At 48.5% G+C, this 52,319-nt stretch carries 46 protein-coding genes, 1 tRNA gene and 1 pseudogene; 22 read left to right on the top strand and 26 right to left on the bottom strand.

Annotated elements, in window-relative coordinates; translation table 11 throughout:
- Positions 1–3: 3 nt before the first annotated feature.
- The 7 genes and pseudogenes from AAKU64_RS15265 to AAKU64_RS15295 all read right to left on the bottom strand — a co-directional run bounded on the left by AAKU64_RS15265 (position 4) and on the right by AAKU64_RS15295 (position 3,287).
- Positions 4–918, bottom strand: coding sequence for a tyrosine-type recombinase/integrase (locus AAKU64_RS15265; protein ID WP_354362369.1), 915 nt, complete (start codon positions 916–918; stop codon positions 4–6).
- Between the two features lie 68 nt (positions 919–986).
- A tRNA-Arg gene (locus AAKU64_RS15270) sits at positions 987–1,061 on the bottom strand.
- A gap of 159 nt (positions 1,062–1,220) precedes the next feature.
- The gene (locus AAKU64_RS15275; protein ID WP_354362370.1) at positions 1,221–1,589 is read right to left on the bottom strand and encodes a helix-turn-helix transcriptional regulator; all 369 of its coding nucleotides are present in this window, start codon (positions 1,587–1,589) and stop codon (positions 1,221–1,223) included.
- 109 nt (positions 1,590–1,698) lie between these two features.
- The gene (locus AAKU64_RS15280; RefSeq protein WP_354332356.1) at positions 1,699–1,947 is read right to left on the bottom strand and encodes a hypothetical protein; all 249 of its coding nucleotides are present in this window, start codon (positions 1,945–1,947) and stop codon (positions 1,699–1,701) included.
- 102 nt (positions 1,948–2,049) lie between these two features.
- Positions 2,050–2,592 (bottom strand): annotated as a pseudogene (locus tag AAKU64_RS15285) (SDR family NAD(P)-dependent oxidoreductase); the annotation flags it as partial.
- Between the two features lie 162 nt (positions 2,593–2,754).
- A complete protein-coding gene (locus AAKU64_RS15290) occupies positions 2,755–2,880 on the bottom strand; it encodes an SDR family NAD(P)-dependent oxidoreductase (protein WP_354332354.1) in 126 nt (41 codons plus the stop codon).
- A 209-nt stretch (positions 2,881–3,089) separates the two neighbouring features.
- Entirely contained in the window at positions 3,090–3,287 is a 198-nt protein-coding gene (locus AAKU64_RS15295; RefSeq protein WP_354332352.1) for a YqaE/Pmp3 family membrane protein, read from the bottom strand.
- 661 nt (positions 3,288–3,948) lie between these two features.
- Between AAKU64_RS15295 and AAKU64_RS15300 the strand changes: the two genes are divergently transcribed.
- Both AAKU64_RS15300 and AAKU64_RS15305 read left to right on the top strand, forming a co-directional pair.
- Positions 3,949–4,509, top strand: a complete 561-nt coding sequence (locus AAKU64_RS15300) for a c-type cytochrome (protein ID WP_322120810.1) — start codon at positions 3,949–3,951, stop codon at positions 4,507–4,509.
- Positions 4,510–4,705: 196 nt separating this feature from the next.
- Positions 4,706–6,016: a DUF945 family protein gene (locus AAKU64_RS15305; RefSeq protein ID WP_354362371.1), complete on the top strand. Its 1,311-nt coding sequence runs from the start codon at positions 4,706–4,708 to the stop codon at positions 6,014–6,016.
- An 86-nt stretch (positions 6,017–6,102) separates the two neighbouring features.
- On the opposite strand, the gene AAKU64_RS15310 is transcribed toward AAKU64_RS15305, so the two are convergent.
- A complete protein-coding gene (locus AAKU64_RS15310; protein WP_354362372.1) occupies positions 6,103–7,377 on the bottom strand; it encodes a glycerate kinase type-2 family protein in 1,275 nt (424 codons plus the stop codon).
- A gap of 137 nt (positions 7,378–7,514) precedes the next feature.
- Here AAKU64_RS15310 and AAKU64_RS15315 point away from each other — a divergent pair, with 137 nt between their 5' ends.
- On the top strand, positions 7,515–8,705 hold the full coding sequence (locus tag AAKU64_RS15315) for a serine hydrolase domain-containing protein (protein ID WP_354362373.1): 1,191 nt from the start codon (positions 7,515–7,517) through the stop codon (positions 8,703–8,705).
- A gap of 199 nt (positions 8,706–8,904) precedes the next feature.
- Here AAKU64_RS15315 and AAKU64_RS15320 read toward each other — a convergent pair whose 3' ends face one another.
- From AAKU64_RS15320 to AAKU64_RS15330, 3 genes are all read right to left on the bottom strand, one after another.
- A complete protein-coding gene (locus tag AAKU64_RS15320; RefSeq protein WP_354362374.1) occupies positions 8,905–10,143 on the bottom strand; it encodes an acyltransferase family protein in 1,239 nt (412 codons plus the stop codon).
- Positions 10,144–10,232: 89 nt separating this feature from the next.
- Entirely contained in the window at positions 10,233–11,000 is a 768-nt protein-coding gene (locus AAKU64_RS15325; RefSeq protein WP_354332341.1) for a LytR/AlgR family response regulator transcription factor, read from the bottom strand.
- A complete protein-coding gene (locus tag AAKU64_RS15330) occupies positions 10,988–12,109 on the bottom strand; it encodes a sensor histidine kinase (RefSeq protein WP_354362375.1) in 1,122 nt (373 codons plus the stop codon). The genes AAKU64_RS15325 and AAKU64_RS15330 overlap by 13 nt, the downstream gene beginning before the upstream one ends.
- A 439-nt stretch (positions 12,110–12,548) precedes the next feature.
- On the opposite strand from AAKU64_RS15330, the gene AAKU64_RS15335 reads away from it, so the two are divergent.
- The 3 genes from AAKU64_RS15335 to AAKU64_RS15345 all read left to right on the top strand — a co-directional run bounded on the left by AAKU64_RS15335 (position 12,549) and on the right by AAKU64_RS15345 (position 15,327).
- Complete coding sequence (locus tag AAKU64_RS15335) at positions 12,549–13,109, top strand: phasin family protein (RefSeq protein ID WP_322120678.1); 561 nt, start codon at positions 12,549–12,551, stop codon at positions 13,107–13,109.
- Between the two features lie 267 nt (positions 13,110–13,376).
- The gene (locus tag AAKU64_RS15340) at positions 13,377–14,552 is read left to right on the top strand and encodes an acetyl-CoA C-acetyltransferase (protein ID WP_354332338.1); all 1,176 of its coding nucleotides are present in this window, start codon (positions 13,377–13,379) and stop codon (positions 14,550–14,552) included.
- 97 nt (positions 14,553–14,649) lie between these two features.
- Positions 14,650–15,327 (top strand): hypothetical protein, encoded by a 678-nt coding sequence (locus AAKU64_RS15345; RefSeq protein ID WP_354332336.1) that lies wholly within the window; start codon positions 14,650–14,652, stop codon positions 15,325–15,327.
- A gap of 81 nt (positions 15,328–15,408) precedes the next feature.
- Here AAKU64_RS15345 and AAKU64_RS15350 read toward each other — a convergent pair whose 3' ends face one another.
- Positions 15,409–16,935, bottom strand: coding sequence for a peptide MFS transporter (locus tag AAKU64_RS15350; RefSeq protein WP_323491917.1), 1,527 nt, complete (start codon positions 16,933–16,935; stop codon positions 15,409–15,411).
- 578 nt (positions 16,936–17,513) lie between these two features.
- On the opposite strand from AAKU64_RS15350, the gene AAKU64_RS15355 reads away from it, so the two are divergent.
- The 4 genes from AAKU64_RS15355 (at position 17,514) to AAKU64_RS15370 (ending at position 23,085) form a co-directional block, all read left to right on the top strand.
- A complete protein-coding gene (locus tag AAKU64_RS15355) occupies positions 17,514–20,006 on the top strand; it encodes an alpha/beta hydrolase family protein (RefSeq protein ID WP_354362376.1) in 2,493 nt (830 codons plus the stop codon).
- Positions 20,007–20,264: 258 nt separating this feature from the next.
- Entirely contained in the window at positions 20,265–20,774 is a 510-nt protein-coding gene (locus AAKU64_RS15360) for an ANTAR domain-containing response regulator (RefSeq protein WP_354362377.1), read from the top strand.
- A 118-nt stretch (positions 20,775–20,892) separates the two neighbouring features.
- On the top strand, positions 20,893–22,269 hold the full coding sequence (locus AAKU64_RS15365; RefSeq protein WP_354362378.1) for a sensor histidine kinase: 1,377 nt from the start codon (positions 20,893–20,895) through the stop codon (positions 22,267–22,269).
- Positions 22,270–22,326: 57 nt separating this feature from the next.
- On the top strand, positions 22,327–23,085 hold the full coding sequence (locus AAKU64_RS15370) for a LytR/AlgR family response regulator transcription factor (RefSeq protein ID WP_354362379.1): 759 nt from the start codon (positions 22,327–22,329) through the stop codon (positions 23,083–23,085).
- Between the two features lie 232 nt (positions 23,086–23,317).
- Here AAKU64_RS15370 and AAKU64_RS15375 read toward each other — a convergent pair whose 3' ends face one another.
- Positions 23,318–24,331, bottom strand: a complete 1,014-nt coding sequence (locus AAKU64_RS15375) for a transporter (RefSeq protein WP_354332326.1) — start codon at positions 24,329–24,331, stop codon at positions 23,318–23,320.
- A gap of 151 nt (positions 24,332–24,482) precedes the next feature.
- Between AAKU64_RS15375 and AAKU64_RS15380 the strand changes: the two genes are divergently transcribed.
- Genes AAKU64_RS15380 through AAKU64_RS15390 form a run of 3 tightly spaced genes read left to right on the top strand, consistent with a single transcriptional unit; the run spans position 24,483 to position 25,738 of the window.
- Positions 24,483–25,250 carry a substrate-binding periplasmic protein gene (locus tag AAKU64_RS15380; RefSeq protein WP_354362380.1) on the top strand — a complete coding sequence of 256 codons (768 nt, stop codon included), beginning with the start codon at positions 24,483–24,485 and terminating at the stop codon, positions 25,248–25,250.
- Positions 25,251–25,296: 46 nt separating this feature from the next.
- Entirely contained in the window at positions 25,297–25,557 is a 261-nt protein-coding gene (locus AAKU64_RS15385) for a hypothetical protein (protein ID WP_354332322.1), read from the top strand.
- A 16-nt stretch (positions 25,558–25,573) separates the two neighbouring features.
- The gene (locus tag AAKU64_RS15390) at positions 25,574–25,738 is read left to right on the top strand and encodes a LytTR family DNA-binding domain-containing protein (RefSeq protein WP_354332320.1); all 165 of its coding nucleotides are present in this window, start codon (positions 25,574–25,576) and stop codon (positions 25,736–25,738) included.
- Between the two features lie 25 nt (positions 25,739–25,763).
- Here AAKU64_RS15390 and AAKU64_RS15395 read toward each other — a convergent pair whose 3' ends face one another.
- A complete protein-coding gene (locus AAKU64_RS15395; RefSeq protein ID WP_354362381.1) occupies positions 25,764–26,870 on the bottom strand; it encodes a hypothetical protein in 1,107 nt (368 codons plus the stop codon).
- A gap of 276 nt (positions 26,871–27,146) precedes the next feature.
- Between AAKU64_RS15395 and AAKU64_RS15400 the strand changes: the two genes are divergently transcribed.
- A complete protein-coding gene (locus AAKU64_RS15400; protein WP_354332317.1) occupies positions 27,147–29,240 on the top strand; it encodes a TonB-dependent receptor in 2,094 nt (697 codons plus the stop codon).
- 82 nt (positions 29,241–29,322) lie between these two features.
- The gene (nikR, locus tag AAKU64_RS15405) at positions 29,323–29,745 is read left to right on the top strand and encodes a nickel-responsive transcriptional regulator NikR (protein ID WP_354362393.1); all 423 of its coding nucleotides are present in this window, start codon (positions 29,323–29,325) and stop codon (positions 29,743–29,745) included.
- A 40-nt stretch (positions 29,746–29,785) separates the two neighbouring features.
- Here nikR and AAKU64_RS15410 read toward each other — a convergent pair whose 3' ends face one another.
- Positions 29,786–30,718, bottom strand: a complete 933-nt coding sequence (locus AAKU64_RS15410) for an AraC family transcriptional regulator (RefSeq protein WP_354362382.1) — start codon at positions 30,716–30,718, stop codon at positions 29,786–29,788.
- A gap of 160 nt (positions 30,719–30,878) precedes the next feature.
- Between AAKU64_RS15410 and AAKU64_RS15415 the strand changes: the two genes are divergently transcribed.
- The 3 genes from AAKU64_RS15415 (at position 30,879) to AAKU64_RS15425 (ending at position 33,964) form a co-directional block, all read left to right on the top strand.
- Positions 30,879–31,997 carry a zinc-binding alcohol dehydrogenase family protein gene (locus AAKU64_RS15415; RefSeq protein ID WP_354362383.1) on the top strand — a complete coding sequence of 373 codons (1,119 nt, stop codon included), beginning with the start codon at positions 30,879–30,881 and terminating at the stop codon, positions 31,995–31,997.
- Positions 31,998–32,071: 74 nt separating this feature from the next.
- On the top strand, positions 32,072–32,821 hold the full coding sequence (locus tag AAKU64_RS15420) for a hypothetical protein (protein ID WP_354362384.1): 750 nt from the start codon (positions 32,072–32,074) through the stop codon (positions 32,819–32,821).
- Between the two features lie 90 nt (positions 32,822–32,911).
- Positions 32,912–33,964 (top strand): MBL fold metallo-hydrolase, encoded by a 1,053-nt coding sequence (locus AAKU64_RS15425; RefSeq protein WP_354362385.1) that lies wholly within the window; start codon positions 32,912–32,914, stop codon positions 33,962–33,964.
- Positions 33,965–34,100: 136 nt separating this feature from the next.
- Here the strand turns inward: AAKU64_RS15425 and AAKU64_RS15430 are convergent, their stop codons facing one another.
- Both AAKU64_RS15430 and AAKU64_RS15435 read right to left on the bottom strand, forming a co-directional pair.
- A complete protein-coding gene (locus AAKU64_RS15430; RefSeq protein ID WP_354362386.1) occupies positions 34,101–36,965 on the bottom strand; it encodes a M16 family metallopeptidase in 2,865 nt (954 codons plus the stop codon).
- Between the two features lie 268 nt (positions 36,966–37,233).
- Positions 37,234–38,085: a D-hexose-6-phosphate mutarotase gene (locus tag AAKU64_RS15435; protein WP_354362387.1), complete on the bottom strand. Its 852-nt coding sequence runs from the start codon at positions 38,083–38,085 to the stop codon at positions 37,234–37,236.
- 311 nt (positions 38,086–38,396) lie between these two features.
- On the opposite strand from AAKU64_RS15435, the gene AAKU64_RS15440 reads away from it, so the two are divergent.
- Together AAKU64_RS15440 and AAKU64_RS15445 are read left to right on the top strand one after the other, a co-directional pair.
- A complete protein-coding gene (locus AAKU64_RS15440; protein WP_354362388.1) occupies positions 38,397–41,372 on the top strand; it encodes a bifunctional diguanylate cyclase/phosphodiesterase in 2,976 nt (991 codons plus the stop codon).
- 117 nt (positions 41,373–41,489) lie between these two features.
- Positions 41,490–42,644, top strand: coding sequence for an HDOD domain-containing protein (locus tag AAKU64_RS15445; protein WP_354362389.1), 1,155 nt, complete (start codon positions 41,490–41,492; stop codon positions 42,642–42,644).
- Positions 42,645–42,661: 17 nt separating this feature from the next.
- Here AAKU64_RS15445 and AAKU64_RS15450 read toward each other — a convergent pair whose 3' ends face one another.
- The 4 genes from AAKU64_RS15450 to AAKU64_RS15465 form a co-directional block, all read right to left on the bottom strand.
- Complete coding sequence (locus AAKU64_RS15450; RefSeq protein ID WP_354332300.1) at positions 42,662–43,543, bottom strand: Dyp-type peroxidase; 882 nt, start codon at positions 43,541–43,543, stop codon at positions 42,662–42,664.
- A 101-nt stretch (positions 43,544–43,644) separates the two neighbouring features.
- On the bottom strand, positions 43,645–44,097 hold the full coding sequence (locus tag AAKU64_RS15455; RefSeq protein ID WP_354362390.1) for a GNAT family N-acetyltransferase: 453 nt from the start codon (positions 44,095–44,097) through the stop codon (positions 43,645–43,647).
- Positions 44,098–44,153: 56 nt separating this feature from the next.
- Positions 44,154–44,696, bottom strand: coding sequence for a hypothetical protein (locus AAKU64_RS15460; RefSeq protein ID WP_354332297.1), 543 nt, complete (start codon positions 44,694–44,696; stop codon positions 44,154–44,156).
- Positions 44,697–44,720: 24 nt separating this feature from the next.
- Positions 44,721–45,206 carry an asparaginase domain-containing protein gene (locus AAKU64_RS15465; RefSeq protein WP_354332295.1) on the bottom strand — a complete coding sequence of 162 codons (486 nt, stop codon included), beginning with the start codon at positions 45,204–45,206 and terminating at the stop codon, positions 44,721–44,723.
- 188 nt (positions 45,207–45,394) lie between these two features.
- Here AAKU64_RS15465 and AAKU64_RS15470 point away from each other — a divergent pair, with 188 nt between their 5' ends.
- Positions 45,395–46,171, top strand: a complete 777-nt coding sequence (locus tag AAKU64_RS15470; RefSeq protein ID WP_354362391.1) for an L-asparaginase — start codon at positions 45,395–45,397, stop codon at positions 46,169–46,171.
- 114 nt (positions 46,172–46,285) lie between these two features.
- Here the strand turns inward: AAKU64_RS15470 and AAKU64_RS15475 are convergent, their stop codons facing one another.
- The 3 genes from AAKU64_RS15475 to AAKU64_RS15485 all read right to left on the bottom strand — a co-directional run bounded on the left by AAKU64_RS15475 (position 46,286) and on the right by AAKU64_RS15485 (position 48,670).
- The gene (locus AAKU64_RS15475) at positions 46,286–46,714 is read right to left on the bottom strand and encodes a type II toxin-antitoxin system VapC family toxin (protein WP_354332291.1); all 429 of its coding nucleotides are present in this window, start codon (positions 46,712–46,714) and stop codon (positions 46,286–46,288) included.
- A complete protein-coding gene (locus AAKU64_RS15480) occupies positions 46,711–46,950 on the bottom strand; it encodes a FitA-like ribbon-helix-helix domain-containing protein (RefSeq protein ID WP_354332289.1) in 240 nt (79 codons plus the stop codon). The genes AAKU64_RS15475 and AAKU64_RS15480 overlap by 4 nt, the downstream gene beginning before the upstream one ends.
- A 274-nt stretch (positions 46,951–47,224) precedes the next feature.
- Positions 47,225–48,670 (bottom strand): CoA transferase, encoded by a 1,446-nt coding sequence (locus tag AAKU64_RS15485; RefSeq protein WP_354332287.1) that lies wholly within the window; start codon positions 48,668–48,670, stop codon positions 47,225–47,227.
- Between the two features lie 384 nt (positions 48,671–49,054).
- Here AAKU64_RS15485 and AAKU64_RS15490 point away from each other — a divergent pair, with 384 nt between their 5' ends.
- Entirely contained in the window at positions 49,055–50,455 is a 1,401-nt protein-coding gene (locus tag AAKU64_RS15490) for a M20/M25/M40 family metallo-hydrolase (protein WP_354332285.1), read from the top strand.
- Between the two features lie 301 nt (positions 50,456–50,756).
- On the opposite strand, the gene AAKU64_RS15495 is transcribed toward AAKU64_RS15490, so the two are convergent.
- Together AAKU64_RS15495 and AAKU64_RS15500 are read right to left on the bottom strand one after the other, a co-directional pair.
- On the bottom strand, positions 50,757–51,308 hold the full coding sequence (locus AAKU64_RS15495; RefSeq protein ID WP_354332284.1) for a hypothetical protein: 552 nt from the start codon (positions 51,306–51,308) through the stop codon (positions 50,757–50,759).
- A 193-nt stretch (positions 51,309–51,501) separates the two neighbouring features.
- Entirely contained in the window at positions 51,502–51,999 is a 498-nt protein-coding gene (locus AAKU64_RS15500; RefSeq protein WP_354362392.1) for a DUF3806 domain-containing protein, read from the bottom strand.
- Between the last annotated feature and the right edge of the window lie 320 nt (positions 52,000–52,319).

Raw genomic sequence — 52,319 nt, forward strand, 5'->3', positions numbered from 1 at the left:
ATGTCACATGTGCCGCTTCAAACAAGAAAACCAATCGCAACAGTGGCCACACCCATGCTCGACTTTACTGGTTTGGGTATTTTGCAAGAAGCTCAAGGGAGATAATTTTAATGCAGCTGTGGCGTAGGGGTGTCCGCTGTAGCCGTGAATTGATCGCATCAAGTCAGCTGCCTGCTTGGGTTCGGTAATGGCCGCATAGTTTGTTTTGGGAACAGAAGCCAAAGCGCCCTTTAAGTCCGAAGTTACATCGCGCTCTGCCGATCCAGTTGCAACGGCATATCTGAACACTTGACCACATATTTGTTTTATTCGATGCGCTGTCTCAATGGCACCTCGCGCCTCCATTTTTTGTACGGCTGCCAGTACATCACGCGGTCCAATCTCAATAATAGGTTTGCTGCCAATGTAAGGAAAAATATCTTTTTCCAACCAAGTGGTTAATTTTCCTTGAGTACTTTCGACGCGATTTGTTGCTGTTTTTTTAAGCCATGTCCGTGCGACAGCCTCAAAGGTATTTGCGGCTGAATCTGCACGCGCTTGTTTATCGTCCCGTTTGGCTTGTGCAGGATCAATGCCGTCAGCTATCAACTCCCTTGCAGCTTCACGTCGCTTTCTCGCTTTGGCAAGAGAAACCGCTGGATATACGCCTAACGCTAATGTTTTTTGCTTGTCGTTGAATCGGTAATTTAATCGCCAATATTTTCCCGAACTCTTAACCAGCAAAAAAAGTCCTTGCCCATCGGTGAATTTGTTGCCTGCAGGCTTACCGTCATGTTTTGCTTGCCGAATAAATGTGTCTGTTAATGCCATACCGCACCCCATTTGTTGGTACCTGAGTTTCTGCTTTTTATAAGTACCAACAGAAGTACCATGATTTTGTTGGTATCTGATAATACTGTAATGGATTGGGTTGGACAAGAATTAGTCTGAGCAGCTATAGAGCAGGCTGATTTTTGGACTTGATAACATTGGGTTAGACAGTGCAGTGGTGCGACCGACAGGAATCGAACCTGTATCGCCAGCTTCGGAGGCTAGCATCCTATCCGTTGGAAGACGGTCACGTGCACAAATATTTGCAGAGCGCTATTGTAGCCGTTAGGGTTTCAATATGTATAAAAGAAAGTGATTTAATTTAATCTGGAGAGAAATTAAATACTATTGATCCATGCAAACTCATTATCAATAAGATCAGCAGCTTCGCCTTAAACTTTGATCTTACGTCAGATATCACAAGGCAACGTTGGTGCCAAAGGGTCTAGGTTTCCCTGTAATTTTCGGTACGATCCAGAGGTCATTCCCGTCCAACACTTAAACGCACGGATGAATGAATTGCCGTCGTGGAATCCCAGTAGATAGACAATTTCGTTCGGCGAGATGGTTGAGCGGGCGAGGTAATGTTGCGCTAGTTCTTGGCGCGTTTCTGTCAGCACTTCCTGATAGCTCACCGACTCGTCGCTGAGATGTCTTTGTAACGTACGCTTGCTCATCGCCAGCCGGCTGGCGGTATCCTCAATTGCACTTAATCCGCTTGGCAGCATCTCCAGCAGAGCGCTTTTGACTCGCTGTCGCACACTGGATGACTTATCCAAATCAGAATGCCTGCGCCTCAAACCCGGCTCAAAAAATAACCACATGGCATCGTTCTCGGTCAAAAACGGACGGCTAGCATCCCGGGCAGAAAATACAATGTGGTTGACGTCAGCTTGTCGTATTGGCCGCCCGAAATATACTTCGTATGGGGCGCTGCGCTCGGGCAATTGCGTCAGCAGATTCCTCCAGCGCGCGCCACAAATTAAAATATTGGGCAAGCGTTACGCTAGCGTCCTTGCATGCAAACAAGTCGCCCGGCAATTCCGCACGCTTCAGAACTTCAACAGGATTGAGTCCCATATCGGCAATCAACAACCTCCACGTTGGCTGGACGATGAACTGAGTGGCGTATTTCATCTTGGTGTTCTAATTTGCTCGCAGAATGCCGCTGCTTGGGTGGCTTGATGAAGATTCATCAAGTTTAATAGAGGCTCCAAAAGAATCTTCATCCAAGCTATTTCAAAAACCCATCTGAGCCTTAAGCCCGCCGATAAAGGTATCGTCGTCCTGTGTCTTACGACCCGCGATCATTTGCCGTGCGTCTTCACCCGCAGTGTAGCGAAGCTGGCTGCTGCCATCGGTGACTGCGCTATAAATAACATCAGCGACGACCTCAGGTGCCGAGGCATGTTGGGCAGACGGAGCAAAAGAATCGAACAGGCGTTTTACGGTGGGTTGATATTCAGCTAAGGACTCGTCGTTGTGGAAATCAAATGAGCGGCCACCAAAGTCCGTTTTGATCACGCGGGGTTCAACGATCTTCATCTTGACGCCAAAACATTCCAACTCGTAATGCAAAGCTTCGGACAAACCCTCAACGGCGAATTTGGTGCCGTGGTAAAGGGTGCCCAGCGGAAATGTCATCTTACCGCCGATGGACGAGATATTGACAATGGTGCCAGATCGCCTGCTGCGCATGTGAGGCAGTATCGCGGTGGTCACTGCCAGCAGACCAATTACATTGGTGTCGAACTGGCGCCGAATACTATCCATATCAAACGCCTCAAGCGGTCCATAGGCTCCTTAGCCAGCATTACTCAGCAGAACATCAATCTGTCCGAAACCTTGAATCCCGCCTGAAACTGCTTGCTCTACCGACGCGCTGTCTAGCACGTCCAGTTGCGTGACCAGCACGTTCTCAAGGGCAGATAGCTCCTTCTCATGCTAGGGATGTCGCATGGTCGCGATGATATTCCAGCCTTTGGCCTGAAAGTGCTTCGCAGTTGCCTTACCAATCCCACTGCTCGCACCGGTAATTAAAATGGTCTTGTTTATGTCAATTTTCTCCAAAAAATTCCGTTCGGTTTCGTCTTGTTTCGTCCTGCTTCTTCCTGCTTAGCTCTGTGAACGGTGGAAAAAATTATTGCATGGCGATGCGGCTGGCACACTAGCTATTGACGCCAATGTACAAGCAGATCGTGCCAAAGTGTGCCATTTCGTGCCATTTATGCTTGGAATAGGGTTCGTATTCAGCTTCGTACCCAACTCTGCATTAAAACTTAATTACGTCTTTGTCCCAATGCTTTTTCAATTTTTTGATCGGTTTTGTATTGGCTCAGCGCATACACGGCCCAGATGGTTGCCGGAATCCAGCCAAGAATCGTGATTTGTAAAATCAAACAAATGATGCCCGCAACAGGACGACCAATCGTGAAGAAAGTTAACCAAGGAAATATCAAAGCAATGAGTAAGCGCATTCAGGTACCTTCAAATCAGTAGATTAATAAAACAGGCTGGGTAAATTTAGAACTCGTCTTCTCTGCGGCCATCCACATTGGCTATCAACAAGAGTTTCGACAAAGTTATTCAAACGCTACCATAGTTTAATTACAGGACTTACGCAAATTATCAGCAATCCATTATGGATGAATATAATATACTCCCACTATGTATATTTAATTGTCCAGGTAATTGCTGGTCTATGTAGCGATTTTTAGATAAAAGCAGGGGAGTATAGCTAAATAATTTTTACAAATATTAGAACTTACACAAAAATCTGCCCCCCCTCACTAAGGTGACACCGAGGCAGAGAGAGAAAACAAGAGAATAGCGAATCAACACTTTTCCCTGCCTTGATTGTTGCTTTGTTTCTCCGAACTTCTGTGTCATTGGGGTTTGAAGCTTTTTCATCCAGTTTCAATGACAATGGCAGCAAATTTATTGAGATTGGGTTTGCTGTCTCGTGATTTTTATGCGCCTATGAACGGGTTCTTGTGGGTTTCTGGTCATTAATGCGTGGGTTTTTCATTCCAAACCGCAAGCTTTCACCTATAATCACAGGTTTGATGAGCTTAGCAACACAATAAGCTCGTTTGCAGCGCCCAGATTCAACTATAAATAAATTGCCACGAGGACTCCATGAGCAACGCACACGACCCGCACGACGACCACGAATCAGCGATCAAGACTCCAAAACAACTGATAGTTGCGATTGCTGCCAGCTTTCTGGTACCCATCATCATCATCGTTCTGCTAGTCAAATTTGTGACCACCGATAGCAAAATCGGTGCAGGTTCTGATGCACAAACACCAGAAGCCATTGCCGCTCGTATCAGCCCAATCGCTGATGAAGGCTTCACATTCAAAGACGCTAACGCACCTAAAGTATTGCAATCCGGCGAGGTTGTCTATAAAGCAGTGTGCTCTGCCTGCCACGATACCGGTGCTGCGGGTTCACCAAAATTTGGCGACGCAGGTGCGTGGTCTGCACGTATTTCTCAAGGTTACGATACGTTGGTATCACACGCGATTGCAGGTATCCGCGGTATGCCAGCCAAAGGCGGCAATCCTGATCTGGACGATGTTGAAGTTGCCCGCGCTGTAGTTCACATGGCAAATGCCGGTGGTGCCAAGTTTAAGGAACCTGAAGTGAAAGTCGCTGCCGCTGCAGCAGCTTCTGCAGAGGCATCTGCTAAATAAACTGTAGTTGCACATCATCTAAAAGCCAGTCTCATGACTGGCTTTTTTCATACATCTTCACTAAGATTATTTGTTAATTTTACAATTAACATATTACAATTCTGATCTCACGCAAGAAGACGTTCTTGCATTTTTTTGATCCATCTTTTTGATCCGATCCGGACTTCCAGTGAAAAAAACTTTTGCCCTTGCCACTATGGCAGCCACTCTGCTGTGTGCATTTCCTATTCACGCAGATGAAAAACCAGCCACCGTCGCTCCTATAGCTGTAAAACCCCAAGCTGCGCCATCCAACCTGACAAAAAACCTTCCCGACTCTGCAATGTGGCAAGTGTTTGAGGCAGTTACCACTGAATTGCGCAGCCTGCGCCCGCAACATCTCCCTGCAAGCGCCTTGGTGAGTAAATACAATGCCTTCGATTTTTCGCCATCGACTAAACAAAAATTATTCAAAGTATTTGGTACAGAAAAACCGGTACATATAGATGCCAAGTTACGTGCAGACGGAAAAATTGATCTGTCCGTGCTGGTCGATGCCTTGAACTACGCTGATCCAGTAATGAACTCCACTTTTCAGTGGGCGCCGATTACAAGTAACAGTAGTTTCGATGATAGCTTTCGCCAAGTCGACATTACCGCAAATATGCCTTGGTTCAGCATCGCAGATAAAGGTGGTTTGACGGTCAGGGCTGACGACATCAGCTACCAGGGCGCGCAATCCGTCAGCACACATGGCGGCTGGCTGGGTAAGGCTAGCGTCAAAATCGCGACGATCGATGTTAGCGACGCAACTAACGCTGTACACGGCGCAGCAAAAGACTTTACTGCCACATTTGATATTCAACAGCGTGAGAAATTTGTTGATATCGACTATCAGCTGGCTCTGCAGTCAGTCAAATGGGATAAAGATGAAATTGGTCCTATCCGCTTTGGGATCAAGCTGAATAATCTGGACGAACTCACCATGTCTAACCTGAAAAAGGACATGGAAAAATTAGAAACACGTAAATTACCAGATGCTAAACGCAACGCTGAAGTCATGGCAGCGATGAAAAAAGCGGGTTCAAAAATCATCACTCCGCTGAGCTCTTTGGATATCCAGGAATTATCAGTGGTGTATCACGGCTTTAAAGCCTTAGTGACCGGAAAAGTCAGTTTGAATAATACGAAACAAGCTGATTTTTCCTCTTTCGAGAAGCTCAAAGATAAGCTGGTAGCGCACTTTGATATGGAAATGCCGATGGGACTGGCCGAAGAGATTTCTAAGCTCGTTGCCCGTAGGTCTCTTGAACAAAAAGCAGAAAAAGGCCAGGTCGTGAGCGAGGATGCCGTCAATCAGACTGCGAACTTACTGTTGACTCAGACCATAGAAAATTTGCGGGCGCAAAAAATGATTGTTGTGGACGATCAGACTCTGCGCAGCAAAATCGATTTTGCTGATGGCAAATTGCTGGTCAACGGCAATCCGGTGTTTTCACCATCGCCAAAAGCTAGTACAAAAAAATAAGCTGTCAGTTTCTGCATTGGTTTTGAAAATAGCGCGTGATCATCAAGGGAGACCGGCTTGATCAACGCGCTGTTTTTTTATCGGTATTACAGTATCAGCATTGCCCGGAAATCGTTGACATTTGTCAGCGTTGGCCCGCTCACAATTAAATCGCCTAAAGCGGAAAAAAATCCATAGCCGTCATTGTCATCCAAGAGTACCGCAGGCCGCAGCCCTAAGCCTTGTGCGCGCTGTATCGTATCTGGTGTGCAGATCGCTCCGGCATTATCTTCCGAGCCGTCAATGCCATCGGTGTCACATGCCAGCGCATAAATCCCGGGGTGTCCGTCCAGCGTTTTTACCAGGCTGAGTAAAAATTCTGCATTGCGCCCGCCGCGCCCTTTACCACGCACAGTGACGGTCGTCTCACCACCTGACAAGATCACACAGGGTTTGCTGAATGGTTGATCTTTGTTTGCAATCTGTTTTGCCAGCGCTGCATGCATCATGCCTATGTCGCGTGCTTCGCCTTCTATTCCATCAGACAAAATATAGGCATTAATCCCGGCTGCACGCGCTGCGCTTGCTGCGGCATCCAATGCATGTTGGGCGGTGGCGATGATGTGATGCTGATGTTGTTGAAAAATCGGGTTATCCGGTTTTGGCGTCTCACCTGCACCGGATAACAAATGCTGCTCGATATTTGCCGGAATAGTGATCGCGTATTTGCGCAAAATGGCTAATGATTGCTCGCAGGTGGTCGGGTCTGGCAAGGTCGGGCCGCTGGCAATCACACCAGCTTCGTCACCCGGAACATCGGATATCAGTAGCGTCACCACTTGTGCTGGTGCGCAAGCCAATCCCAGCCGACCACCTTTGATCGCAGACAAATGCTTACGGACGCAGTTCATCTCACCGATGCTCGCGCCGCTTTTCAGCAGTGCTTTATTGATTGCCTGCTTTTGCTCCAGCGTGATATTAGCGGCTGGTAGCGCGAGCAAGGATGATCCGCCGCCAGAGATCAGACATAGCACCAGATCATCCGCAGTTAATCCCTGCACCATCTGCAATATACGAGCGGCAGCCTGCTGACCTGCAGCGTCTGGTACCGGATGTGCTGCCTCGATTACTTCGATTTTTTTGCAGGTTGCACCATGCCCATACCGGGTTACCACAAGGCCGGTGAGTTGATCCGCATTTCCTCGCCAATGTTGCTCAACTACCTTAGCCATGGCTGCTGCACCTTTACCCGCACCGATCACAATCGTGCGTCCTTTGGGCGGTGGCGGCAGAAAAGCTGGCAGACATTTCTCTGCACTGACGGCATCCACCGCAGTCTGATACAAGGAACGTAAAAAAGCGTGCGGATCGGAGATTGTCATCACAGGTCTTTAAAAAATGAGATTAACAGGGCTTACGCACAATTGTCCCGGCAAGGAGCCGGACCGGAACTGGGGCAGTTTTGCGTAAGTCCTAATTAAAGTAGGATAGCGCTTTTAACCCTTTGCACAATACGACGATGATAAACCAAAGCAATTACGATTTTAGTTCCGTCCATCATGCCATGCAGCGTTATGTTGATAAAGAGATTCTGGCGGGCGTGTCCACTGCGGTGCTGGTCGGGCGCGACCTGGTCGATGTGCATTGTGCTGGCTGGGCAGACAAAGAGAACGGTATCGCTTTGCGTGAAGATCATTTATTCCGTATTTTTTCTAATAGCAAACTGGTGACTTCGATTGCGGTTTTACAGTTGATGGAAGTGGGAAAACTGCAGCTCGACGACCCGATTGAGCAGTACTTACCGCAACTGGCCAAGCGCCGCGTACTCAAACCCGGCGCGACCAGTTTGGATGATACCGAACCCGCCCGGTCTTCTATCACCATCCGCCAGTTACTGACACATACCTCGGGCTTGAGTTATGGCCTGCTGGATCACGGCAGCATGATTTACAAAGCGTATGTAGAACGCAAAGTATTGAATGCGGCAGCCCCTTTATCTACACTGATCGATGTGCTGGAAGAGCTGCCGTTGACCTTCCATCCTGGCACACAATGGGAATATTCGATTGCTACGGATGTCTTGTCGCGCCTGGTCGAAGTCGTCAGTGGAGTCCCTTTTGATGTGTATTTGAAGGCGCATATTTTTGATCCGCTTGGTATGCAGGACACCAGTTTTTGGGTCACCGGCGAGAAGCAGACCCGGCTAACGGCGTATTACGCTGGCAGCGATCCCAGCAATATTCTGCAACGTGGACTGAAGCGGCTGGAAAAATCCCCCTACCCCGGTGCTTTCGTCACGCCGGTGCCGCGTTTGTCTGGCGGCGGCGGTCTGGTGTCCAGCTTGCACGACATGATCGCGCTGCTGCGCGGACTGCTGCCTGGTGGTTTTCAGCTACTACAACCCGAGACCATCGCCCTGATGATGCGCAATCATTTACCAGACGGTACGGGCATCGCTTTTCCGGGTGTGGGTAACATCCCGGGCAAAGGTTTCGGGCTGGGTGGTGCCGTGACCTTGGTGCCATCGTCAATTGATCCATCGGCCTCTACCGGTGAATTTGAGTGGGGCGGCATCGCGGGAACGCATTGGTGGATTTCACCCAAGAACAACCTGGCTGGCGTGCTGATGGCGCAAAAGCAGATGAGCTTCTGGCATCCGTTTTCATTTGAATTCAAACGCCTGGCGTATCAGGCGGTTGGTGCGGTTTAGATTGGCGGTTTTTGCTGATATCGTCGAGGTGCATGGAAAGTCAGGAAAAGCCGCCTTTCCATGCCCCGAGGTTAAACATATACTAGGATGGAGTAATTTTTAACGTCCAATCATTCTCTGGACAATTAAGTTAATTATTGATGATACTCCCCTTATTTTGACATTTAATGGGGAGTTTTTCTGTATTTGTTTAATTTGTTTAGGCTGCGATGTTGAGATGGGCAGGGGGATTGATTGCCGCATCTTGCCTTAATGACACGTCGTCTTTGACTTTCGCTATCCCAAACAAAGGCCGTAACAGCGCAACCCGACGTACTATTTCAAAGATCCCAAAGCTGATCGTCAAGGTGAGTAAAATCAAAATCGGACCTTCGATCGCTGGCGTGAGTTTAGCTGGTTTGAAATAATGTGCCATCACGATGATCAGTGTTTGGTGCACGATATACACAGGGAACACCGCTTGCGTCAGATAACGTCGCTGGCTGCTGTCAAATTGCAGGTGGCGATGGGCAAAGCCGCAGACTGCGAGGATGGCGCTCCATTGGCACAAGGCATACACCACACGTTGCAAGTGACGCCAAAATTCGACCTGCGACGCTGGTATCACTGTCTCGCCCATGGCGTAATACACAATCAGCGAACCCCAGCATGTGATGGCGATACCCAGATTGAGCCAACGTTGCGGATTAAGCCGTGCCCAGAAGTTCGCTTGCGTTGCTAACAGCGCGCCCATTAAAAACAGCACAAAATAGTTGGCGTGGTTGTACCAGTCATCCACCAGTGCATGGGTTTGCGGAAAACGACTAAACAGGCAGATACGTTCGATCGCAAAAATAGCCACGGGCAGAGCAATGATCTTCCAGCCCGTCAGTAAATTCGCCAGCCAGTCAGAGATAGTGTTAAAGCGTTTGCCCAAGGCGAGTATCAAACAACCGAGCACGACGCTGTACACCCAGAGATAACTGACAAACCAAAGATGATTCCAGGTCGGCAGGCGGAGGCAGCCGTCTTTGTCGCAAAAGCCGTGGTAGGCCTTTAAATACAGCTGCATAAAGTCGAAATAGCTGCCTTGGTAGGCGACTTTTTCCATGACTTCAAAATACGATTGTGGCGGTACGATCACCAGCATGCCGAATAACAGCGGTATCAACAGACGGCTGCTGCGCTGGCGCATGAATTGTGTTGCGCTAAGCTTTTTCAGCATGAAGGCCGACGCGACACCAGAAATCATAAACAGCAAACTCAGCCGCCATGGCGATGACAGCATCATCAGCGGCTCTATCGCGTCACTGGCGAAAGCACTTTTGATATGAAAACCCCAAGTCACGTAATACATGCCGGTGTGATACACGATCAATAGCATGAAGGCAAAAATACGTACCCAGTCCAAAAAATATAGGCGAGCATTGATATTAGTATTGTCAGCGTATGGGTTCATGGCAGCGATCTCTGAAGTTGTTTAGATTGAACAATTTCAGATTAAATCGATGCACAGACAGAGGCCAGCGGAATGTGGCGAGATGGGATTTAGCCGGGGCGAGTCGGAATTGTCTGCAATTTTTCCATCACTTCCGCCCGATATTGGCGACTGCAAGGTACTCGTGCGCCGCCTCGTAATACCAGTTCGCAATCGCCTTTATCTAGAGTAACGATGCTGTCTATCCAACTCAACTGCACCGCTGCACGACGATGACAGCGGATAAATTGTGCGCCAAGCTGATCCACTAATCCGCTTAAGGTCTGGCGCATTAGGGGATGCTCGCCGGCAGTGTGCAGCACCACATAATTGTCGGCAGTTTCTATCCACTCGATATGTTCAACACGGACGACGCGGGTAACGCCACGCTCGGTAATTAATAGCTGCTGGATCGCATGACCAGTGCCAGCCACTGGCACCTTCGCTGGCAAGGTTGGCGTCTGGCTGCGGTCTTTAAACCTAGCCCGTACTCGCTCCAGCGCGCGTTGCAAACGGCTCTGATCAAACGGCTTCAGCAAATAGTCAATCGCATTGGCGTCAAACGCCTGGATCGCATATTGGTCATAGGCAGTCACGAAGACGATCAGCGGTGCAGGGCCATCAAGATGATTGGGCAGTGATGCGGCCAGTTCCAGTCCGCTGACTTCTGGCATTTGGATATCGAAGAAAGCGACATCCGGTTTGAACTCCGCCATTGTTTGTAAAGCCTCAATTGCATCCCGCGCTTCTTCCATCGCGCTGATATCCGGTTCTTGCGACAACAGGCGGCGCAGCTTGTCGCGTGCGGGACGTTCATCATCGACAATCAGGACGCGCATGCGGTTCTCCAGGGCAAACGCATTTCTGCCAGAACACCAGCGGGACTGAGCTGAGTAAGCCTGAGGCTTGCAGTGTCGTCACCGTATTGCAAAGCAAGGCGTTCGCGGATGTTGCGCAGACCTATGCCGGAATGGCCGTCAGAGTCTGCATCTTTGGTCTGAAGCTTGCCCTGATCATCTCTCAGCCGCAGGACTAGCATATCGGATTTGCCGCTGTCGTCCACTTCACCTGTCTGATCCCTCTCACGCTTTGCGCTGATCTGGATATGCGTAGTTTGGCGACACTGCTCGACCGTATGCTTAAAGATGTTTTCCAGCAGCGGCTGCAGGCTCATGACTGGCATGGTGCAGGTCAAAGTGTCGGGATCGATTTGCCAGTCCAATGTCACTCGATCAGCATAGCGCTCTGCCATGACGCTGGCATAACCTCGCACCAGGCGCAACTCGGTGGCGAGCGGCGCTTCATGCTGCTCGCTGACCTCTAAGGTGGCGCGCAGAACATCAGCTAGCTGAATTAGCGTGGCATCGGCTTTTTCGACATCGGTGTGCATCAGGGAAGAAATCGTATTGAGCGCATTAAATAAAAAATGCGGCTGCATCTGCTGCGTCATTCTTTGCAACTGCGCTTGCCGTAACAAGGCATTCGATTGTTCGGCGTGTAGTTTTTGTTTGACCAGCTCAAAGTAAGACAGCAGGCCAAACAAAATCACCATAAACATACTCAAAAATATCGAGAGCTTGATCGATTCATATAAAAATAATTCTGGCCAGGCCCGGTGATAGTAAGACATACCCATGAGTGCATACACCGCATGTCGTATGCCAAATGTGATCGGTACAAAACAGATCCATTGCAATGGCAAGCACAAAATTTGCAGCGCAAACCAGCGCCACGGCGTTGCCAGCAAGTAGTCATACGGTTTTGTCAGGCGCCTTTGTGTGAGCCAGATAAATAGACCGGTGATTGCAGACGAACTTTCCCACAAGATCGGCTGCCAGAGTAGCCTGCCGCCGTCGCGCTGGAAGTCCTGTACGGCAACCGAGACCATGAGCAAAGTAAACAACAGCCATGCCATGACGACAGTGATTTTGCTGCGGGTGGAATGCATACGTTTGTACTTGGTTACGTTAATCGATGTAAAAAAGACTGCCAGACTGCCGCGCTAAAGCGCCGATGATTGCCGATTCTGTCCTGTCTGTCAAAACATGCGATGTGACTCCACCGTAGCAGAGGAACTAATCATCAGGCAAATTTGTCAACATTCTGGTAATGAGCATATTCTGCGACATTGAGAAAGTGCCATTGCAAAAATGATCAATTTTTCATATAAATGAAGAACGAACGGCAGAAACAAGTCCTTACAAGTATTTTGGTGCAGCGCACAAAAAAATACTTGACCCGATAAATTAAAGGCGTACAATAAGAATTGTTGCGGTGCACCATTCAGGTAAATGAGATGGAAAGCGCTGTCAAATTCCGCATTCGGATACTTACTAATAGTCACGAATACTTAAGAATACTCACTTTTATCTTTCCAGGAGAACACCATGTTCACAACACCAGAACAATTTATCGCTGCTACTAAAACTTCTATGGAAGCGCAATTCGCTTCTTTGACCGCTTTGAACAAAAAAGCATTTGAAGGCTTAGAGCAAATTTTTGCTTTGAACGTCAGCGCTGCTAAAGCGACTTTGGAAGAAGGCACTGCAACTGCTAAGCAATTAGTTGGTACTAAAGATCCAAAAGAATTTATGGCTCTGGCAGCTGCTCAAGCACAACCTAGTGCAGAAAAAGCATTGGCATATGGCCGTCATCTGGCATCCATCACTTCTGCTACTCAAGCTGAATTTACTAAAGCAGTAGAAGCACATATCGCTGAAACAAATACTAAAGTCGTTGCTTTGATCGACGAAGTCACTAAAAATGCACCCGCAGGTTCCGAGCAAGCAGTAACAGCATTGAAATCCGTCATCGGCAATATCAATGCAGGTTACGAGCAATTGTCTAAAACTAGCAAGCAAGCTGTTCAGACTCTGGAAGAAAACTTGGCAAATGCCACTCAGCAATTTACACAAGCTGCTGAAAAAACGACTAAAAGCAAGAAGTAATACTTGATGGTACTTGCAGTGCTTAGCTGAAACATCAGCTGCAACGCATCAGGCAACACGGTTTTAAAAATGGGCTCTCGGAAACGATGAGCCCATTTTTTTCGCCCAGTTTTAATCTGCTTTTTAATCTACTTGCTAATACCGCCTCTGCATCAAACGATATTAGGCGATCCTGAACGGTAAGGATTAAAATGGAAAATAACAAGGGGATTTAAAAAATGCCCATCATTCCAAGCTCACCCATGAGCATTCACCGAGGAGATTCACATGCAAGACGTCGTCATCGTTGCTGCCGGTCGCACCGCAGTAGGTAAATTTGGTGGTTCATTAGCAAAAATTGCCGCTTCTGATCTTGGTGCACATGTCATCCGAGGTTTACTGGCCAAAACTGGTTTGAGTGCGGAACTGATCAATGAAGTTATTTTAGGCCAGGTATTAACCGCAGGCGTAGGCCAAAATGCGGCGCGTCAGGCAGTGATCAAAGCGGGTTTGCCAAATATGGTACCGGCATTTACGATCAACAAAGTCTGCGGTAGCGGTCTTAAGGCGACGCATCTTGCCGCGCAATCCATCAAAGCTGGGGATGCCGATATCATCATCGCTGGCGGTCAAGAGAATATGAGTGCTTCGCCCCATGTTCTCAACGGTTCCCGCGACGGTTTTCGCATGGGTGATGCTAAATTAGTCGATACCATGATCGTCGATGGTTTATGGGACGTGTACAACCAATATCACATGGGTATCACTGCTGAAAACGTGGCTAAAAAATTCGGCGTAACGCGTCTGGAGCAAGATGAGTTTGCACTGGCTTCACAAAACAAAGCAGAAGCGGCACAAAAAGCCGGTAAGTTTGTAGATGAGATTCTGCCCTTTGAAATCGCCAGCAAAAAAGGCACGACCGTATTTGATAGCGATGAGTTCATCAAGCACGGTACTACGCTGGAATCGCTCTCCAGCTTACGCCCGGCTTTTACCAAAGATGGCACAGTAACCGCAGGTAATGCCTCTGGTTTGAATGACGGCGCAGCAGCGGTCATCATGATGTCGGCACGTAAGGCTGAAGAACTGGGTTTGCCGGTATTGGCACGTATTAAGGCCTATTCCTCTGCCGGTATTGACCCAAGCATCATGGGTATGGGACCGGTGCCCGCTGCCCAATTATGTTTGCACAAAGCAGGTTGGAATCATCAAGATCTGGATTTGATGGAAATCAACGAAGCCTTCGCCGCACAAGCAATTGGCGTCAATAAGGAAATGGGCTGGGATACCAGCAAGATCAACGTCAATGGAGGCGCGATTGCGATTGGCCATCCTATCGGTGCATCCGGTTGCCGTATTTTGGTCAGCCTGATCCACGAAATGATACGACGCGACGCCAAGAAAGGACTAGCCAGTTTGTGTATCGGTGGCGGCATGGGCGTGGCGCTGGCGATAGAACGGTAGTCGATATCAGCACCATGCATTAGAAGTTCTGATGTTCGTCAGCGGATGCAAATCAATCATTGCATCCGCTTTTTACTTTGTCTGGAGAGCCTGTGCAATGCTGATTAATTACCCATCGCGCCCGTCATTACCGTATGTCCCCCTGCAAAAGGGAACCGACTTCTGGATACTCGATAATGCCTTGCCTGATCCAGATGCAGTACGCCAGCGAATTTTGACGCGCCATGACTGGCAACTAGGTTTCCCACATAGCAAAGAAACTTGGCCAGGTAAGCGTGTGCATGATGCCTTGACTGCAGAAGAAATGGCACCGATAGAGCAATGGGTTAAAACGGTGACGGGTAAAGATAAGATTTGGGTGACCACCGCACCGGATGGGCAAAAGCTGGATCACAATGTTGGGCAAATGGTCGGGGCGACCGAAAGCGGTGCACGGCCCCATACCGATAGTCGCGTCTTTTGCAGATACGCCGCCGTCATTTATCTGACACCGAATGCGCCCGAGGATGCAGGTACCAGCATCTTCCGCCTACGTTATCCCGATGGCACTTTAAGTGGGAATATTTGTCCTCCACCACATCGCAATTTACTCGATGCGCTCAAGGTACGCTTTTTGCCGCCACAAGCCTGGCAAGAAGATTGTCGCCTGAAAAATATTTATAACCGCATGGTCTTATACAAAGCTAATCTGGTGCACAGCGCGACTGCTTACTTTGGTAGCGAAGACCACGACAAACGGCTAACGACCGTATTTTTTTGGATGGCGGAGGATTAGCACTTACGCTACAAAGATATAAAAAAATCCCGCAAATTTCGCGGGATTTTTTTATTGGACGGTACAACTATTTAGTACGATTTACTCAATGCCATGCATTTTTGCACGCATCCATTTATTCAAACTCATAAATACCAATCCAGCAGTGATAGGAATGATCGTGAATATCAGGAAGAAAGTCGACAGCGAGTAAGTCTCAGAAATATGATCAATATAACTTCCGGTAACGCCTGCCAGCTTATTCGCGATTGCAGTATTCAGGTACCAGACGCCAAACATCAAACCCAGTAAGCGCGGTGGTGCCAGTTTGCTGATGTAAGACAGTCCGACCGGAGAAATACAGAGCTCGCCCATTGTATGAAACAAGTAAGCAACGATTAAGAAAACCATACTGACAGAGGCTGTTTTTGCACCTGCAGGAATACTGGCCGAGCCATAAGACAGTGCGGCAAACCCTAAACCCAGCAAGACCAAGCCAACGCCAAACTTCACCGGACCGCTTGGATTCCAATATTTTTCCCATATTTTAGAAAACATCGGTGCCAGAATAACGATGAAAAACGAATTTAAAACGCCAAACCAGGTCGCTGGAACACTCGATTGATCGAGCGAGAATTCACGAGACAACATCCAGATCACGAGCGACCAGATCAATGCCATACAAACTACCAGCAGCATATTGGACATCAGATATTTCTTTGCCGTGCCACCAAATAATTTCACTAGTAACCAGGACAAAATCAAGGTCGGGATAACGGTAAGCAGACTATTAATGATTTTGAAAACCATTCCACTTGCGCCGATCAAAGAACGATCAGTATAGTCGGCTGCAAAAATGGTCATAGAACCGCCGGATTGCTCAAACGCGAACCAGAAGAAGATGGTGAAGAAAGAGAACACACAAATCGCTTTTAAACGATCAGCGACAATATGAGGTGCCGCTTCTTCATGCACGACCGTGCTGGTTTGTTGTGATTTAGAGAGACCGATTTCGCCAAAAATACCTTGGGCAAAATAAAACTGTACAGCGCCTAACAACATGAAAGCACCTGCCAGACCAAAACCTAAAGGCCAGGAAATTTTTTCACCGATATAGCCGCACAACAAAATACCGAAGAAAGCACCAGAATTGACGCCCATATAGAACAAGGTATAGCCACCGTCGCGACCACTCTCATTGTCCTTGGTATACAACTGACCAACGATGGCAGAAATATTCGGTTTGAACAAACCAGTACCGGCAACAACTAAGCCTAAACCCGTATAAAACATGGTGGGTGTATCAAACAGTAAGCAAGCATGTCCGGCCGCGATAATGAAGCCACCTAACACTACCGCTCTACGACTGCCGAGTATTTTGTCTGCAATATAGCCGCCTAAGATCGGTGTTAAGTACACTAGGCCTGTGTACCAGCCGTACAGCGACGTCGCATCAGCGCGAGTCCAGCCCCAGCCGCCTTTGGCAATCTCGGTGACTAAAAACAGCACCAGCAAAGCGCGCATGCCATAGTAAGAAAAACGCTCCCACATTTCTGTAAAAAACAGCACGAACAAACTATCTGGATGTCCCAAAATAGTGTGTGCCCCAGGATTTTGAATTTTGTTCAAATGACTCTCCGTAATCAGTTTTTGGATAAAAAGGGATTTTGTCCTGCTCTTTTTTGAATTTTGCTCAATGCGATTGGGAGTAAGCTCGCATGCTACCGTCACTCAATATTGTTTAACCCTGACAAATATCTGCTGGCCCTGGTTTGCTTATTTTTTAAGCGAATGGTATCAATTCGGCGGCTAGCTTACCATGTGCCTAGTCTGGCAAAGTCTGGCTAATGCCAGAACCGATATTTGTTTGCTGAAATTGAAGATAGACATTATTTTTTTCGGCATTTTGTATAAATCAATTCGTCTGGCGTTGTTTTATGTGTCATTTCTGTTTTGGTCAACTGTCAGCGCTAGACGCTTAATGGCGCGCTATTTGCGACACTCTTTTATGTCACTATTACTTCAGCAGCGGTCATTTTCTTAAGATGCTATCAATCTCTGAGATTGCATAGCGATAGGGCTGACGGCATAATCAATCGTCATTGATCACAACAGAAAAAATCTACAGACAATTTCCTGACTGATTTTTTTGTTCTCGCCTCCTTTGTACGATCTTTTTTGAATCAGTCGTTTTATTTAAGGGCATCATGCGTACTACACCGATCAAAATCTTTGCCTCGCTGATGAGTCTGACTATGATGTCTGCTGTCAGCGCTGCCGAAAGTCCTGCCGTGAACAATACTTATCAAATGCCTGCGGCTGAATTGCAAGCTGTAGTCGACGCCCCGCGTGGGCCATCTCTCCAAATGGGACCGCAGCGTAAAGTGGCCTTGCTGGTGAGTTTGCCTGGTTTGCCGTCTATCGCCGATGTGGCGCAACCCGAGCTTAAGCTGGCAGGTTTGCGTATTAATAGCAAAATGCGTGCTGCCAGCCGGTTTGAATTTGGTGACGGTATGTCGCTGCTCGACGTGGCGACGGGCAAAACCCGTAATGTTACTGGCTTGCCTACTAATCCGCGGATTGCGGATACTGCCTGGTCAGCAGACGAACGCTGGATTGCCTTTAGCCGCTGGAGCGATAGTGGTGTGGAACTCTGGTTGCTGGATGTAGAAAAAGCCAGCGCGCATCGCCTGATTAAAGAACCCTTAAATGCAGTTGCCGGTGGTGGTTTTACTTGGCTAAGTGGCTTATCCTTATCAACGCCAAATACGCCGCAAAAACTGCTAGTGCGGGTCAATCCGCTCAAGCAAGCTGCAGCACCTGTCGCACCTACTGCGCCAACGGGGCCGAATGTTCAAGAAAGTTTGGGCGGTAAGGTCACACAAAACCGGACTTATCCCGACATGTTGAAATCTCCTGCCGACGCCGATATGCTGGATTGGCAATTGCAAAGCCAGCTCGCTATCGTCACGACCAAAGGCGAGCTGCAACGCATCGGCGTCGCCACGACTTTGCTAGCCGCGCAACCATCACCCGATGGTAAATACATCCTGGCGACGCAATTGCGCCGTCCGTATTCCAATATGTTGCCGATTTCCCGCTTTCCGCAATTGGTAGAAATGTGGGATATGCAAGGCAAGAAGCTAAAAACGATGACGGAGCGTCCATTGCGTGACCGTCTGCCGCCGGGCAATGATGCGGTAGCAACCGGACCGCGCAACTATGGCTGGCGTAGTGATAAACCAGCGACCTTATATTGGGCGGAAGCGCAAGATGATGGTGATCCGAATAAAGAGGCTGCGGTACGCGATACGGTTTTTCAGCAAGCGGCACCATTCGACGGGACAAATCCTGAAAGCGCTCCAAAAAAATTACTAGATCTTGCAAGCCGTTTTGCCGATGTGGAATGGGGGCGCGATGATCTGGCGCTGGTCACCGAGTATTGGTGGAAGACCCGCGATGTGCACGTCTGGCGCATCCAGCCAGGACAGGCAGAGCAAACAAAACCTGAGCTGATCTTCTCGTACAAATCCGAAGACCGTTATGCCGACCCCGGCAATCCGTCCAAACGCATTAACGATTTTGGCCGCTCGGTCTTACGCACTGCAGCTGACGGCAACACCTTGTTCTTGCTGGGTACCGGTGCCAGCCCTGAAGGTGATCGTCCCTTTTTGGATGCCTTTGATTTAACGAGCAAAAAAACCACTCGCTTATGGCGCTCTGCCGCACCGTTTTATGAACAAGTGCTGACCGTATTAGACGACGCTGGCAAACATCTAATTACTAGCCGCGAAAGCGCCGACGAGCGGCCAAATTTTTATCTGCGCGATCTGAGCACGACTGCCGAACCACGCGCATTGACGCAGTTTTCGCACCCGACACCGCAATTTAAAGGGGTGCAAAAACAGCAGATCAACTACAAGCGTGCCGATGGCGTAGCATTGTCTGCGACGCTGTATTTACCGCCTGGCTACGATGCTAAACGCGACGGTCCGCGACCAATGCTGATGTGGGCATATCCGGAGGAATTTAAATCTGCGGCAGCGGCGGGGCAGGTCAAGGATTCTCCTTACAAGTTCAACCGGATTAGCTATTGGGGGCCGCAGGTCATGCTGGCACGCGGCTACACCGTACTGGATCATCCGGCGATGCCGATTGTAGGCGAAGGCAAACAAGAGCCGAACGATACCTACCTGCCGCAACTGAAGATGGATGCCGAGGCCGCTGTGGATGAAGTCGTGCGTCTGGGTGTGGCAGATCGCAGCAAGATTGCGATTGGCGGCCATAGCTACGGTGCATTTATGACCGCGAATTTGCTGGCGCATACCCGACTGTTCCGCGCCGGGATTGCGCGTTCTGGCGCTTACAACCGTAGCCTAACGCCATTTGGTTTCCAATCCGAAGACCGCAATTTCTGGGATGCGAAAGAGGTCTATCAGGCGATGGCACCATTTAATTTTGCAGACCAGATCAAAGACCCTATTCTGTTTATCCATGGCGAGCAGGACAATAATCCGGGTACATTCCCGATACAAAGTGAGCGCATGTATCAGGCATTGCAAGGTCTGGGCGCAGTGACTAAATTGGTGACGCTGCCAAACGAGAGCCACGCTTATCGCGCCCGCGAATCGATTTTGCAAATGTTATATGAGCAGGATCAATGGCTGGTTAAGTATGTGAAGAACGCCAAGTCCAATTAGGCCCACGCCCGGGAGCGTCTAAAAATGCTTTAGCCGAGATGCAGTCCCAGGCGAAATATAGCATTATCGGGGAGTATCTATAATTTATAGTCAGTTGTCCAAATAAAGTATGGACGATAGGGCTTAGAATTATGGTACTCCTATCTAGTATGAAGAAGAAATATTTGACGGCAATATATATCAGCAATATTCTCTTGGCACAAAGCAGAGGTTTTCATTTATGCTACTTCTACTCCCTCATCTAAGCTAAAACTCTTTATGTTAAAAGCCGTCATCCTCGATAACCAGGCAGTTGCGCGCAACTTGCTCAGTTCCGTATTGACCACTGGCGGCCACGAAATCGTGGGGGACGGCAATACCAGTCCGGCGGTGTTAGCGCGGATAGTCAAACTCAAACCACAAATCGTCTGCGTTGATATTGGCGAAACCAATCAAGAAGGCTTAACTCTGCTCGATACCTTGCGGTCAGAATTACCAAAAGCCTTAATTTTTTTGGTGTCAGCAAAAATTGATGCGCCGACCTTGCAAGCAGCGCAAGAACGCGGCGTGCAAGGCTTTATTGTGAAGCCATTTAACTCAGTCGCGGTACTGGCATCGATCCGCAATACGATTATCCGGATCGCTAAGCAACAAGTTAGCAAGCCAACTGATGCTGCTGTCGATATTGCTTCCGATACTGCGTCCAACGCTGCTTCTGACGCCGTTACTAGTTCTGTTACTAGTCCTGTTCCTAATGCGGACTCTCAAGATAGTGCAAAAAAGGGATAGCGCCTGTCGCGTTCGTCACAGCCCAGTACTAACTCATCCGGCTGAAACCCGTTTTGTCGCATTCTTCCCCATTTTTCTGGGTTAACCTTACAGTGCAGTCACTACGTAAGGATCTGCCATGACACCAACTCCATCCGCTTTACATCAGCGACAAATAGACCAACCGCTGCCGTCAGAAGTCTCGCTGCAAAGTGATACCTGGTTGACCCGCGCCCGTAACTATCCGGTTTTTTCCCGCACCTGGTATCGCTACCGCATGCAAGCTTGCTTCGGCGTGTTAATCCCTACCTTACTGTTTTGCGCTCTGATTGGCTTAATGATCAATTCAGATATGCGCAAATTTTTAACAGCCGCAATACCAATTACGATTAGTTTTTTTAGCTTGCATCTGGTCGGTACTTTAGCCGCGGTCTGGGTCAGGCAACGCAACTACCGAGAGAGAAAAGAGGTAGTCCTATTAATTCTTGCCTTGTTGTTGGGCGCTGCTTTCAGCTACGGCGTCTTTAATGGCACACGCTACGCGACAAAATATGTTGCCTATGGCGATGGAAACATCACCATTTACCTCGATGCCAACGCAAAAATAGATACCGACAAAGAGCATCCGAAAAATAAACCTGCAAGTACATCTTCTGCTTTTTCTGCTGGCGTAAGCGATGGTGCGGCGGCTGGTGCGGCTGGTGCAACTACTGGCAAACCAAAAGATAGCAGCGATCGGATCAGCAATTCATCCACCATCATGGCAGGCGATATTGTGGGAAATTTAACCGCGGCTGGTTTTCTGATCTACGCAGGCGGCGGCGTTGATCTGTGGCTGTTCTTCCGCCAGCGCAAACGTCTGGTTGAAGCCTTGCGTTTGCAAGAACTGCGGCGCGAGCAAGAGGCACGTCGTGAGGCTGAGTTGCGCTTATCGGTTTTGGTAGCGCAAGTGGAACCGCACTTTTTGTTTAATACACTGGCCGGCGTGCGTTCAGCGATTCTGACGGAACCCGGCAGAGCCACCGCAATTGTGGATCATCTAGTCGATTATTTACGGGCGACTATTCCACAAATGCGTAACGACGGCAGCGCTGAGCAGGCACGCTTATCCAAACAACTAGAAGCCGTGCGGGCTTATCTGTCTTTGATGCAGGCGCGGATTCCACGCCTGAGTTTATCGGTGGAGTCGGATGTGGTCGATGCTGCCTTACCGCCGCTGATGCTGATCTCTCTGGTCGAAAACGCGATCAAACACGGCATAGAACCAAAGATAGGGCCGGCACATATTACGGTTACCGCAAAAGTGTTAGAGCATGAGGACGACGCGGAGTATTTAGAATTGTCCGTCGCCGATAATGGCGTCGGTTTTGGCGGCACCACATCGGGCAGCGGCATTGGTCTGGCCAATATTCAGGAGCGTTTGCAATCCATGTACGGCAAGCACGCCAGCCTGACAATCAAAGCCCGCCCTGAGGGTGGCGTGATCGCCAGTATTGTTTTACCTTTGTCCGCATAAATTCTGACTATTCGCTACGCTCAACATCTCGCCATCATTCTATAGACGACTACGATTATGACCACCACCGCCATCATTGCCGACGACGAAGATTTACCCCGCAAAGAGTTGCGCCGCATGCTGGCCGACCAGTGGCCGGAGCTGCGTATTCTCGCCGTGTGCGAACATGGTGCCGATGCGTTGGAGGCGATACAAGAACATGCACCCGATATCGCTTTCTTAGATATCCGTATGCCGGGCTTGAGCGGCCTCGATGTTGCCAACGCCGTCAAAGGTCGCTGCCATGCGGTGTTTACTACCGCATACGATAACCATGCCTTAGAAGCGTTTTCGGCTGGTGCGATTGATTATTTGCTCAAACCGATTTCGCCATTGCGTTTGCAAGAAGCGATTGATCGTTTAAAACAACGCTTCGCCACCCAACAAACTGCGCCAGATATCAGCCAGCTGATGCTAGAACTGGACAAGCGCTTGCGTACTCCCGCCGCAGAACGCATACGTTGGATCAGTGCCAGCGTGGGCGATACGATCAAGATGTTCCCGGTAGAAAAAATCCTGTTCTTTAGTTCGGACGAAAAATACACCCGTGTCGTCAGCAGCGAGGACGAGGCGCACGTCCGCAAATCACTCAAAGAAATTATTGATGGTCTGGACCCAGAATTATTCTGGCAAATCCACCGCAGCATCGTCATCCGTGCCGACGCCATCACCCGCGCGCACCGCGATGAGATGGGCAAATTTACCGTGGAACTGCGCGGTTCCAAAGAGAAGCTCAAAGTCAGCCAAGCCTATGCATGGCGTTTTAAAGCGATGTGATTTTTTTACCTGGCCTTGCTAAATTTCGCTTAATTTTTCTGAACGCGACTAAAACTATAAGATTGTTTGGCGTATTTGGTATGCAACTTAATATTAATACTCCCGATGAGTATTAATTAATTGTCCATATAAAGTCTGGACAATACGGCATATTCTATAAAAAATAAGGGGAGTATATTGATTGATAGGGTGCGCATCGCACACCTTACCAATATCATTAGAACCATCTAGCTCAATCCCGGTTACGAAACGCCAGCCAACCTGCAATCACCGTAAACGTCGCCACAATCGCCACCACGATCCAAAAGCCGTCTTCATGCTGCGCTAACGGAATACCGCCGACATTCATCCCGAATAAACCAGCGATGATGTTGATCGGTAGTGCCAGCACGGTGACGATGGTTAAAACAAATAGTGAGCGATTATTTTGTTCGTTCACGCCGGCAGCGATTTCTTCTTGCAGCAACTTAATCCGCTCTTGTAGCGATGCCATATCGCTTAGCACTACCGCAAACTCTTCTGTTGATTGCCGCAACTCTTGTACATCACTCTCTGCGACCCAGACTGGTGGCTTTTGTAGCAGACGGAAGAGCGCCGCTGGCTCTGGTGCCAGCAGTCTTTGCAGGCGCACCAGGACGCGGCGCAGTTCGCCTAATCTGGCGCGTTTGTGATTGAGTCGTTCAGCCAATAATTTGTCTTCAATCTCATCCACTTTGGTAATCGCGTTGCGTACGATACCGATCAGCACATCGGCCTGATCGCGGAATAAATGCGTCAGTAATTCTGTCGGCGAATGAAATAACTCGCCATGATTCACCGCATTCCGCAGGCGATCTACCGATTGCAAAGGCTTGCGCCTTGCACTGATCAGGACCTTGTTGGTTAAACTAAGCCATAACGTAGCGATATCAGAAACATCGAACGCAAAATCATGCAAGACGTCGTTGACCACCGCAATCAGACCATTATCGGCATGCTCGATCCGGGTTGAACGCGACCCCTCATGCAGCGTTTCATAAAACTCTTCGGGCAAGTCGGTATGCTCATGCAGCCATTTTTCTGCCGCGACATTACTCAGATTAAAGTGCAGCCAAATAAACGCATCTGCCTTCTCAGCGACGGGCTTTTGCAGCCATGCCAAGGCTTCTGGCGTGTGTACCACTTGCCCGGCTTGTCCCTGCACAAATACATAGCCACAAATCAATCCGGACAAATCTGATCCATACGACAACTGATCAATTTGCATCTTGCCATCCCTAGTGAAAAAAATTGGACTTATTGTAAGCGTAGAAAGTCACAAAAACCGTAAAAAAGCGTTTTTTACAAAACGAATATATTGCAATGCATTATGATCATGTCCAGGGAATTAATTTCTGAACCTTCATTCTGGAGTGGGTATGCACCGTTGTAGTATGTTGATCAGCCGCTTAAGCTTTATCACTCTGCTCTATCTGGTTTTGTCCCCTTTTAGCAATGCCGCTATTGCCCAACAAAAAAGCCTGATCCTGACGACGGAAGACTATCCCTCATTCAATATCGTCGATCCTGAAACCCGCAAGATAAACGGCATCTCCACAGAAAAAGTAACTGAAATCATGCGCCGTGCCGGGGTCGCGATCAGCATCCAAGCTTACCCTTGGGCGCGCTCCTACCTGATGGCGCAACGGGATACTGATACCTGCGTTTTTTCTACTACCCGTACCCCGCAACGCGAAGCTTTATTCAAATGGGTAGGGCCGCTGGTTAAAAATAACTGGGTCATTTTTGGGCGGGCAGATGATACGCGCAAGCCTAAAAATATCGACGATTTACGTGGCTATATCATTGGGGTATATCGCCAGGGTGCGGTGAGTGAGTTTTTTAGTTACAACGGCATACAAATCGATATCGCCAACTATGATGAAGAAAACCCACGCAAGCTGATGTATAAGCGTTTTGATTTTTGGGCCACCGGCGAAAAACTTGGTAACAGACTGATCAAAGCCAAAGGATATACGGGCAAAATTGTGCCGCTGTTCCAATTTAATCAGGTCGAGTTATACCTTGCCTGCAATCCGCTTACGGCGCAAAGCAATATCGACCTTTACAACAAAATCCTGAGAGACATGGAGAAGGACGGCACCGTGTCCGCGATAGAACGTAAATATCAGTATCAATCTCAGTGAGCTGATGCCCCAGCACGTCGCGTAAAGTAGGTATCGATTTTCGTGCTTGTCGCACACATCCTCAGCCTCCGTCACCCAAATTCCGTCCTCCATCGCAACCGTCTTGTTAGTCAATGGTGCGCTGACTAACATAGGCATCGTTATCAACTACTTCGGAGTACCAAATGAAATACGGAAAAACAATCCTGGCCGCAGCACTGATCGCCGCCGCGATGAACTTATCATTTGCTGGGATGTACAACTTGGCATACCCAAAACCTGGAACGTGAATACGGGTTATCAAGACCACTATCCGCACCCCGATTAAAGACCTGGCACTGCAATTGGATACAGAAAAATTCTGGCAAATCTCACGCAGTACGATTGTGAATGTCGCCGCAATTGATGCGGTACAAAGAGTCGATGGCGGCTTAGCTTTTCGTATCCACGGTGATGCCGGATGGATAGCTGTATCACAGGCGTTTCAGCATCAATTTAAGCAAATGTGATTTTAGAATTATTTACTGAGTATTTTTAATACTGCTTTTGACTACCTACGTTCGCTGCTGGTTTGATTTTCCTTGTATTGCTAGGGAAGGGAAAATAACCGCTTGTCTTCAACTGCCAAGATTGCAAACGGTTCTTTTCAACTGGTCGTGCGCCAGCTAGTTGCATAGAGACTTGGCCTGCGATAGCCCAAGACCTAAGGTCTAAACTTAGTCGCCATGCTAACAAGGCATCCATTACACCTGCCTGTAGCCAAACGTCCCACGGCGACTCATCATGCTTCAAACCCTGATGTACTGCATCTACCAACCGGTGTAAGCATAATCTGGCCTGGTTGTTGTCAGAGACAGTCTTAAAATTTTTAAGCAGGGCATTTTTGCCAGCAGACCGCTTTGCCATGATCGTCATGACGTATTGCACTTGTTGCATGGTAAGACGCACGGTTTGTTTTGGTATCGGTGCAGTGAGTGGTATTACTGGGGCTAGCCGTGGACGCGTAGCAAAACAAGACCCCAGCATCAGAGCAGCCAGTCTTAACCATTCTTGCGGTTGCAGACCATCGGTCGCATCTGTCTGTTGCGATAAGGCGTAGACCTCTTCGTAAGTGCGATCAGCTTTTGCACGATTGGCCAAGGTACTCACAACCGCTAAATTATGCGGTGCGTAGGCTGCGTCGTTGTTTAAGCGGTCAACCGACCAATCGGTATCTTTTAACTCTCCATGCGTAAGTGCACGACGAGTTACCGGGCATTGCTCTACGTCAATCTGCTGAATCAAATCAGGGTTAATTTGTGGATCGACAATTCTGTGTCGGCGCAATGCGTTTAAGCGTAATTGCAGATATTTGTTGATATATCGATTGCCTAGTTTTTTAACCACATTGATCGACGCTGCATGCAAAAATCCTTCGACCACACTCTGCGGCCAATCGGTGCAAGGCTGTCGTTTTCCGAACTGGAACAAGTCGTAGCCTAGTACGCGACCAATTTCAGCAATATCAAGATCATCCATGAAGCCAATCACCTTTTTTGGATTGATGACAATAATCGATGGCCTCGTCAGGCTTAAAAATTTAGTTAAACCGGTCTCAATATGAGTGCCATATTTTTGTATGAAGATTATCAGATTCCTCATACAAAAGAAGAACTTTTACATCTCTATTTATAACTTCTAAGTATTTTGAATTAATTGAATCCAATGACGATTATTTGCCGTATTAAGAAAATAGCAAAAGTATGATGATGTGATTTATAAGTATCTGAGTTATAGAATTTGTAGTATTTTTATTAAGTAACTAATAGCCCGTTCGTACGGAAAAAATCTTTACTAATTGCGGAAAAATTGAAATAACGTATGATTATTTAATTTTTTATCATACAAAAAGCGTAAAACCATTATTGGGAGCAACACATGCTAAAGAAGAAAAATATCGCCGTCCTTACTACACTTGCGCTACTTTGTATGCAAGCGACACAAGCTCAAACGAGCGCTACTAAGGACGCTGATAATACAAAAAATAGCAAAGATGGCGATGCTATCCAGACCGTCACGGTAGCGGGCAATTACGATAATGCGATCGGTACTTCCAACGCAGCCAGTCAGGGTTCCGTTACTGCCAATCTGATCAGCAACCGGCCTGCGCTGCGCGCCGGTGAATTATTGGAATTTGTACCCGGCATGATCGTGACTCAGCATAGCGGCGATGGCAAGGCAAACCAATATTTTTTACGCGGCTTTAATCTGGATCACGGTACTGATTTTGCGACCTATGTGGATGGCATGCCGGTGAATATGCGTAGCCATGCACATGGTCAGGGCTATTCGGATCTGAACTTTTTAATGCCCGAACTGGTACAGCGCATCGATTATAAAAAGGGACCTTATTTTGCCGACGAAGGCGATTTTGCTTCAGCGGGCGCAGCACATATCCGGCTGGTAGATAAGTTACCTCAAGGGATTGCGAGTCTATCTTTAGGTAGTTACGGTTATCAACGTGCCGTGCTGGCGAATTCTCTCGCTGCGGCAAACGGCACGCTGCTATATGGTCTGGAATTAAACCGTAACAACGGTCCATGGGACACACCAGAAAATGTTCGTAAATACAGCGGCATATTGCGATACAGCCAAGGCACGCAAGATGACGGTTTTAATGTTACTGCGATGGCATATAAAAATAGCTGGAACTCGACTGATCAGGTTCCCTTACGCGCTGTGCAATCGGGTTTGATCGACCGTTTTGGCGCGATCGATCCTAGCGACGGCGGGCAAACCTCGCGCTATAGTTTGTCGTACTCCATGCGTAAACGTACTCAGGATTCTTTGTTTGAAATGGATGCCTACGCGGTGCAATCTTCGCTCGATCTGTTCAGCAATTTCACTTATTTTCTGGACAATCCAGATGGTGGCGATCAGTTCAATCAAAGCGAGCGTCGGCGTATGCTGGGCTTTAACGTGAGTCAGAGCTGGTTTAGCAATATCGGCGGACTGGATATGCGCAACAAAGTAGGTTTGCAAACCCGTTACGATAATGTATCGCCGGTCGGTATCTACAACACCATCGCGCAACAACGTGTCTCCACCATACGCCAGGATGAGGTAAAAGAAGCCAGCGCTGGCTTGTATGCCGAGAACACCATACAGTGGCTGCCCAAGTTGAGAAGCATCGCTGGCGTGCGTTACGACGCCTACCATTTTGATGTGAACAGCAGCATACAAGGCGACTCTGGCAAAGTGAACGACCATATCATCTCGCCCAAACTATCGCTGATTTTTGGGCCATGGGATAAGACTGAATACTTCGCCAATTATGGCAGCGGCTTCCATAGCAATGATGCGCGTGGCACTACGCAAACACGCTTACCTGATGGCGGCGCATCAACACCAGTGACACCTTTAGTCAAAACCAAGGGTGGTGAATTAGGCATGCGGACTGAAATTATTCCGGGCCTGCAAAGCTCACTGGCGCTTTGGCGTCTGGATATAGATTCAGAACTTTTGTTCGTTGGTGACGCCGGAGAAACTGAGCCTAGCCGCGCCAGCCGACGCACAGGAATTGAATGGAATAATCATTACATCGCCGCGCCATGGTTGTTGCTTGATCTGGACTTGGCAGCGTCTCGCGCACGCTACACACAGTACGATCCGGTTGGTGCATATATCCCTGGCTCTATCGACCGGGTGGCCTCCTTTGGCGTTACCGTTACCGATGTGGGCCGCTGGTATGGTGGCTTTGATCTACGCTATTTTGGTCCACGCCCTCTGGTCGAAGATAACAGCGTACGCTCGTCGTCCACCACATTGGCCTATGCACGCGTCGGCTATAAAATATCACCTAAAACAAAACTTACACTAGATGTATTCAACCTGTTTGACAAGCAAGCTAGTGACATCGATTATTACTATCAATCCCGCTTGAAGGGCGAATCGCCAGATGGAGTTAATGATGTCCATTTCCATCCGGTAGAACCTCGTACGATGCGGTTGAGCTTAGTACATAATTTTTAATCCGAATCCGTCATCATCCCCATTCCATTTTTCATCATGAAGGAACACCATGCGACGCTTAACCATTTGAGTCGATGACGATCTGGCAGATGCTTTTGATCAGTTGGTAGAAAGCAGAGGCTATTTAAATCGCTCCGAGGCTTTTCGTGATCTGGTGCGTAAAGAATTGGGCGAAGCCGATGTCGCCACCGGAAAAGCCAAATGGTGCGTAGCAACCGTCAGCTATGTCTATGACCATCACGAACGCCAATTAGCCAATCGTCTGACCCACATGCAGCATGAGCACCACGATATTGCTATCGCCTCGCAACACATCCATCTGGATCATGACAATTGTTTAGAAACCGTCGTGCTGAAAGGAAAAATGGCCGAGGTGCGCGCCTGCGCTGATGCCATCATTTCACAAACCGGGGTTCGGCATGGCAATGTACATGTGGTACCGGTAGACATCAAAAAAGAGAAATATTCACTGGTAGGACATACTCATGTTCACCCTCATCGATGAGATTATTTTATTGCTGAGTGTCTAGGAATTCGGAAGCAGCTCAGATGCTGGTGTTCGTATTTTGACTACGGCTATATTCCCGGGGAGAGCATTGCATGACACGCTTGAAAGCGGTGCTGAACGCGCTCTCAGATTCATAGCCGAGTGAGGGGGCAATCACTGCGATCGACTCATTCGAGTTCAACAATCTGTCTCCGGCAAGTAGCATTCTCCATCGTGTCAGATACTCCATTGGCGACTCTCCTACTGTCTTTTTAAATCTCAGCGCGAAGGTCGAACGGGACATATGCACACGATCCGCCAGGCTTTGTATAGTCCATTTATGCGCCGGATGACGATGCATCTCGTTGATAGCAGCGCTGATCTGCTTGTCGGTCAATGCATAAAGCCATCCCACACCACCACTCGACCCTTCCGATCCTTCAGCAAGGAAGAGTCGCAGCGCCTGCACCAGCATCAGGTGTGCAAGATGTTGCGCCATCAAAAAGCCACCCGGTTGCGGCTCTCTTAGCTCCCGCATGATCTGTTCTATCGAACCGCGCAGTGCTTCTTTGTCTGACTCTTTTCGTATGTGGATGATTGCTGGCAAAGCTCCCAATAGCATGCCAGCGTGCCTACCCGTAAATTCGAAAAACCCTCCCCAGCCGTAGCAATCGCCTCCGCCGTTAACGGTAACAGTATCGCCTTCAGGTACAAGGGGGAACACCTCTCCTGCATCAACCGGTAGCAAGTTAGGATCACTGCCGAGACGAACTGCATATCCCTTCGGTAATAAAACGCAGTCACCCTGCTTGAGAGGTATCGATTCCGCGACGCCTTCAACACTCAGCGTGCACTGTCCGGAAAGTACGGCATAACACTTGATACCTTGCTGTTCCGGAATCCGTATCGACCATTGTCCCCCCGCATCCAGTCCACGGAACATATAGCTGCGTGGCTTGAGCAAAGATAGAACATCAGAGAGCGGATCCATGGTCATTCCCGGACGATTGAAAAGATAACTCAGACTATAGAGCATGGATCGTCTTAAGACAACCATCTATCATTTGTCTATCAAAACCTTATGCAGCCCAGCACAGACTGATGCAGGTGGATACGAGCTAATACGAGCTATTAATCACAGAGAGTTTCAAATGACGACAAATACCGCTGCGTGGATATCAACGAAACGAGCTAATCTTGATGTAAAGCCTGCACCGTACACTCCACCGAAAGACAACGAAATTGTTGTCAAGAACCGGGCTATCGCCATCAATCCGCTGGATTGGATACTCCAAAGTGCAGGCGAATTGGTATTTTCCTGGATCAAATATCCGTTTATTCTTGGCTCAGACCTCGCGGGGGAGGTAGTCGAGGTTGGCAAAAATGTGACTCGCTTCCAACCGGGTCAGCGCGTCCTGGCTCACGCGGTTGGAAGCGATCCAAAGCGAAACAGTGCGGCGGAAGGTGCTTTTCAAACCTATACCGTCGTCCTCGAACACATGGCATCACCGATCCCTGACCATATGCCTTATGAGAGTGCTGCCGTTCTTCCGCTGGGACTATCGACCGCCGCTTGCAGCTTGTTTGAAAAAGACCAGCTGGCGCTACAACATCCCTCGGTGACTCCCAAACGAACAGGAAAAACGCTACTCGTTTGGGGAGGTTCAACCAGTGTTGGTAGCAACGCTATTCAGCTCGCGGTTGCCGCTGGCTACGAAGTGATCACAACTGCCTCGCCCCACAATTTTGATTACGTCAGAAAACTCGGCGCTAGCCAAGTATTTGACTATAAAAGTAAAACTGTGATCACCGATATCATCAACGCTTTTAATGGCAAAACTACTGCAGGTGCCTTAGCCATTGGAGCAGGTTCTATGGAAGCGTGTCTGGATATTATTCACGCATGCAAGGGGAATAAGTTCATCTCTATGGCGACGTTTCCGGTCAGTTTTCAGAAGATGAAAAAGGACTCCAACCTGCGGCTACAGTTTTTCCGTCAATTACCCAAACTCATCGCTTTCGTGATCTCGATGCTACTGAAGTCGCGCTTAAGAGGCATTCGGACGAAGGCCGTCTTTGGCAGCTCGTTGATTGCAAACGAGGTGAGTAAAATTGTCTATGTCGATTTCTTACCGCAAGCATTAGCAGCAGGAAAATTCCTTGCGGCACCAGCACCGTATGTGATCGGCAAAGGTCTAGAACATGTACAGGCAGGCCTGGATATGCAAAGAAGTGGTGTGTCCGCTAGCAAAATAATTATCGCCCTTTGAGAGACAGTTATTCGCAGAATATTTAAAACTGTCGCATGCTAATAAACTCAGAATTCTAAGAAGGGAGCAGTTCTATGACTTCACTCAATACAGCGCATAAGACACTGATCATTTATGGCTTATTCATGGTACTTGCGATGGTACCTACGTATATCTGGTCGAAGTTAGATTCAAGGACAATTCGTGAGGTCGGTGTGTGGGTAAAGCCCATGAAATTCATGGCGGCAATGGCATTATTTGCCATCACTTCCGCATGGCTGATGTTGATTTCCGGAGTGAGCTCAGAAGCTAACTCCTCACTCAAATGGATCGCTATATTAATAGTCAGTACCTCTTCCTTTGAAGTGGGATATATCACCCTCCAAGCCATCATGGGAGAAGCATCTCACTACAATACGTCGGATTTACTGCATACCGTCATGTGTGCTCTGATGGGATTGTTCGCCGTATGTCTGACTGCATCGCAAGCGATACTCGCTTGGGTGATCTGGACTCACAATAGCAATTCGACCGCATCGGTAACGCTGATCGGGATTACGGTTGGTTTGATACTGACCTTTGTGCTTGCCACGGTGAGCGGCTTTCTTCTCGGGGGTAATCAGCCCCCACAAGGGATGGGGCTGCCAATAGTCGGATGGCATTTTTATAAAGATATCCGGCCATCGCACTTTCTCGGCGTTCACGCTCAGCAATTCATACCCGCCTTTGGTCTGTTGGCTGACCGGTTTCTGGGACAGTCAGCTTTTGTGGGGTTTAGTGCTATGACGATAGGCTACCTTCTGGCATGGGCAAGTTTAACTTGGGCAGGGCTGATGAGGTCGTAATGAGAGTAAAAGACAAGCCGTAGTAACATCAAAACTTTAAAGAAAAATGTATTCAATACACACTAGTTATTTTCTGGAAATGTCAAAAAAATGCCTCTGATTTTCGTACGTTTTATTCTAGGAATTATCTTGCTCCAGGTTCTGGGATGCTCTTCCGTACAAAGCTATCCCAAGTCCGATCACTATGATGGCACCAGCTTCTTTAATCCTGATAATCCAAAAGGTAACGGACTTTGGGATGGTTTGAAATTACTGTTTTCGTTTGATTTTGAAAGCTGGCCGGACTCGGTTAAAAATGCTCAGGCTCTTAATCTCCATAGAAATCGGGGTAAGGACGAGGTAGCAATTACCTTTGTAAATCATGCGACGGTACTGATTCAAACTGAACACTTTAATTTATTGACGGATCCTGTTTGGGCAGAACGTGTCAGTCCATTTAGCTGGATTGGTCCAAAGAGACATCGACAACCCGGCATCGCTTTTTCTGACCTGCCGGAGATTGATATCGTTGTCATCAGCCACAATCATTATGACCATTTAGATGTAGAGACACTCAAGCAATTAAATACTACTTTTCATCCAATGTTTATTGTCCCTCTCGGAAACAAGAAACTACTGGAAGAAAATGGAATACAACAGGTTGTTGAACTCGACTGGTGGCAAAGTGTAGAGACACCGCAAAAGCTTAAGCTGAGTTTGGCACCAGCGGAGCATTTTTCAAATCGCTGGTTATTTGATAAAAATCAAAGCTTATGGGGGAGTTATGTCATTTCCTTTAACGGACATACTGTGTATTTTGGAGGTGACACCGCGTACTCTTCTCATTTCAAAGCGATACGAGAGCACTTTGGTTCACCAGACATCGCATTTCTGCCCATTGGTGCCTATGAACCAAGATGGTTTATGAAGCAGGTGCATATGGATCCAGAGGAGGCCGTGCAAGCGCATGTAGACCTCGGGGCAAAACAAAGTATCGGAATACATTTTGGAACCTTTCAGTTGACCAATGAGAGTATTGACCGGCCTGTAAAAGATTTACATTCCGTGCTAGATCAGAAAAAAATAGTAAGAAATGAATTTCTGACACTTGAAGAAGGATCTACAAGATTATTCAAACTGAGTAATGTAAAAAATGATTTGTAGCGATGGTTTTATTTAAACATTGATTTTGAGTGAACATCTTCGCCTGCGATTAAAAAGTTGGCGCGTACTGGATAATGAAAAAAGCCAGGCTTACTGCCTGGCTTTTTTTACTCGTTACTCAAGTGTTTTTACGAAATTACCTCGCCTTTGCCTTAGCCTCGTCACCGGCGATAAAAGTGCTCATCTTTGCCGGGTCTATATATTTTTTAAACGCGGCATTCATTTGCTCCAAAGTCACCGCTTTGATTTTATCGTCCAGCGCCTGACTCCATGCCCAGGTACGGTTCAGATATAAATCGTAAGCCCAACCGCCAGCGATGGCCGCATCGCTGGTACGGTTTTGTGCGCGTTGTTGTAGTAAACCGGACTTGGCGCGGCTTAATTCTTCCTGCGTAAATCCCTGGCTCAGTGCGCGCTGTAATTCTTCTTTAATGGCGGCTTCTAGTTTGATTAAATTTTGTGGTGCCGCAGTGGCACTGATGCTGAAACTACCAACCGGATCAAAATCACCGGCAGATAAATCAGAACCACCGCCATAAGATAAACCGTCTTTTTGGCGAATCCGGTCCATCAGTCGTGAGTTCAATCCCGAGCCTGCACCGAAGATGTAATTTGCCAGACTGAGTGCCGGGTAATCGCTATCGTCTTGGCGTAAAGCTAGATTCATCCGGCTTACAAAATAGCCGTTCTCTTTGTCTGGCGTATTAAAGGTCTGACGTATTGCGGGAATCGTCTCCTGGTAATCGACCAGACGTGCGTAGGGTGCGGCACTTTTCCAATCTGCAAAGGCAGTTGTCACCGCTTGTTTGGTGCTCTCTACATCCATATCGCCGACAATCGCTAACTCACCTTTGGAGGCACCGTAAAACTGTTTGTAATAGGCTTTTATCTCTTCCAGATTCAGCTTGCGGGCGCTGGCAAGTGATTCGTCTATGGTTTGGCTGGCGCGAATATCGCCTTTGGGGTAGCGGTTAAAATGCTGTGCCAACGCCTGGTTGGCGACAGTTGATGGCTCGTTACGACTCCCCTCTACTCCTACAATCAGCGACTCGCGTGCTTGTGTAAATTCGCTGGCGGGGAAGCTTGGTTCACGCAGTACATGCGCCATCAATGCGATGGCAGCGGGTAAATTTGCCTTGGTGGTCTGGTAAGAAAACGCATTGCCAGTAATTTTAAGTTTTGCCATTTCATCCGCTAACTGCGCGCGGCTATATTTGCTGGTGCCCGCAGTAAGCAAACCGCGAGTGAATGCGGCAACGGTTTTTTTATCGAATAAACTTTTCTCATCACCCCAATGCAAACTCAACGAAACGTTGACCGTTTCACCGCGAGTTTTCTTAGGCAATAACGCAAGATGTAAACCGCCGATGGTGGCATGCTGTGTACGCTTGTCGATATTGGCTGGCGTGGAATCAAATACTTCTGCGCTTAAAGTATCGGCCTTAGGTTTAAAGTCCTTCATGACATCAGCCATGCTTGGTGCAGCGCTGATCTCTGCGCGTTGTGGTGCATCCTCAGGAATGAACATGCCAATGGTACGGTTGTCACGGACAAAATAACGTTTGACTGCGGCAGTGACTTGCTCTGCTGTGACTAGCTGGCTATTGTCTCTGTCCTTAAACAAATACCGCCAGTCACCCAGAGCAATATATTCCGACATGCTGATGCCAATAGACTCGTGATTGTTTAAGATTTTTTCATACTCGTTAGCAGTGTCGAGTTTGACTCTGTCCATCTCTTCTTTGGTGGGAGGGTTCGCTTTAAAATCCTCTATCCCTGCTAGTAAAGCATCTTTAGCCGCATCAATAGACGCGTCTTTTTTTACCACGGCACCAATGATTTTAAGACCTGGCGCCACGCTGCCCAGATCGCTAGAAAATACCTGGACGACCTTGCCTGTTTCTACCAGTTGTTTGTGCAACCGACCATTGGGTGAGTCGGTCAAAATATCGCCCGCAAAGCCAAGCGGGTCACTATCCAGATGTAAGTTAGCCGGTGTCTTATATGCCACCATCACCAGTTGGATATCGCCTTTGCGCCGGACTACAAAATTACGCTCGCCATCCTGCGTAGGCTCTACTGTCCAGAACGTTGGCAGCACTCGTGTCGGCTTGGCGATTTTGCCAAAATCCGTAGCAATCCATTGCAGAGTTTTGGCCTGATCAAATTTACCGGCGACTAACAAAACGGCATTATCGGGCTGGTAATACTGATGGTAAAACGCTTGCAGATTTTCTATCTTAACGTTCTCAATATCACTGCGGTTGCCGATAGTAGCGTTGCCGTAATTGTGCCAGTCAAAGGCGACGCTTTGCATACGCTTCATCATTACGCCGCTAGGAGAATTTTCATCCCCCTCAAACTCATTGCGTACTACGGTCATTTCTGAATCCAAATCTTTTTTGGCGATATTGGAATGCACCATACGATCTGCTTCCATCTGCAAAGCCCACTTCAGATTATCGTCACTGGCCTGGAATAGCTCGTAATAATTGGTGCGGTCTAGCGAGGTGGTGCCGTTCATGCGCATGCCGCGCTGGTTAAATTGTTCAGTAATTTTTGGATTATTGGGTGTGCCCTTAAACATCATGTGTTCTAACAAATGTGCCATGCCGGTTTCGCCATAATTCTCAAAACGCGATCCCACCAGATAAGTCACATTGACGGTGATGGTTGGCTTGGATGCATCTGGCATCAGCAATACTTTTAAACCGTTTGGCAAACGGTATTCAGTAATCCCCTCTACGCTAGTAATCTGGCTGACGCCTTTTGGCAAGGCATAAGCGGCCAGATGAGTAAGGTCAGCCGCATTAGTTTTCGGCGAGAACAGTAAGCTCAAGGTCAGCACCAGACCAGACACCAGCATGCCACTTGCCATAGTTTTATGCATGCGTTGCCGGGCTGACTTTAGATTGCTGGAAAAAACATGGGCTGGAGCCATTGACGTAACCACAGGCAACTTAACTGCGGATGACTCAAATACAGGGGACAGAATCGACATCGATAATCCTTGTGGGCACTTCATCAAATAACGCGGGTATTTTGCTGCATGAGTTTAGAGGCTCACTTTAACAATCACTGATTAGAACGCTGCGGGCAAATTTAATTCCATTTACCGCAAAACAAATTTGTGTGGTTAAAACTACTATCTGGCCAACGATCCAAAAAAATATACTGTCATAAGTATATTTTAGTTGTCCATAGGATTACTGGACAATTAGCCGATTTTGTTTAATTTTTAGGGGAGTATATGCAATTACTCTACAAAATTACGCTGCTGAGGCCGGTATTTCTACACTCAGCGTCTGGCTACCAGACCAGCTAGCACTGGGTGCCAATACGACAGGACGCATGACGGTGGCGGCTTCGATGCATAGCATGTGTTGCTCGCCGCCGGCTTCCATATCGGCTAAGGCTGCAGCTTTTTCTGCCCCTGGATTCCAGACTACGGCGTCGGTAAATCCTGTTTGACTAATGCGGGTTATTTGCTGCGGCTGGTACATCACTAGTTGTGCTGGGAGTTGTGGCACATTGGCATAAATTCTGTCGATCTCACCTGTAATCCGCAAACTCGCGTCTTGCTCCAGACACTCGCTGACGCCGCTGACCGAGTCCCGATAACGCAAACCCGCCAAGCCATGCACGCTCACATCGGCAATCTGATCCACCGCCAGATAGGTGTGTAAAGCGCTGGTAAAACTAAAACTGGTGTCGCCAGTATTGTGGATGCTTAGTTGTATTGTCAGGCGATTGCCCGCCACGCTGACGGCGAGTTCTGCGCGAAAAACATGCGGCCAGATTTGCAGGCGGGCGATATTTTCTTGCAGATCAAAAATTGCATATGCAGCGTCTTCGGCGCTTTCTGTCCTGTAACCAGTTTCCACTAAACGCCACAAGGATGTGCGCGCAAAGCCATGTTTAGGCAAGGCACCGACGTTAGCAAATTGCGGAAAAATCACAGGCACGCCGCCGCGAATGGCAGTGCCATCCGAGGTTGATGAGGCCTTACTCAAAAATAACTGCTCACGACCACCAGCAGGTATCCACGAGTACGCATGCGCACCATGCGGAGTGATAGTGGCGCGGGCGCCATCTTTAGCTTGCAAAATCAATGGTGTCATCAGACTTCATCCGTGGTGATAAAAGACAAAAAATTGGATCTGCCAGTATAGGAGCGAAAGGCTTTTTTTGTGGAGGCGGCTTAAAAAATGATCTGTAAAAATTGTATCTCGACTTACATAAGCTTTATATCCGCGCCAAGCAACGCAATCCAGTACAAAAATTATATAGGTGACAATTGGTACAACAATATTAATCAGCAGACCAGACCTTTCTCTACGAGAAAGCGACATACCGTTTTCAAACTCTAGCGGTATAACGCATAATGGCTAGGCGTTGTGCGCGCTGAAGGTCATTTTAGGCTTCCTATTTCATGTCCAGATCTCACAAAGTCTTCCCTACTGTCCATTTACATCCCAACGCATTTCTTGCGCGTGCTGCGCTATTGGTATTGCTGTACCTGGGTACCGGGCATCTGGGCTTAGCTGTAACCTATCTCTCCCCTCACATTAGCTTGTTATGGTTGCCTGCGGGTGTCGCCGTGGCTGGGCTAATGCGCTATGGTAACCGCATGCTGGGCGTGATTTATCTCGCCGCTTTTTTACAAGATTTGTCGGCAGGCTTATCGCCAGCAACTGCTGCTCTGGTTTCATTTGGCAACACCTTGGCGGCCTTTGTATGTTGCATGGTCTTGCGCTACAAAGAGGTACACCCGCAGTTTTTACAACGTAAAGATGTAGTCTGGTTCACCATTGCCGCCATGTTGGGTATGACGATGTCTGCCAGTATTGGCACCTTAGTACTTGGCTGGCACGGCTGGGTAGAAAATCTTCCCTTGACCTGGTCTACCTGGTGGGCAGGCGATCTGGTCGGGACTTTGTTGATGGCTCCTTTGTTACTGTCACTGTCTGCCAGTTCAGTTAAAGACCTGATCAAGCGCCGGGAAGAAATCATCATTTTCCTGCTGATTTTTTGCACGATTAACTGGTTTATCTTTATGGTGACCGAGCGCCAGATTGATCTGACGTTTATCGTAGTCGCCACTACAATCTGGTCTGCATTGCGGTTTGGCGTGACGGGTGCGACGGCAATAGCCCTGGCCTCATCTGCAATCGCGGCATTGGCAACGGCCAGCGGCAGAGGGCCGTTTACTGACTTGCAATCAGAGAGCAGCTTATTGGTTCTGTGGGCCTATATGTTCACTATGACGATCGTAGCTTTGGTGATTACCGCCTTGCAAGCAGAAAGTTTGCAAGCAGCGCGTGAGATACAAGATGCCTTAGAACGCATCAACAAAGTGGCATCCCGCTTACCCGGTTTAATCATGCAATACCGCATACGCGCTGACCGCAGCGTCAGTGTCCCTTATGCCAGCGACGCTATTTTGGGGATATTTGAGGTGACGCAAGAACAGGTGGTGAGCGATGCTCTGCATGTATTACAGAAAATCGATAGCGGCGATGTAGAAAAGGGCAACATCAGCCTGCGCGAAGCGACCAGAACCCTGTCGCCCTGGCAAAATGAATTCCGCTTCCGCCGTGCGGATGGCACCGTGCGCTGGTTAATGGTTGACGCATTACCAGAGCGCGAAGCCGACGGCGCCATGCTATGGCATTGTTTTGTGAGCGACATTACCGAGCGCAAACAGGCTGAAAAAGATTTACGTATCGCGGCTTTTACTTTTGAGTCGCAAGAAGGGATTTTTGTCACTGATGCTGATTGGCAGATATTGCGCGTCAACCATGCGTTTTCAAAAATCGCGGGCTACGACAGCAATGAGTTAATTGGTCAAAAAATCCGGCGTCACTACGATAAGCAGCAAGATAAAGCTTTTTACGATGTCCTCATGGACTACTTAAAAGAACACCATTTCTGGCAAGGTGAGTTATGGAATCGTCGTAAAAACGGGGAAATTTATCCACAAATGATCACCGTGACTGCCATCACAGATAGCCGTGGCGACATCACAAATTACGTTGGATCATTTACCGATATTAGCCGCCATAAAGGTTATGAGGCAGAAATCCGCAACCTGGCTTTTTACGATCCGCTCACCCAATTACCGAACCGCCGCTTGCTGATGGACCGGCTGCAACATCTGATTAGCATTAGCAAACGCAATGAAAGTCACAGCGCGATTTTGTTCATCGATCTGGATAATTTTAAAACGCTGAATGACACCCGCGGCCATGATGCCGGGGATATTTTGTTGGTAGAAACTGCCCGCCGGTTACAAACTTGTATGCGTGAATGCGATACCGTGGCACGTCTTGGCGGTGATGAATTTGTGGTGGTGCTGGAAGAACTAAGCCATACACGCAATGAGGCGATCCAGCAAACTGACCGTATTGCAGAAAAAATCCGGCAAGTATTAAGTCAGCCTTACGCGATTATGGATTTTGAACACCACGGCTCTAGCAGTATCGGCGCTTGTCTGTTCCAGGGAAATGACGTCACCGTCAAAGACTTATTCAAACGTGCCGATACCGCGATGTACGAGGCAAAAACTTCTGGGCGTAATGCCGTACGTTTCTTTGATCCGGCCATGCAAGCAATCCTAGTCGTGCGCATGATGCTGGAGTCTAATTTACGTCTGGCATTGGCGCAAAACCAGTTCCAGTTGTATTACCAGGTACAAGTCAATTCCGATGGCAAATTGATCGGTGCCGAAGCACTGCTCCGCTGGATACATCCTGACCGCGGCTTTATATCGCCAGCCGATTTTATTCCACTGGCAGAAGAAACCGGATTAATTATTCCGATTGGTCTTTGGGTGATGGAAACCGCCTGCGCGCAAATCAAACTATGGGAGGCACATGAAGATAGTCGCCACCTTAGTCTAGCCGTCAACGTCAGTGCCAAACAATTTAAACAGGCCGATTTTGTCGAGGCTTTTACCGAGATAGTCCATCGGCACGGGATCGATCCGACACGCTTAAAAATTGAACTGACCGAAAGCACGGTGCTGGATAATGTTGATGCCACGACCGAGAAAATGCATCAACTTAAAAAACTAGGTATTTCTTTTTCTATGGATGATTTTGGTACTGGCTATTCTTCACTCGCGTACTCGCAACGACTGCCGCTCAATCAACTCAAAATCGATCAATCATTTGTACGTGATTTAAGCGACGACGAGAACGACGCAACCATCGTGCGCGCGATCATTTCGCTGGGTGTCAATCTTGGCTTAAACGTGATTGCGGAGGGTGTAGAAACCGACGCACAACGTAGCTTTTTGATACAGCATAATTGTCTCGCCTTCCAAGGTTATTTGTTCTCTAAACCCTTGCCGCTGGACGGATTTTTAAAATTGCTGGCGTTAGACAGCTCTAAAAATCCTACGTAAAAATAGAGTGACGTATGGCAGGACTTTAGTCCGAATGCGATCGATAACAAGTTAGGGCGGTTTTGCGTAAGTACTAATTTATATCAAATTGAAAAATCAGAAATATAAGGATCAAATGTGGCTAGTCTGATGGCTTGGATCAAACAAATTTTTATACGAACGACACCAATAGCAGTTCGGACTCCGCTCAGCTCAACAGACACGTCTTACGTCAATAACGGACAAATAAATCCAACAGAGTCAGTGGAAAAATCGGCAGCGTCATTAATGCAAATAGACGACCTCACCGCTAACAATACCACCATCAGTACCGACATCGATTGGCAGGCAGATTATCTGCTTTGGCTATTAGAAGATTTGCTGGTTGAAGCTGGTTTGGGTCCAGCCACTGCCGCCTCCAATCTCAGTGCGCTGCAATTACTGCAACAACTACAAGAATTAAGCCGGAGTAAATTTGCAGGCCAGGATTTAATTCCACGTGTGCCCGCGGTGTTGCCACAACTTTTCAAAAGTTTGCGCGATGAAAACGCCTCAGGTAAAAACCTTGCTGACATCATCGCAAAAGACGTGGTGCTGGTCGCCGAGGTCTTGAATGAAGCGAATAGCTCTTTTTACGGCACCAGTAACAAAATCAATAATCTGGAAAGCGCACTGCTACTGCTAGGGCAAAACGGCTTACGGATGTTATTAGCAAAAGTCTCTTTCCGCCCCATCATCCAACTACAATCGGGCAGCCTGAGCAAGCTCTTGGCGCCCGTCATCTGGGAACAATCCGAAGCCTGCGCCAACGCTGCCCGGCTATTCGCCATAGAGCGAGGCGAAGATCCCTTCCCCGCATTTTTAGCCGGCCTATTACAAAGCGTCGGCATGATCGTCGCCTTACGGATTGCTGACCGCACCGACAGGCGGCAAAGGTTTCCAGACGATGCACGGTTCAGGGCAAGATTAGTAAAAGATGCCCATCACCTGGCAGCGAGAGTTGGAGAGCATTGGGGATTTCCAGCAAACGTCATCAACGCCATTGATGAGCAACACAACCACAATGCCCAAAATACCAAAGACAAGATTAACAGCAGCGATAAAGTCCCACGCAGCGCGATGGGGCAAATTCTGTATCAGGCCAGCCAAGTCAGCCAGATTTGTCTGCTACAAAAAGCAGGGCTACTGGCAGAAGACGACGAAGCTCTGGTGCTCACCCTGACCACCAGCAGCAAACGCTGCCTGCGTGCGGTTAAAAAACGAAATATTGCGAATGACAGCGTCGCCTGCTGATCAAGTAAACTCTAACTTTATAAACCTATCGCAGACAAATCAATCCGGCCGTCCTTCATGGGCGGGCACCAGAAATAACTGCCGGTGACTGGCTGGCTGAATTTGAAGATTGCGTCGACGATGCCGTCTTCTGCTCCGGACATGCGGCGCAATTGTGCGGCGAATGGGTAAAACGAGCTGCCGAAGGAGACGAAAATTAAACCTGCTTTGCCTTGTTCTGCCCATGGCATGGAACGACGCAGCGAGAATGCTTCGGGTTCGAAATCTTCTTGTGCTGTGCGTTTGACGTGAGCAGATTCCGGTGCATCTTCCAGCTCTTCGTTATCGCTTCTGCGACGGCCAACGGCGTTGTCTTGGTCTTGGCTGGGCATAGCGTCAAATTTATCGAAATAGTGTAACCATTGCTGGACGGCGACCATGCTACTGCCGTCTAAGCCTGCGCCCTGTCCTTGTACGATGGCGGCGCTGAAGGCGGCTTCGTCTTTCGGGTTTTCGGTGCCGTCTTCATAGCCGGTGAGGTCGCGATCAGTATCGTACTTAAAGCCATCAATTGCCTGTTGCAAATCGAAGGCGGGATTTAATGCAAGTCGCACGCGGCGAGTCTGGTGCGCCAGTTCGCCACGCTCGGTTTCTCGCAACCAGCACCATACGGCTGCGGGAGTCGCAGGCAAGCCGACACGGCTGCCTTCGATGCCGACAAATTCATATAGCCCGTCGATCGTCTTGCCTAAAGCGGCGACTAGGGACGCGCCTAAACCCAGCACGACATGGTCGCCATCGACTAGCGAAGACAATGCAATGAGCGCGCTGCGGATAGCTGCGATATCGGCTGCAGGTTTGATCGTAAAGCTAAGATAAGTCGCGTGCGGAGTGATGTGTTGCAGAATACCGTTTTGCATTTGAGTGACCGAAAGATTTGAATTGGATAATGAAGAGGGCGAAGAAGAATTTTAATCAGGATTGGCTGAGCCTGCTAACAGTTTTGCGTCAGTAAAAATACTCAATTTTGCAGGCGTGGCGGACGGACATAGTAGATATCCCATTCCGTCTCGTGACTAAATACAAATCCATGTTTAAGATAAAACAAGTTAGCGTCGCTTTGACGTAAAGCACCGACATGTAAACTCAACCCAAGCTGATCTGTTTCGCTAAAAATTTGTTGCAATACCTTACTACCGATGCCTTGCCCATGATGCAGAGGATCAAGATATAAATGGTCTAGCATCAGCCCGGCATCACAGGGTTTGACCGCCACAAAACCAATTCGCTGATCGCCATCAATCACAATATGGCGTGTCACTGTAGGGTCATAACTGGCACGTAATCGTTCACGCGCACGTTGCGGGTTAAATCTGCCTATGCGCTCCAGACTGGCTTGCATAGCGCGGATGCGCAGAGCTAACAGCGCCTCAAAATCGGCTTCTGTTGCGGGGATCAGTTCTATTGTTTGCATTGTTGGCGGACTGACATTGCGTATTACTTATGACTCACTTTTTGCAATTACTTTGCTTACTCTTCTGGCCAGGCAGCCATTACGACTTCTTCAATGTCGTCAGGATTATTGACTTTTTTTAATACGCTTTGCCATTCTTGAGGAGAGGGCTTGGCACGGGTAGTGAATTTGGGCATTTCATTAGCCCGTTTAAAATCAAACATTTTGGGTGTGTCGATATTCATCTTGATACCAAATACCACCAGACCCCGGTCGACAGAAAATGGACTGATTTTTTTGACAGCGTCACTAATTGCATTCTCATAAAATTCATGCAAAGCAGGTTCCATATCCAGCCATGTCGCTACCTTGCCATCGGACCGCACGGCGATCACCAGATAACCGCTGGTGGAGGGGATCGATGCTTTTTTTAAGGCTTTCCAAATCTGCGACTGCACTTTGTTAGAGAAGCGTGCCATCTCGTCGGGTTTGATTTGTTTGGACTTCAATACATCTTCAGACTGGAAGAAATACAGGCTGTCAAAGCGCGTTTCTGCCGCCTGACCTGGACTAGCCAGCACCGACAATAACAGCAAGAAAATTGATAGCAGTAGTTTCATGTTTGAGCCAATCAATACGCTAAATCAGTTGGTCACAAAAACGCCGGCAGCACGATTTTTTTGTACATTATTCCAGTTAAACACCTGGCCATTCATGGCAACGTAGACACCTGCTGGCAATAGCTGTGCTACACCGCAGGCAAAGCCGAGATTAAACAAGGCGTCTGAATTGGCGATTTCGTAAGGGATCATCGCGCCGGTAAAAACGATAGCTTTATCCAAATTGGCTGCGCCCAATACCTCAGCTGTTTCGCGCATGGTGTCTGTGCCGTGGATGATCACAATCGCGTGCTCCGGTGCTTGCTGACATGATGCCAAAATCCGCTGACGATCCGCGTCCACCATATCGAGTGAGTCCATTAATTGATCCGCTTCCAAAGCCACAGGCACAGTGATGCGCGCACGCTTAAGAACGTCGGGTAAATGGCTGTGTGCAAAACTTAACTTCCCTGCCAGCTCATCATAATGTTTATCGAAAGTGCCGCCGGTGCCAATGATGCGTAATGTCATAATGGTTTTGTCATGAGAAGGTTGATCTGGTGGGTATATTGTAGCGCTGAAGTTTACTCGCAGCGAAATTGGATTAGACTTCTCACTACTTTTGTACTAACTTTGTTGATTAGTCCGGCAGCGGCAACGTCGCTGTTACCTTTAAAATAGACCTTTAAAACAAACCTCTAACACAGATACATATCAGCATGAAACCGATCGCTCCCGGCACTGTCATTTTCCATCGTCATCGCGGCTATGGCGTGCTGACGTCCGTTAATTTACTCACGGGTTGGGTGGCAGCACGGTTTGGCGATGAATCGCGCACGCTGGATTTAAATTTATCTACTGATGATGTGCAACATGCCGATGGCGAAGCGATTTTATTCCGCCGCCAGCCGCCAGAGCGCATGCCACATGCGCGCCTGATGGCGATGGTGCGTGACTTGCATCAGGCTGGCTACCAAAAATTGTATTTGTACAGCTGGCCGAAACCCTCTGGCCTGCATTGGCGCTGGCAATTATTCACAGGACCGCGGCAATGGATGCAAAGACCGTGGCGCGAGGGCTGGTATGGCTCTGGCGCGGATTACAACTTCAATCCGGTCATGGGGTGGGGCGATGCTCCGGGCGCGAGCACGACAGAATTAGTCGACGCTTTCGCCCGGTTTGACCCCGCCGGACTAGCGCAAGCCTTGGGCCGCGACGAAGACCATACCATCTGGTTTGCCCAAATCTGTGAAGTTTTGCTCCCTGACTATGCATACAGTCTGGGAGCCGATACGCCCGACAATCCGCTACCTCTGTATCTGCCAACCATGCCGGTACGTCAACGTTTGCCAGAACGCGCCGACCTGCGACTCAGTTACCCGCCCGGCTGGGAACAAACTTGGAGCGCCGACAGCTTAAGCCGCCGCCATCAAATGCGTGCCATGGTGCGACATGACGTGATTCCAAGCAGCTTTAACTTATCGCTAACGCCATAGCAAAAACCATATACTCCCCGTATAAATTTGTAAATATGGCTTATTGCCCAGACTTTGATTGGACGACTTAAATATACATATAGGGAGTATGATTTTTTACAGATGTGATCGACATCAATGTGGCTGCCACATCCAAGGGTTGATAACAGCTAAACCAGCTGCATCAAAAGGCGATGTATCGCGCGTAGCTACTGCAAAACCATGTGTCGCCGCGATAGCGGCAATATAGCCGTCTGCAGGCGCAATGGCCAGTCCCGCGGCACGAGCACGGGAGCGCAACGTCGCATAGGATTGCGATGCAGCGTCGTCAAACGCCAGGACGCGTCCCGCGAACAGCGGTAAGACTCGCTGCTCAAGGCTGGTACCAAGCGTATCCCGGCGTTTGCCGTCTGGTAACGCAGCGATACCAAAGCGTAATTCCGCAAGACTGATGGTCGAGAGATACAGCGTTTCGATGATCTGCGCGTCTATCCAGGCAAGCACGTTGGCGTTGCCTGCTACTTTCAATGGTTCTGAGATGATGTTGGTATCAAGCAAGATCATTCAAAACTCACTGGTTCGGCTGGTGTCCTATCGCGTTCGATCTCAAGATCAATGCCGCCCACTTCTCGGCCAATGTCGGCTAAGAGTGTACCAAGCTTAATCCGTCCCTCCGGTCGAACCGCAGATTCGAGGATCGCCCGAATTTCAGCCTCAGTACTGCGGCCATGCGTAGCGGCACGCACGCGCAAGGCGCGATGCGTTTCATCAGACAAGTTGCGAACAGTAAGGGATGCCATTGCGCTCACTCCTATAAATTGATATCAATGATGGCATTATAGTTTATTGATATCAATTTTGCGATGTCAAAAAAGTGTTTTCCGGCACGATTAAAAACATGGCGCGTGATCTCTGCTAACGTTAATTACTCGCTGAGGTATGAGCAAAAACCATATACTCCCCGTATAAATTTATAAATATGGCTTATTGTCCAGACTTTGATTGGACGACTTAAATATACATAGATAGAGTATATATTTTTCGCCAATAAATTAAAGACATCTGAACCGTCCCTCAGCTCCATCGTGCAGCATGGCTGCCTAATGGCGACGGTGGCAAATCAAACCCTGGCATTGTTTCTGACATGCGCTCGACCGGAGCAATGGCCCTAATCTGCCCGAAATCTGAAGACATCGTTTGAAGGTAAGCGGCGACTTCTGTTTGGCTTAATTCGGCCTGGTTTTCTATCCGCCGCACACTAGTGTCAACCATACCTAGTGTTTGCAACCAATGGCCAGTTTGTGCCAGCGATATCCGCACTAGCCAACTGCCGCCCTCTACAGCCCGACGTTGCAATGCGACCATGGCACCGAATGCGGCGAGATAACCTGTTGCATGATCTAGGGCTTGGCAAGGTAATTTCCCCGGCGAATCCAGATGGCTGCTCTGCCCTTCTTGCCACGCAATGCCGGTAGCCGATTGCACCAGACTATCAAATCCTCTGCGCTCTGCCCAAGGCCCTGCATGGCTATAGGCGGACAAGCTGACTTGTATTAAGCCTGGTCGTAATTCACTCAAAGCCTGTGTGGAAAACCCTTGTGCGGCCAAAGCTCCGGGGCGATACGCTTGCATAAAAATGTCGGCACCGCTGACCAGTTCACGTAAGGTCGTGGCATCTTTTTCCTGTCGCAAATCCAGTTGGGCAGAACGTTTGCCGCGCCCGGTGTCGATCACCAGCGGCATAATATTAGGGAGGTGCGCAGCGCTCACCGCGAGCACGTCTGCGCCGTGTTGTGCGAGCGTTCGTGCGCCTACTGGTGCGGCGATTACCCTCGACAAATCGAGTACGCGAACCCCGCTTAGTGGGCGCTGAGCAGTAGCTCCGACAGGTTGATTTGCCTGCGCTGTTTTGCCAATCGGCTCTGCTGGCGCGTCGCCAATCCGGATGATTTCTAGTAACGGTAATGAGGCAATTGCTGCTGCTTGCGGATGCGCATTCCATTCGCTGGGCGTGCGTATCATCGCCGCGCATAATCCTTCTGCTGCCAGGCGCTGATCCAGATCGGCTGCGCGCCAACCACCAATTGCCTTGGCTACCGCATCACGATTATTTGCGCATTCCAAGACCCGTAAAACACCATCTCGATGGTGCGGAAAGTTAGTATGCAATTGTATCCAGCGTCCATCACCAGCCTGATAATAACCAGCAATCGGGCTCCATACATCCGCAGGTGGCTTACCGTCAACGGTCAGATACCGCTCGCTACGAAACATCGCCATGGCGTGTTTCATATCGATACTAATTTGCTGGCTGCGAGCTGAACTATGGCCCGATCGCAAACGCCAGATATCCGCCGCCGCCAGCGCCTGCGCACCCAAGGTAGCGGCAGCAATCGCGCCAACATGGAAAGACGACGGCAACTGATACTCTGCATTTAAGAACGACAAATTAGCGAGACTTTGCGGATCACATTTGGCGTCAGCCCATAACGATGCCAAGGGATTGAATGGAACTTGCATAGCACTTACTCTCCACAGATTTGATCAGACCTAGTTTTATCAGGTTTACTTTCATCCGACAAACTACCATCGTAAAATTTTGATCTGAAACGTTTATTCTCAATCATTTCTATACCTTAAATTACCTATACTCCCCCATTATTTTTACAAAAATAGCCAATTGTCCATACTTTAATTGGACGTTTAATATATACATAGCGGTGTATGTATTAATAACATAGAAAATACCGAGTGAACTCAGCAAACAAATCTGCTATAAAAATCGTATAGAAATCGATAAGTCGCAGTGCGTAAACACTTTTTTATCAGGCTGTTATGATTGCTGGCTTCGACCTCACTCGCTACTTTACTCACTAGCTCACTCGCTTTTTGGAGATCACTATTTTGAAACTCAACAAGATATCCGCCAGCCTGACTGGCACATTAGTTTTGCTGCCTTTTTTGCTCCCTACCCTACCGGTACAAGCACAAGAATCGGCTACCGATGCGCCACAAAAAGTGATCGTCAAACAAGCGATGGTGGAGCAAATCGTGCAAGAGATTTCAGCCAAACGGATCGACGCTTATATCAACAAACTAGTGAGCTTTGGCACGCGGCACACTATGTCGGACACGAAGTCCGATACCCGTGGCATCGGCGCGGCACGGCGCTGGATTAAATCGGAATTGGAACGCTGCGGCGCTAATGGCAAACTCAATGTCAGCTTTGACAGCTATACCGAAGCCGCTGGCCGTAGGCTGACGCAAGCGACTGACATCGTCAATGTAGTGGCAGAGCTAAAAAGTGCAGTCCCCAGCGATCGCTACTACGTCGTCAGCGGACATTACGACTCTCGCGCGACCGATGTGATGGATGCCACTTCCGTGGCACCCGGCGCCAATGACGACGCCTCGGGCACTGCGGCGGTAATGGAAATGGCGTGTGTCATGGCGCAGTCCAAATACAAGTTCAACGCCAATCTGATTTTTATGGCGGTAGCAGGCGAAGAGCAAGGTCTGTTCGGCGCGGCACATTTTGCAAAATCCGCGCGAGCAAAAAATATGAATATTGCCGGCATGTTCACCAACGACATCATCGGCAGCTCGCGCGCGGATAACGGCCATATTGACAATACCCAGGTACGTTTATTCGCAGAAGGTATTCCAGCCCTCGCTGAATTGCCAGAACCGTTACGCACTTTGATTTCTACCGGCGGCGAGAATGATTCTATCTCGCGCCAGCTGGCACGACAGGTCAAGCAGATCGGTGAAACCTATGTACCCGATTTTAAAGTCACCATCGTCAACCGCCGCGACCGCTACCTGCGCGGCGGCGATCATATTCCGTTTTTAGAACAAGGTTATGCCGCGTTGCGCTTCACCGAACCGAATGAAGATTTCAATCATCAGCATCAAGATGTACGTACTGAAAACGGCATCAAGATCGGCGACCTGCCCGAATTTGTCGACGTCAATTACACCGCGCAAGTAGCCAGAGTAAACGCCGCAGCCTTAGCCACACTCGCACTGGCACCGGCATCACCTACGCAAGTCAAAATACAAACCGCACAACTCGAAAACAGCACCAGCCTGGTATGGCAAGCCAATGTCGAAACCGACCTGGCAGGCTACCGCATCCTCTGGCGCGAAACCACCGCAGCCAACTGGCAACACAGCCTGGACGTCGGCAACGTCACAAGTTACACGATGAAAAATGTGTCGAAGGACAATGTGTTTTTTGGAGTGCAGGCAGTGGATAAAAAAGGTAATGCCAGCGTCGCCAGCTATCCCTTGCCTTTGCGCTGAGCTTTAGTGACTTATTAGTTATCAATTGCAGCAAGACCAAGTTCCTGCCGAAAGAAGTAGGTACGATTAGCTCCGCGTAATCGTACGCATGTTAGTCGCTAGCATGTCCAGCAGGAAGCAAGTACACGGCGATAGTTGTGCATCGTTTAGACCCATGTTGAAGTAAACGGGCAGCTTTGCATGCGTGCGATTACGCTGCGCTAATCTTACGTACTCGGGCTAACGTCTGAATTCACCGGCCTGCGCGGTTTTTCGCGCAGGTCCGGTGGAATGAAATGTTAGCCATTTCGCACCGTTGCGATTAAGGTGTCCCCGGGATTTTTTCGTACAGACCCGCAAGGTCCGCTTGTTCCGCGGGAAAATGGTTGCAGTATTCGCGCATGAACCAATGGTAGAGCTGCTCGCTTTTCACGAAATAGGGCATGAAAAAACGAATTGCATCTTCCTTTGGCTGTAGGCTAGTTAGATACGCTTTTTCCTGTTGATTCCATCCACTCCAACGCATGAGATCGACGGTGTCGAGTAATAGCCGATAGGTCTTAGTTCCTGCAAAGTCCCATTCGACGGAAGTGCTTGGTAACGACCGATGTGTGGTGAAGTTTCTGAGTTTTTTTACGCACGCCGCAAGCAGATCGTTCTGAAAAATTGAGGCTACCTTAGTGTCGTAGTCAGTCTTGAAGGCTTTCGGAAACGATCCTGCTTGCACTGCAACGCGATAATGATCGATTAGCGTTCCGGCGGACATAAGGAAGTTATAAAAAGATCTAACTGCATCTATGCAGTAGTCTTCGCCATTTCCTGGCATGTCCATCTTGATGTGCATCGCGTACGCATTGATGTTGGCATGTTGCATTAGATCTAAGTGGTTTCTCTTGAACATAAGGAAACTGAGCTCATGATCAATCAGAAACTTTCCTGTCTTTGAATTAAACACGCGATCTCCCGAAGGACAAATGGCTAACGTAACGGTGAGCGGATAGCCGCACACAAATTAATAAAATATTTCGTCATTTTGCGGCCAGTCCGATCGACCATCTTGTTAGGCATCACTGAATTTTCCCAGCATTCTCTTGTACGTACTTCTTCAGCTCATTCGCCATGAATGGCACGTCAAATGTTTCGCCTCGCTCAACTCGTTTGGCGAACATTACTGGCGCTGCTATCGTCAATGTTGTTCGCTTATAACGCAAAACCACACCGGGGCCGTACTCATCGTGAACTTCCGACCAGGATAGCCCTGGCACGAATGCAATCAGCGCGTCGCCATAAGCCACACCCAAAGCAATCCAAGTATTTCGATCAGCGTGTTTTATTGAAGGATCTTCTGCAAGAGTCTGAAGGACTCTAAAATCCTTTGGTGCTCGAGAAAGCATCTGTCCCGGATTTCGCTTACTAACCATTCTGTTCACCAAACGACGAAATTCATCCAGCTCGGCCTTCGACTCGGCGGACAGAGGCGTGAACACTGGGGGCTTTGGATTCCCCTGTGCCGCAGCAGTCACGACTGTAAAAAATAGAACGACTGCCTGAAATATCTTGAGCATAAGGAATGATGCCTAACGTGATTTAATTTTCATTTTGCAATAATAACCGACCGAAGAAAAATAACAAGCTTGCTCTACATCTCTTGAAACGCTGATGAACGTTAGCGATATTTAGCAAACGTAGGGTACGTTACACGCACTGCAGTAGCTACGAAACTTGATAATAAAAACTCAGTAATATCAGTGTATTTATCTATACTCCCTCTAACAATTCGTATAAATATAGGCGGATTCAAGTACGAAGAGCAACATTGAATAAAAAGTCAAAGGGTCAGATGCGATAGCATTCTGCCTTTTGACCAGCCAGTCGAAAGTTGCCG

This window comes from Undibacterium sp. GrIS 1.8 (assembly GCF_040544445.1).
Lineage (GTDB): Bacteria > Pseudomonadota > Gammaproteobacteria > Burkholderiales > Burkholderiaceae_D > Undibacterium.

Coding starts and splice junctions, on each gene's coding strand:
- AAKU64_RS15305 (WP_354362371.1), top strand. CDS start 4,706: ATGGCAGCCACTCTGCTGTGTGCATTTCCTATTCACGCAGATGAAAAA.
- AAKU64_RS15400 (WP_354332317.1), top strand. CDS start 27,147: ATGCTAAAGAAGAAAAATATCGCCGTCCTTACTACACTTGCGCTACTT.
- AAKU64_RS15295 (WP_354332352.1), bottom strand. CDS start 3,287: ATGCGCTTACTCATTGCTTTGATATTTCCTTGGTTAACTTTCTTCACG.
- AAKU64_RS15325 (WP_354332341.1), bottom strand. CDS start 11,000: ATGCGCGTCCTGATTGTCGATGATGAACGTCCCGCACGCGACAAGCTG.
- AAKU64_RS15460 (WP_354332297.1), bottom strand. CDS start 44,696: ATGAAACTACTGCTATCAATTTTCTTGCTGTTATTGTCGGTGCTGGCT.
- AAKU64_RS15280 (WP_354332356.1), bottom strand. CDS start 1,947: ATGAAATACGCCACTCAGTTCATCGTCCAGCCAACGTGGAGGTTGTTG.
- AAKU64_RS15435 (WP_354362387.1), bottom strand. CDS start 38,085: ATGACACCATTGATTTTGCAAGCTAAAGATGGCGCCCGCGCCACTATC.
- AAKU64_RS15440 (WP_354362388.1), top strand. CDS start 38,397: ATGTCCAGATCTCACAAAGTCTTCCCTACTGTCCATTTACATCCCAAC.
- AAKU64_RS15370 (WP_354362379.1), top strand. CDS start 22,327: ATGACCACCACCGCCATCATTGCCGACGACGAAGATTTACCCCGCAAA.
- AAKU64_RS15420 (WP_354362384.1), top strand. CDS start 32,072: ATGACTTCACTCAATACAGCGCATAAGACACTGATCATTTATGGCTTA.
- AAKU64_RS15335 (WP_322120678.1), top strand. CDS start 12,549: ATGTTCACAACACCAGAACAATTTATCGCTGCTACTAAAACTTCTATG.
- AAKU64_RS15380 (WP_354362380.1), top strand. CDS start 24,483: ATGCACCGTTGTAGTATGTTGATCAGCCGCTTAAGCTTTATCACTCTG.
- AAKU64_RS15475 (WP_354332291.1), bottom strand. CDS start 46,714: ATGATCTTGCTTGATACCAACATCATCTCAGAACCATTGAAAGTAGCA.
- AAKU64_RS15365 (WP_354362378.1), top strand. CDS start 20,893: ATGACACCAACTCCATCCGCTTTACATCAGCGACAAATAGACCAACCG.
- AAKU64_RS15340 (WP_354332338.1), top strand. CDS start 13,377: ATGCAAGACGTCGTCATCGTTGCTGCCGGTCGCACCGCAGTAGGTAAA.
- AAKU64_RS15315 (WP_354362373.1), top strand. CDS start 7,515: ATGATAAACCAAAGCAATTACGATTTTAGTTCCGTCCATCATGCCATG.
- AAKU64_RS15360 (WP_354362377.1), top strand. CDS start 20,265: ATGTTAAAAGCCGTCATCCTCGATAACCAGGCAGTTGCGCGCAACTTG.
- AAKU64_RS15415 (WP_354362383.1), top strand. CDS start 30,879: ATGACGACAAATACCGCTGCGTGGATATCAACGAAACGAGCTAATCTT.
- AAKU64_RS15375 (WP_354332326.1), bottom strand. CDS start 24,331: ATGCAAATTGATCAGTTGTCGTATGGATCAGATTTGTCCGGATTGATT.
- AAKU64_RS15470 (WP_354362391.1), top strand. CDS start 45,395: ATGAAACCGATCGCTCCCGGCACTGTCATTTTCCATCGTCATCGCGGC.
- AAKU64_RS15355 (WP_354362376.1), top strand. CDS start 17,514: ATGCGTACTACACCGATCAAAATCTTTGCCTCGCTGATGAGTCTGACT.
- AAKU64_RS15430 (WP_354362386.1), bottom strand. CDS start 36,965: ATGTCGATTCTGTCCCCTGTATTTGAGTCATCCGCAGTTAAGTTGCCT.
- AAKU64_RS15395 (WP_354362381.1), bottom strand. CDS start 26,870: ATGAGGAATCTGATAATCTTCATACAAAAATATGGCACTCATATTGAG.
- AAKU64_RS15500 (WP_354362392.1), bottom strand. CDS start 51,999: ATGCTCAAGATATTTCAGGCAGTCGTTCTATTTTTTACAGTCGTGACT.
- AAKU64_RS15320 (WP_354362374.1), bottom strand. CDS start 10,143: ATGAACCCATACGCTGACAATACTAATATCAATGCTCGCCTATATTTT.
- AAKU64_RS15465 (WP_354332295.1), bottom strand. CDS start 45,206: ATGACATTACGCATCATTGGCACCGGCGGCACTTTCGATAAACATTAT.
- AAKU64_RS15485 (WP_354332287.1), bottom strand. CDS start 48,670: ATGCAAGTTCCATTCAATCCCTTGGCATCGTTATGGGCTGACGCCAAA.
- AAKU64_RS15425 (WP_354362385.1), top strand. CDS start 32,912: ATGCCTCTGATTTTCGTACGTTTTATTCTAGGAATTATCTTGCTCCAG.
- AAKU64_RS15310 (WP_354362372.1), bottom strand. CDS start 7,377: ATGACAATCTCCGATCCGCACGCTTTTTTACGTTCCTTGTATCAGACT.
- AAKU64_RS15330 (WP_354362375.1), bottom strand. CDS start 12,109: ATGCATTCCACCCGCAGCAAAATCACTGTCGTCATGGCATGGCTGTTG.
- AAKU64_RS15480 (WP_354332289.1), bottom strand. CDS start 46,950: ATGGCATCCCTTACTGTTCGCAACTTGTCTGATGAAACGCATCGCGCC.
- AAKU64_RS15410 (WP_354362382.1), bottom strand. CDS start 30,718: ATGGATCCGCTCTCTGATGTTCTATCTTTGCTCAAGCCACGCAGCTAT.
- AAKU64_RS15300 (WP_322120810.1), top strand. CDS start 3,949: ATGAGCAACGCACACGACCCGCACGACGACCACGAATCAGCGATCAAG.
- AAKU64_RS15345 (WP_354332336.1), top strand. CDS start 14,650: ATGCTGATTAATTACCCATCGCGCCCGTCATTACCGTATGTCCCCCTG.
- AAKU64_RS15455 (WP_354362390.1), bottom strand. CDS start 44,097: ATGCAAACAATAGAACTGATCCCCGCAACAGAAGCCGATTTTGAGGCG.
- AAKU64_RS15495 (WP_354332284.1), bottom strand. CDS start 51,308: ATGCAACATGCCAACATCAATGCGTACGCGATGCACATCAAGATGGAC.
- AAKU64_RS15450 (WP_354332300.1), bottom strand. CDS start 43,543: ATGCAAAACGGTATTCTGCAACACATCACTCCGCACGCGACTTATCTT.